Here is a 57,671-nt window from a genome sequence, read left to right on the forward strand (position 1 = left end):
AATAAAAAGGTTTGTCAGTAATCTGAAAGCCTCCCGATTGGGAGGCTTTGTTATTGGTAATACAATAATAAATATCGTAAAACTTTTATAAAAAACACCGAGCTTTCGCTCGGCGTTATCCTTTAAATCATTCGTAACTATTTAATTACAAAATCTCTTTTGCTTTTGCAACCACATTTTCAACGGTAAAGCCGAAGAGTTTAAATAACTCGCCTGCCGGTGCTGATTCACCAAAGGTATTCATACCTACGATACGACCTTCAAAACCAACATATTTGTACCAGAAATCTGAAAGTTGTGCTTCAATAGCAACACGTTTTGTTACATTGCTTGGCAATACAGATTCACGATATGCTGCATCTTGTTTATCAAATACGTTTGTACTTGGCATAGAAACAACACGTACTTTTTTGCCTTCTGCTGCAAGCACATCTGCCGCTTTCATTGCTAATTCAACTTCTGAACCGGTTGCAATCAGAATTAAATCCGGGCAATCACCTTTTTCGCAACAATCACGTAAAATATAACCACCTTTAGCAATGTTTGCTAATTTTTCTGCATTACGCTCTTGTTGTGCTAAGTTTTGGCGAGTAAAGATTAACGCACTTGGGCCATCTTTACGCTCAACTGCAGCTTTCCACGCTACTGCAGATTCAACTTGGTCACACGGTCTCCAAGTTTCTAAATTTGGAATATAGCGTAATGAAGCGGTTTGTTCTACCGGTTGATGTGTAGGACCATCTTCGCCTAAGCCGATTGAGTCGTGAGTATAAACAAATAATGAACGTTGTTTCATCAGTGCTGCCATACGTACCGCATTGTGTGCATATTCATAGAACATTAAGAATGTTGCACCATAAGGAATAAAACCACCGTGTAATGCAATACCGTTCATAATCGCTGACATACCGAATTCACGTACGCCGTAGTTAATGTAGTTACCATCAACATTATGATCAGCACGAATTGGTTTAGAGCCAGACCATAATGTTAAGTTAGAACTTGCTAAGTCTGCTGAACCACCTAAGAATTCAGGTAAGATGTGAGCATAAGCTTCGATTGCATTTTGTGAAGCTTTACGGCTTGCAATAGCGGCCGGATTTGCTTGTAATTTTTCAATAAATGCTTGGCTTTCCGCTGCCCAATTTGCCGGTAATTCGCCCGCTGTACGACGTTTAAATTCTGCGGCTAATTCAGGATAAGCCGCTTCATATGCAGCAAATTTTGCATTCCATTCTTTCTCAACCACTGCACCTTTTGCTTTTGCGTCCCATTCTGCATAGATTTCAGTAGGAATAACAAACGGAGCGTGTTCCCATTTTAAGAATTCACGTGCTGCCGCAATTTCTGTTTCGCCTAATGGTGCGCCGTGGCAATCGTGCGAGTTACATTTATTTGGTGAGCCATAACCGATAATGGTTTTGCAAATAATCAATGTTGGGCGTTCTTTCTCTGCTTGCGCATTTTCAATCGCAAATTTAATTTGTTCAGCATTGTGTCCATCAACATTACGAATAACTTGCCAGCCATAAGCTTCGAAGCGTTGTGCTGTATCATCACTAAACCAGCCATCAACATGACCATCAATCGAAATATTGTTGTCATCGTAGAATGCGATTAATTTGCCTAAACCTAATGTGCCTGCTAATGAACAAGCTTCGTGAGAAACGCCTTCCATTAAGCAACCATCACCTAAGAATGCATAAGTGTAGTGATCGACAATCTCATGACCTTCACGGTTAAATTGCGCTGCCAATGTTTTTTCTGCAATTGCCATACCAACTGCATTGGTAATGCCTTGACCTAAAGGACCTGTTGTTGTTTCCACACCCGGAGCATAACCATATTCAGGGTGACCTGGAGTTTTTGAGTGTAACTGACGGAATTGTTTTAAATCTTCAATCGATAAATCATAACCCGTTAAATGCAATAAGCTATAAATAAGCATAGAGCCGTGTCCGTTTGATAATACAAAGCGGTCGCGATCTGCCCATTTTGGATTAGTTGGGTTGTGCTTTAAAAAATCACGCCATAATACTTCTGCAATATCCGCCATTCCCATTGGCGCACCAGGGTGGCCTGAATTTGCTTTTTGTACCGCATCCATACTTAATACGCGGATGGCATTTGCTAAAACTTTACGTTCAGCCATAATATTCTCCCGTCAATTGACTTTTTTAAGATTGTTTTTGAGTATTCGTGATTGTAATCAAGTTTGAAGTAAAACTCAAAAAAATCCTTCGATTTTGTGATCTCGCTCACAGAAATTACCGCTTGATCTCTTTACTTATCTCGTCTAAAATACGCACTCTTTTTAGGCGTTAAACATCTGTTTAACATTTTTATTAATTACATATGGTACTTATCAGCGGTTCATCATGAAACAAGATAAGCAGCGATATGGCTTCTTATGAGGTTCTCCAATGAAAAAAGGTATTCACCCAGAATATACAGAAATTACTGCAACATGTTCATGCGGTAACGTAATCAAAACTCGCTCAACAGTGGGTAAAAACTTAAACCTTGATGTGTGTGGTAACTGCCACCCATTCTATACTGGTAAACAACGTGTTGTTGATACTGGTGGTCGTGTTGAACGCTTCAACAAACGCTTCAGCATTCCAAGCACAAAATAATTTGAAATTTTTTGAAAAAACCTCCGTAAAACGGAGGTTTTTTATATCTAGATGATGGAGAATTACTGAATGACTAAACAAAAGAAAAAAATTCTGCTTGCTATTCCTACAGTACACGGTATATCTGAATTAGTAGAAAAAAATTTAAAGTTCTATAACTTTGACGTTATAAACATTTCTAGAAATGACAAAGAAAAGAATAAATTCAAATATCCATCTCTTTGGGATCATTTTATTGTTAAATTAAGAAAAATTATATTAAAAGATAAAAAAGCAAAAACAAACTTACAATCTAAATTATTAACTCAAGAATTAGATAAAATTTTTCCCCAAAATGAAAAATTTGATTACGCATTATTTTTTCTTGCTCAATTTTACTCTTTGAGATTTATTGAACATATAAGAAATAAAACAAAAAATGGTCTCGTTGTTAATTATCAATGGGACGGAATGGATCGTTTTAAAGATATTTACAACTATATCAATTTATTTGATCGATTTTTTGTTTTTGATCCTAGTGATTTGCCTAAAAATGATAGGTTATTACCTTCAACAAGTTTTTATTTTGACTTTGATCTTACACCATTACCTAGCCAATATGATTTTTATTATCTAGGGGCGCATAGAGATGACCGCAGCGAATTAGTTATTCAATTTGCTAAATTTGCTGAAAAAATGGGATTTAATATTAATATGAATATTGTACTCCCTGTTCGTAGAAATGATGTAGCTAAACTATATCCTAAAAATGTAACTATTTTACAACCTAATGAAGTAAAAGATTTTAAAGATAATCTTCTGTCTGCGAGACAATCTAAGATCTTGCTCGATTTTGTGATAAGTGAACATAACGGGCTTTCACTCCGAACATTTGAAGCGCTAGGTCATAATAAAAAACTAATTACCACAAACAAAGAGATCAAAAAGTATGATTTTTATCACCCAAATAATATCTTTATATTAGATAATAATTTTGATGAAATCCCAAATTTTTTAGAGAAACCTTATCAACCTGTCGCTCAAGAAATTAAAGAAAAATATAGTTTCAGAAATTGGATTAATTATGTTCTTGACATACAGCCACATCAACCTATTTTATTACCGGAAGATAATTATGAAGAAGATAAAAAAATATCTTAGAAATATTCGCTTAGCGATTGGCAAGAAAATTCTTGATAAAAAACAACCGCTTGTAAATGTTTCATTTCCGCCTAAAAAAGTATTATTTCTTCGTCATGATGGAAAAATTGGCGACTATATTGTGAGTTCGTTTGTATTTAGAGAGATAAAAAAACAGTCTCCAGATACCGAAATTGCGGTCGTTTGTTCTTATAAAAATGCCTATCTTTTTGAGAAAAATCCTTATATTGATAAGCGCTATTTCGTTAAAACAAAAAACATTAAAGATTATATTCGATGTGGAAAACAGCTTGCCAAAGAGTCTTTTGATTTTGTGATCGATCCTACAACAACTCTAAGAAATAGAGATTTACTCTTTTTACGTCTCATTAAAGCTAAAAATTATGTTGGCTATAAAAAAGAAAACTATGCCTTATTTAATATCAACATAAAAGCTGAAAATAACCATTTTAGAGATATTTATCACAAAGCACTAACCGCTATTGGGTTTAAAAATATTTCAACCCATTACGATATTCCATCTGATCAAAAAAGTTGTGAAGATATTGCGCAATTTTTAAAGATAAAACAACTGGAGCATTACATCGCCGTTAATTTTTTTGGTGCTGGTTCAGCAAGGCGTTTCAATGAAAAATCAATGAAAGCGTTGTTAGATAATCTAACAAGTAGTAATACGATGAATATCGTATTACTTGCGTTTCCGGAAGTCATAGACGAAATGCAAATGCTTGCAAAACAATATAAGAATGTTTTTGTCTATGAGCAAACAAAAACCGTTTTCCATACTATTGAGTTAATCAAACATTCAGATATGGTTATCTCACCTGATACTTCTATTGTTCATATTGCAGCAGGCTTTAATAAGCCAATCATTGCTTTTTATAGTCAAGATGAAGAAAACTTTGTGCATTGGCACCCTTATAATCAAGCTGAAACGCATGTCCTTCGGTTTTATAAAAGCGTAAATGAATTGGATTTTGCTCAAATCAAACCAGAATGGTTACAAACAACATAACTATAATTTAAAGGGCTATAATTTAGAACTATGGACTTCCAATCCCTTAAACTGTTTTTAGATTTAACGCAAACTCGTAGCTTTATTCGCACTGCGGAAAAAAACTATATGAGTGCCTCAACGCTTACCCGACATATTCAGCGAGTTGAAGAAGAAATTGGGCAGCCGTTGTTAATGCGAGATAATCGACAGGTTAAACTTACAGAAGCGGGCGAAAAATTCTTAGAATTTGCAAAACAAAGCTGGACTGATTGGCAACAGCTGCAAAGCCAGCTTTCGCCTAATAAAGGAGAACTTGAGGGAGAATTGAGACTATTTTGTTCGGTCACGGCATCTTATAGTCATCTGCCGAACATTTTAGAAAAATTCCGCCAACGTTATCCTAAGGTCGAAATTAAACTTATGACGGGGGATCCAGCTCAAGCGGTTCATTTAGTGCAATCAATGCAAGCGGATATTTCCCTTGCCGGCAAGCCTGATACTTTGCCAAATAACATTAATTTCCAACATATTGATGATATTACCTTATCGTTAATTGTGCCTCGGGTAGCTTGCGCTGCTACACAATTACTTCAGCAAGATCCAATAGATTGGCAAAATATGCCTTTTATTTTGCCCGTTGAAGGTCCTGCACGGAAGAGAATAGACGCTTGGTTTAAACAACAGAAAATTAAAGATCCGAAAATTTACGCCACCGTATCGGGACACGAAGCTATTGTGCCAATGGTTGCTTTAGGCTGTGGCGTAGCGCTTTTGCCTGATGTTGTTATAAAACATAGCCCTGTAGCAAATCAAGTCTCTTATTTAACCTTACCTGCGCCGGTTCTACCCTTTGAATTAGGCGTTTGTGTCCAAAATAAACGATTGCAAGAGCCAATTATTCATGCGTTTTGGTCGTTGCTTTCTTAGAAAAACAAGCGGCTGAATTTGCAATATACATAACAAATTCAACCGCTTGTTTCTATAATAATCACATTTATAATGCTTCAGCTTGAGCTAAAATCTTCTGCTGCTCTAATGCCAATTTTTCTAACTGGCGCTGTTGTTTTCTCTCTTGTTGGCGGATTTCGTCTTCCGCCTCCCAAACATCGTAGGCTTGTACAATTTTCGCCACCACAGGGTGTCGAACAATATCTTTGCTATCAAAGAAATTAAAGCTCAACTCCTCCACATCTTTTAAAACGTCCATCGCGTGCTTTAATCCCGATTTTTGATTTCTTGGTAAATCAACTTGGGTTACATCGCCGGTAATTACCGCTTTAGAATTAAAACCAATACGGGTTAAAAACATTTTCATCTGCTCGGTCGTTGTATTTTGGCTCTCATCTAAAATAATAAATGCATCGTTTAGGGTTCTTCCTCGCATATACGCAAGCGGCGCAATTTCAATCACGCCTCGCTCCATCAATTTTTGCGCACGTTCAAACCCTAACATTTCAAACAAGGCATCATAAAGCGGACGTAAATAAGGTTCGATTTTTTGCCCGAGATCCCCTGGTAAAAAACCTAATTTTTCGCCCGCTTCAACGGCTGGTCGTGTCAATAAAATACGGCGAATTTCTTGACGTTCTAAAGACTCCACCGCAGCTGCTACGGCAAGAAATGTTTTCCCTGTGCCGGCAGGTCCAATCCCAAAGCTAATATCGTGATTGAGAATATTGCGTAAATACGCTTGTTGATGTTCGCCTCTAGGCTTAATCACACCTCGTTTAGTTTTGATCGTAATCTCGCCTTGTGATTGCCATTGATTTTGCAATAACATTCGGCTTTCTTGGATCGCTAAATGGATATATTCTAAATCCAGTTCTTTGATTTTCCCCTTAATGGGTGCTGTTTCAACGTAAAGTTGCTGAATCAATTTTGCACTATTTTGCAAAAGATAATGGCTATAGTGATTTTCTTCTGCCGGTTGAATGGTAAATAAAAAACCTTGACGAGCAATAACAATGTTGAAACTTTTTTCAATCAACGCTAAATGTTCATCAAAAGCACCGCAAAGCGATTGCAAGCGAGCATTATCTTCCGGTGTTAAACTAAAAACGATTTCATTCACACTCATTTCCTATTTATCCGTAAAATTTGCAGGAAGCTGCTGTAAAATTTCTGCCCAACGAATACTACTATTTTGACGATTTCGAACTAAGCAATCTGCAACGGCTTGATGATCTGCCTTTTGACATAAATCTTTAAGCTCTTGATAAAAAGCTAATGACAACTGGCGAGCCTCCTCTTTTTCAAAGAACAGCGAAGCTACTTGAATGTAAGTACTTTTAAAGCTATTAAAAATCAGCGCATAAACAGGTTTATTGGCGATAAAGGTTAGCTGGCGATAAAGCGAATAATCAAACAATGCGAAAGCCTCTGCGCTATCTTCAAGCGTATCTAAGCCATCAAACAGTAATAAAGCCTCGGCTGATGAAATTCTAATCGCCTCTTGAATGTAATACTCTGACATTCGTGTGCGCAACGACAGCACATTTGAAATAATGAGAGGAGCAGATAGCGGATCTAAATTAAGAATTGTCCCCAAAATATTCGGCCCTGCAGTTTCCCAAATATTATTGACTTTTGTAGGTTTTCCGTGCTGAATCTGTAGCCAGCCATCTCTTGCAAGGCGCTGTAAAACTTCTCTTAAAGTTGTTCGGGTAACGCCTATTCTTTCCGCTAACTCTCGTTCTGCCGGTAAATCACTTCCTGCCGGAAAATGGTTGTTCCAAATGCATTTGACAATATATTCCTCTGCCAATGCCGCCGGGCTTTGAGCTTTTAAAAGCGTTGTGTTATCCAAATAAAATTCCTCATTTTAGGCGTATCTGATGAAAATACCTAAAATTATTTGTTATTTTTAATAATGATCAAAATTTACCTAAATAGTATTAAATAGGCAATTTGAGTACATTGTATTGTCGCCTAATTTACATTATATTGCAAACTCACGCATTTAAAATTATAAAAGGAGTTCGTTTATGGAAGGTACTCAGGTATTCTTCAAATCCTTTCTAGGCAAAAGCCCTGATTGGTATAAATTGTGTATTCTAGGCTTCTTAACCATCAATCCTGTACTTTATTTCTGCGTGAGTCCGTTTGTTGCTGGTTGGGTATTAGTTGCAGAATTTATTTTTACACTATCGATGGCGTTAAAATGCTATCCATTACAACCAGGTGGATTATTAGCCATTGAAGCCGTTATCATCGGTATGACAAGCCCACATCATATCAAACAAGAAGTGATGGCAAACTTTGATGTTATCCTACTCTTAATGTTTATGGTTGCCGGTATCTATTTTATGAAACAGCTTTTATTGCACGTTTTCACAAAATTACTGATCGCAATCCATTCAAAAAAATTACTTGCCTTAGCATTTTGTTTAAGTGCTGCATTTTTATCTGCTTTCCTTGATGCACTAACCGTTATTGCCGTGATTATCAGTGTTGGAACCGGTTTCTACGGTGTTTATCACAAAGTTGCTTCAGGTAATAGCTTTGAAGATTCTACCGACATAACCAACGATGACAAAATTCAAAGTAAAAAAGAAATCCTCGACCAATTCCGTGCATTCTTACGTAGCCTTCTAATGCATGCCGGTGTCGGTTCTGCGCTTGGTGGCGTAATGACAATGGTGGGAGAGCCGCAGAATCTTATTATTGCCGGTCAAGCTGAATGGGGCTTTGTAGAATTTTTATTACGGGTTTTACCAATTAGTTTACCTGTTCTCATTTGTGGAGCAATGACTTGCTTAGCCGTAGAACACTTTAAAATTTTTGGTTATGGTGCAAAACTACCAAAAAAAGTTTGGGTAGTATTAGCGCGTTATAACCAATCCAGAGAACGCAAAATGACCAAACAAGATCGCCTAAAAATGGGGATTCAAGCTGTTGCCGGCGTGTGGTTAATTTTTGGTTTAGCACTTCACCTTGCTGATGTTGGTATTATTGGTTTAACTGTGATTATCTTTACCACCGCTTTTTGTGGTATTACAGACGAACATACCATCGGGCGTTCTTTCCAAGAATCAATGCCGTTCTGTGCTTTATTAGTCGTTTTCTTCTCAGTCGTTGCCGTGATTATTGACCTCAAACTCTTTGAGCCAATTATCCAATTTGTATTATCGGCTGATTCACAATCACAGCTTTCATTGTTCTATGTTTTCAATGGTTTACTTTCTATGATTTCAGATAACGTCTTCGTAGGAACCGTTTATATCAATGAAGCGAAAACAGCCTTTACTTCAGGTATTATTAGCAGAGAACAATTTGATCTAATCGCAGTGGCAATCAATACTGGTACCAACTTACCATCAGTTGCAACACCAAACGGACAAGCTGCATTCTTGTTCTTATTAACCTCTGCTTTTGCACCACTTATTCGCCTCTCTTACGGAAAAATGGTGTATATGGCATTACCATATAGTATCGTCCTTTCTGGCGTAGGTTTCTTATCACTTGAATACCTCTTACCAAAATGTACAGAGTTGATGACACAATGGGGTTGGATTATCACAAGATAAAATAATCTAGCACGAGTCGTACTAGGCTAGTCAAGCCCAGCCCCGCTGGGGCTGAAAAAAGAGCCGCAGAGCGGGCTCAGATTAAGTAACCCTATACGGCTCGTATAGGGTTAGTAGTTTGAATTAGGCGGTTTTATCCGCCTAATTGTTTTTTATACTTTCGCCTCTGAATAAGAATTGCTACAATGGATTAAATCAATGAAAAGGGGACTCTATGCTCACATTCTTTAAAAACCTTTCTCTAAGCCGAACAGCTTGGCTCTTTCTTGCTTTTGTTGCCTTTGTATTAGAAGCAACAGGTTTGTATTTTCAACACGGAATGGGGCTTCAACCCTGTGTAATGTGCGTTTATGAACGCCTTGCGATTTTTGGGCTGGTAATCGCCGGACTACTTGGAGCCATCGCTCCTCGTTTCGCTTTTTTCCGTTGGCTTGCTCTTGCCTTATGGGGATTTAGTGCGATTAAGGGATTACTTTTAGCCATTAAACATACCGATTACCAACTTAACCCATCACCTTGGAACCAATGTGAATTTAAACCTGATTTCCCTCAAACAATGCCGTTTGATAAATGGTTTCCTGATATTTTTGCGCCCGGCCCGGTAAATTGTAGTCAAAGTCAATGGGAAATGTTAGGTTGGGGAATGCCGCAATGGTTAATTTTAGCCTTTGGTCTATTTAGCCTCTTTTTTGTTTTAGTTCTTATTAGTCAATTTAAAAAAAGCAGACAGCAATATCGCTCTGTTTTTAGATAACTTCAAGCGGTCAAATATTGCAAAAAATTTGCGAATGATATAAAACTGCGTAAAGATCTATTTTTGTAGGGGCGAATTACATTCGCCCTGATGTTCCGGCGATGCCTATGGGGCAAATATAATTTGCCCCTACCAATAATAGTGAAATAACATAATTCGCAAAATTTCTACAAAATTTAACCGCTTTTCATTTACCTCGTTACTACTTAGAAGAAAAGAAATATGTCAAATCACAACAAAACTCTCGAGACAACCCTTGTTCACGCAGGGCGAAAATCACGTTATACCCAAGGTTCGGTTAATCCCGTTATCCAACGAGCCTCTTCATTGGTTTTTAACACCGTTGCCGATAAAAAACACGCCACTCGAAACCGCTACAAAGGCGAATTATTTTATGGCAGACGAGGAACATTAACGCACTTTGCATTACAAGATATGATGTGTGAATTAGAAGGAGGTGCTGGTTGTTACCTCTACCCTTGCGGTGCGGCGGCTGTAACCAATGCAATTTTAGCCTTTGTTTCACAAGGCGATCATATTTTAATGACAGGTGCTGCCTATGAGCCGACTCAAGATTTTTGTAACGTTATTCTAAAAAATCTTGGCATCAATACAACTTTTTATGATCCGATGATTGGCGAAGGTATCCGTTCTCTGATCCAGTCAAATACAAAAGTTCTCTTCTTAGAAAGCCCAAGTTCACTTACTCTAGAAGTGCCGGATATTCCAACGTTGGTGCGTATTGCTCGAGAAATTAATCCTGAAATTGTGATTATGATTGATAATACTTGGGCTGCTGGCGTTCTCTTCCCTGCTCTTGAATTTGGTATTGATATTTCTATTCAAGCCGGTACGAAATATCTTGTCGGACATTCTGATGCAATGATTGGTACTGCCGTATCAAATGCACGTTGTTGGGATCAGCTCCGTGAGCGTTCTTATTTAATGGGGCAAATGGTTGATGCTGATACTGCTTATATGACCGCTAGAGGTATTCGAACCCTCGGTATTCGCTTAAAAGAGCAAGAAAAAAGCAGCATAGCTATTGCTAACTGGCTTTCTCAACGCCCTGAAGTCAAAGCGGTTTACCACCCTGCGTTACCAAGTTGCTTAGGATATGAATTCTTTAAACGGGATTTCAAAGGCGCAAGCGGTGTGTTTTCCTTCGAACTTTACGAAAAATTAACCGATGAGCAGCTTTCTAATTTCCTCGACCATTTTAAAATCTTCACAATGGCGTACTCTTGGGGAGGCTTTGAGTCGTTGATTTTGGCCAATCAGCCGGAAGAAATCGCTCGCATTCGCCCAGCGATTGAACGTAAATTAACCGGAACCCTAATTCGTCTAAATGTCGGTTTAGAAGCAGTTGAAGATCTCATTGCCGATCTTGAACAAGGTTTTGATCGCCTGAACTAATCCCTTTACTATTACTCTAATCCCTAACAAACACGGCACAAAGCTGGGTTTATTAGGGATTTTTACACATTTTGGAGATTATCTTGGAATATCGTCACTATATTACTTTTGCTATTGCGTTTATTACATTGCAATTATTGGTACTTAATTTCTCTCGCACGATAGGCTGGCTGGGCAATTTATCCGATAAAAAGCGTAAGATCGTAACATTTACCAGCTATTTGCTTGCCAATGGGCTGATTTTTCTGCAATTTTTCAAAACCTTCCAAAGCTTTCGTTTTGTTGCATTCATTCTTGCTTTTCTGACGTTTATCTTTTTTGTTCGATTAGGAACAATGCTGATTTACACATTTGGGAAACTTATCATTCCTGTTGATCGGTTAAATAAGTGGCTAAAAATAGCTTATTTACCCGTACTCGCCGGTTTGATGGCTTTGACGATTTATAATGCTTATGTGCCTAAAGTTATTCATTATCAAATTACGCTGGATAAACCCATTTCGCCTCTTCGCATAGGTGTCGCAAGCGATTTCCATCTTGGTAAATTCTTTGGTGCAACACAACTTGATCAATTAGCGAAGATTTTTAATCAAGAAAAAGTCGATTTAATCCTACTGCCAGGCGACATTATGGATGATAATGTGTCTGCTTATGTAGCAGAAAATATGCAGCCACATCTTGCCAAATTAAAAGCACCTTTAGGCGTTTATGCTACATTGGGTAATCATGATTTCCTTGGGGCTCAAAATGCCATTGCTGAAGAAATTCGCAAAGCAGGCATTACTGTTTTATGGGATCAAGCGGTCGAAATTGAAGGAAAATTTACTATTATTGGTCGTAATGATGATTTAGTAAAAAACCGCCCTAGCGCAGAACAGCTTTTAAAAGACGTTAATACAAGGCTACCGACCTTTTTGTTAGATCATCGCCCAACACAAATTGAAGAACATTCAAAATTACCGATAGATATTCAGGTTTCAGGTCATACTCATAAAGGACAAATATTCCCTGCGAATATCGTTACTTCGTTAATGTATCGATTAGATTATGGCTATGAAAAAATCGAAAACGGACATTTCTTTGTTACATCAGGCTATGGATTTTGGGGAATTCCAATGCGATTAGGCTCTCAATCTGAAGTTTTGATTATTGATGTGAAAGGGAAATAAAAAAGAAACGGCTACGAAAGTAGCCGTTCAAATTTTCTGATATAAAAAATACCAAATCGTATTTTTATTATTTCTACGCTATATTTAATTTTTCTTTTAATAAACTAATTTCATTTCTTAAGCTTTCAATTACATCATCTTTTAATTTAATAATTTCATCTTTATGAGCAAGCATTAAATTTAATTTTTCAACATCATCACTACCTAAAAATATATTTGAACTTGCATTGGTATTATTATTTCCTGTACTAATAGTAATCCCTTTATTTTCCCCATAAGTTAATAATTCATAAATATCCGCATTTAATACACCCAATATTTGTTCTAATCTTTCAAAATTCACTCGAGTTTCACCACGCTCAATTTTGGCATATCCCTTGGTGGACATACTTAATTTAGTCGCCATTTCTTCTTGTGAAAGTTGATGATCTTCACGAAATAAACGGATTTTATCATTGATATTCATAGCCTTGCCTTATCAGTACTTTTTAGGGTGGTAATGTGAATGTTTTGTGGATTGTAGCATAAGTGAGCGATTTGTAGAATATGAAATATGTCTATTTTGTGATGAATACATTATGTGTGATGAGTTATTACCTTATTTGTCCGCTATTAAGCTATGTGAAATTGAATGGGCGAGCTGGTTTAGTGGGATAGCCACTTTTGTTATTTCTTATTCTTCTTATCGACAAAGTCGAAATTTGCACCTTTATGAGCAATTAAGAGAATTAGATAGATTATTTAATGATCTAAAAGATAAGTTAATTGAGTACATCCCAATTTATGTTGTTGATAATGTAGAGATGTTTTTTGAATGCTATCCGCATTTTTATTTTGATTTTAGAGAGTTGGAAAATTATCTTAATATCATTTCCAGTGATAAAAAAATCACTCAATCTGTCAGAAGGATAAACGATATTTTACAAAAAATTAAAGAGATTACTGCAGAACTAACTGACAAAAAGATTAGTTATAAAAAAGACAGCAATTCGGTTCAATTAAAGTTTTTATTAGCAAAATTAGACGATATAAATCGTGTATCATCAGAGTTATCAATAGAAAAGCAACATTTATTTAATCTTATATACAAGAAAATGGGCGTATCTAATCGCTAATTTATATTATTTTTTTGAGCAAGATAAACGAGAAGATTATAAGGAATTTATTGGAGTAAATATGGCAAACGATCTTATTTTAACAGGGAATAAAGCACTAGCGAATGTACAACGTTCAATCAGTGTTTTGAATAAGCTATTACCAAATTCATTGGATAAATTGGCTTGGTGGAATTCTCTTTCATATGATTGGAAGAATATATTTTTGTCTGAATTAAAAGCCTCAGAAATAGAGTTTAATCAGAAACCAGATTTCTATCTAGAAAAGTTATTTAATATTACATTATTTGATACTACAAAACTTAAGATTTGTAAGAATCAAATTCAAGATATTTCACCATTGGGAAATTTGACACAACTTACATCTCTAGATCTTAGATATAATCAAATTCAAGATATTTCAACATTGGGGAATTTAACAAAACTTACACGTCTGAGACTTGATGTTAATAAAATACAAGATATTTCAGCATTGGGGAATTTGACACAACTTACAGAACTTGCGCTTCATGCTAATCAAATCCGAAATATTTCAGCATTAAGACATTTGACACAACTTATATCTCTAGATCTTGGACGTAATCAAATCCAAGATATCTCGCCATTAGCTACACTAGAGAATTTAGAAACGTTACATTTAGGCTTAACTCCTATATCTCAGCCAAATATTGACTGGTTGCAATCTAAATTACCTAATTGTTGGATTATTTATTAACTATGCAAACCGAAGCCCTTTTTTCAAACATCGCTGATCGTATCAGCACTGAGCTTTCCCAAGCGGAAAGCTCAATTTATATTGCAGTGGCTTGGCTGACTAACCGAGATTTATTTAATATTTTGGTGGATAAAGCAAAGTCAGGTGTAACGGTTCAACTGTTACTTTCAAATGATGAAATTAATCAAAATAGTTCGCTGGATTTTTCTCGCCTGAAAATAGGCAACTCTGTTGCTTATTTGGTAGGCGACGGCAAAAGCGATTTAATGCACAATAAATTTTGTGTCATTGATCGTAGAGTAGTGATGACAGGATCTTATAACTGGAGTTATAAAGCCGAAAAAAATAATCACGAAAATATTGTGATTACCACCGATGATTTTGAATTAGCGGATCAATTTATTGCTCAATTTAAACAAATTCGTGATAGCTATTTTGCTCACCAAGAAGCCCTTGAATTTCCAGTAGCGAAGGTGATTAAGCGGTTAGAAATTCTTAAAAATTACGTTATTTTAGAAGATGATGAAGATATTGAGCGTGAAAGCCGTAAATTATCGGTTTATCAATTCCAACAAGATATTGCTCAAATTATTCGAGCGTTATCTCAAAACGCTTTTTCACAAGCGGTGGAATTAATTGATGAATTTATTAAACGTAATCATCAAATTGTTGTTTATGGCGAAGTGGATATTGCGGCACTAAAACTGGAAATTCGTCATTTGGAACATCAGCTCAATGCCTATGATGATGAAAAAACGGAATTAGAAAAAACCTTAACGTTGTTCCAACATCGCCATACTAAAGAACTTGGGAAGTATATTTCTCGTTTGTTGCATTTGCGTAAATTAAAATTTGTGTGGGACGATGAAAAATTTGCCGAAGCAGAGCAAGACGAGCGTGAATATCATCAACAGCTTGAAGAAGAAAATGCCAAAGAGATCCAAACCTTAAGCGAAGATGATCAAAAAGCCTTAAAACGTGCCTATAAAAAAGCCAGTATTTTATGCCACCCTGATAAAGTGGCTGAAGAGATGAAAGAAGATGCTACGGAAACCTTTACCAAATTAAAACAAGCCTATGAGGAAAATAATTTAGCCTTAGTGCAAGAAATTTTAGATGATTTGGAACAAGGTAAATTCTTTAAATCTCGTACGGCGTCTATTAGTGAAAAAGAGAAGCTACAACTCGAAATTAGGCGTTTGCGTGAAAAAATCCAAGCTCTTGAAGCAGAAATTTATGCAATTAAGGAAAGCGAAGAATATCAAACCATTTCAGAAATCGAAGATTGGGATGAATATTTTGACCGCATACGAGAACAGCTAAAAGGCGAGATCGAACGCCTTGAAAATGAATTAGATGGATAATCCTTTATTTTCTCTACATATCGCTCCCTCCACGAGGGAGCGAAAAATTTTAATTTATATTTAATTAAATCGCCAATTCAAACGCATAAAATGCGACTAAAATGATCGCGATAATGACTGTTCCGATATTTAGCTTTTTAAATTCGCCTGAGATAATTCGACCAATCACTAAGCTTGCAAAACCAAGCATAATACCGGTAACAATATTTGCAGTTAAAACAATAAATACCGCACACACAAGCCCTGCCATTGCGCCAACAAAATCATCAAAATCTAATTTCGATACATTGCTTAACATCAATAAACCTACGTACATCAATGCCGGCGCAGTCGCATAACTTGGGACTAAAAACGCTAATGGTTGGAAGAAAAGCATAAGTAAGAAGCCAATCCCCACAACAACTGCCGTTAAACCTGTTTTACCGCCAACGGCTGTACCAGCAGCAGATTCGATATAAACGGCTGCCGGTGCAGTACCAAATAAGCCTGACAATACAGAACCTAATGAGTCTGAAGTTAAAGCACGCCCACCATTGATAATTTGTCCGTCTTTATCTAATAAGTTAGCTTGCCCTGCAACGGCACGAATGGTTCCTGTTGCATCAAAAATAGCCGTCATAACTAACGCAAATACTACCGGTAAAATTGCTGTATTTAATGCGCCCATCACATCTAATTGGAGGAAAAGCGATTGCTCACCAAAACTTGGCATTTTGAAGAAACCGGCATATTTTACATTCGGGTCAAAAATTAAGCCGATAATCGTAATGGCAATAATTACCCATAAAATAGAACCTTTTACTTTTAACTTTTCAAGACCAATAATTGCCGCTAAACCAAGTAACGACATTAGCACAGGGAAAGAGGTAAAATCGCCCATTTTTACTGGGATATCAATACCGCTGTTAATCACTAATTTCACGTTGGTTGCTGCAATTAACAATAGGAATAAACCAATCCCAATACCTGCACCGTGAGCAATGCTTGAAGGTAGGTTACGTAAAATCCAAGCACGAATACCTGTTACGGAAATAAGGGTAAATACTGCCCCCATTAAGAAAATTGCACCAAGCGCAACAGGAATTGAAATACCCTGCCCTAACACTAAGCTAAATGCGGTAAAAGCCGTTAAGGAAATAGCGCTACCAATTGCCATTGGCACATTTGCCCATAAACCAATCAGAATTGAGCCTAAGCCCGAAACTAAACAGGTTGCAATAAAGACCGATTCAGCCGGAAATCCTGCTTGGCTTAACATTCCAGGCACAACAATAATGGAATAAACCATTGCTAAGAAAGTGGTTAAACCCGCCACAATCTCTTGGCGAGAATTAGTGCCACGTTCTTCAAATTTAAATAAAGACATAAGAACCTCTAAGAAAATAAAATAGGGGCAAATTTTACATAAATGCAATAACTTAAGCAAACGTTTGCGATACATTAGAAAGAAAAGCGGTCTAATTTATGCTCTCATTTGCAAAAAATAAGAGAAATTAGACCGCTTGATTCCTTCAAACGATTTAAAATTAGTGGCTATCCGCCATTTTTTCTAAATCCTTATCAATATAGTATAGTGCTTTACCATCTTCGCCAAGAAGTTTGAATTTATCTAAAATTGAGTTAAATAAATACTCTTCTTCGTGCTGTTCTGCCACATACCATTGTAAGAAATTGAAGGTTGAGTAATCTTTTGCTTCAAAAGAAACGCCTACAAGCTCATTAATTTTAGCTGTAACGTGTTTTTCGTGTTCTAATACAATCTCAAACAGTGATTTTAGAGAATCATACTCGGCTTGAGGTGCTTCAATAGCATAGATTTCCGCCAATGCGCCCGTTTCATTTAAGTAGGTAAATAAACGGCGCATATGCTCCATCTCTTCCGTTGCATGTGCTTTTAAGAATTTAGCTGCTCCTGCAAAACCGTTGTTATCTGCCCAAGCAGACATTTGCAGATACACATTCGAAGAATAAAATTCTAAATTAAGCTGATCATTTAAATACTTGATGATATTTTGCGATAACATTATGCCGCTCCTTGTTGATCTAAGGTTTCTAAATCTTTATCGATAAAGTAAAGTGATTTACCTGTTTCGCCTGCCACCACAAATTTATCGAGGATCTCGCCAAATAGCTTCTCTTCTTCATGCTGTTCAGCAACGTACCATTGTAAGAAATTAAATGTGGAATAATCTTTAGCCGCAAAAGTCACTTCAACTAATTCATTGATTTTTGAGGTAACAAATTTTTCGTGTTCAAAAACAATATCAAATAACTCTTTTAATGAAGCATACTCTTTGCAAGGCGCTTCAATTTTGCCTAAAAGTGGCATTGCACCTGTTTCACAAACATAATCAAACAACTTTTGCATATGTTCTAGTTCTTCATCAGCATGGCGTAATAAAAATTCAGCTGCCCCTGCAAAACCGTTTTTTGAACACCAAGCAGACATTTGTAGATAAACGTTAGAAGAATAGAATTCTAAGTTAATCTGTTCATTGAGTTTATCAATGATCGATTTTTGTAACATATTTGTTCCCCTGAATCTAAATAACCTTGATAAAAAATGAGAGCCAATCTCACTACCAAAATAAAAAACGACAAAGGGCAAGAAAATTCTTGCCCTTTTGATGCTGAGATTATAACCATTGCCTAGATTATAATCAATAACTAATTTTAGTAATCAATAAATGATTCGGTATTTGCACCCTCTTTTTCAACAACAGGCTTATTCATATGTTCTCTATCTAAACCTAATTGAAGTGCGACACCAATAGCAATATAGATTGATGAGTAAGTACCAAAACCGATACCAATCAATAACGCTAATGAGAAGTTATGAATAGTTGGACCACCAAACCAAAATAATGCCGCTACCACAAAAAGCGTGGTAATTGAGGTCATCAATGTTCTTGATAAAGTTTGGCTTAATGAAATATCAATAACTTCAATTGAGCTTACTCGGCGAATTTTACTGAAGTTTTCCCTTACTCGGTCAAATACAACAATAGAGTCATTTAACGAATAACCAACCACCGATAAAATCGCAGCCACAAAGGTTAAATCAATCTCAATTTGTAAAAATGAGAATACGCCCAATGTTACTAAAACATCGTGGAAAAGCGCCAAGATACCGCCGAATGCCATTCTCACTTCAAAGCGTGTTCCTACATAAAGTAGTAACATACCTAAAGTGGCCAATGTCGCATAAATCGCACCTTGGGTCAGTTCTTCACCTACGTTTGGTCCTACGAACTCCACGCTTTTGATCGTTGCACCAGCATCAAGATCTTGATGAACCATATTCATGATTTTATTGCCTAGATCTTTATCACCTGCTGATGCCGGCAAGCGGATCATGATATCTTTTTGACTACCTGTTGTTTGAACAAGTGCACTTCCATAGCCATTTTTCTCTAAGGTTGAGCGTACTTTTTCCAAGTCTGCCGGTTGAGAGAAGCTGGTTTCAATTACTGTACCGCCGGTGAAATCTAATCCCCAGTTAAATCCTTTTGTCGCAATTGAAAAAATACAAAGCGCTGTAAGAATAAGAGAAAAAACAAACCCCACATAACGGTATTTCATAAATGGAATCAGCTTATAGGGTAGTTTAATCTCCGAAGCATCTTTTTCTTTTTGAATTGTTGCCATTTATGCCACCTTAAATCCAAAGTTTTTTCACACGTTTATTACCGCCATATACCCAGTTTACAAGCATACGCGTTCCGCTAATCGCCGTGAACATTGAAATCATAACGCCTAATGCAAGGGTTACAGCGAAGCCTTTAACTGGGCCTGTACCTACTGCATAAAGCACTAATGAAGTCAGTATCGTTGTTAAGTTCGAGTCAAAAATTGAGGTAAATGCCCCATTATAACCTTCACTAATCGCTTGCTGCACTGAACGTCCATTACGTAGTTCTTCTTTAATACGTTCATAAATCAATACGTTCGCATCAACAGACATCCCCACAGCAAGCACAATACCCGCAATCCCCGGCATAGTTAATGTTGCGCCGATCAATGACATTAACCCTACGGTTAAAATCATATTGACGGTTAAAGCAACTGACGCAAAGATACCGAACATTTTGTAATAAACTAAGCAGAAGATAATCGTTAAGATTAAACCATACATTCCTGCTTCCATCCCTTTTTGAACATTATCTGCCCCAAGAGATGCTCCAACTGTACGCTCTTCAACGATAACGATTGGCGCAATTAATGCTCCTGAGCGTAAAAGTACGGCTAAATTTTGCGCTTCTGCAGCTGAGTTAATTCCCGTAATTTGGAATTGGCTTCCTAAACGAGAGTTTACAGTAGCAACGTTAATCACTTCAGTGTGTTTTTCTAGGATCACTTTCCCGTTTGCATCACGGCGACCTGAATCCTTAAATTCACTGTAAAGCGTTGCCATTGCTTTACCCACAGCGGCTTTGGTCATATCTGCCATTTGATCGCCACCTTCGCGATCTAGCTTGATACTTACCTGTGGTAAACCTCTTTCATCTTTACCTGCACTCGCATCAATAATATGTTCGCCACCTAAAGCTGGTTTACGTTTTAACACAACCGGACGTTCATCACGGGTATGTTGTAATTCTGAATCGGCTGGCACAATACCACGAGCGGCAGCTTCAGCATTTACCGTTTCATTCACTAAACGGAATTCAAGAGTTGCTGTTGCACCTAGTAATTCTTTTGCTCTAGCGGTATCTTGCACCCCTGGCAATTCAACTACGATACGATCTGCGCCTTGACGTTGAATAGTCGGTTCGGATACGCCTAACTCTTCAACACGTTTACGTAAAATCGATAAGTTTTGCTCAATAGCAGTATCGCGTGTTGTCGATAATCCCGAGGCTGAAAGTGCAAATGTCACTTCAGTTGGCGAGTTATAGCTTGCTTCAAGTGTTGTATGCATACGTTTTACATAACGCACCGCTTTATCTGCTGCATCACTATCCGCAAATTCGATGATCGTTGCAAAATTTTCGCCTTTTTTAACCGCTTTATACTGGATTTTTTCTTTACGTAATTCTAAACGTAAAGCGTCTTGTAAACTTTCTTGCTGTTTTTCCATTGCCGTTTTCATGTCCACTTCCATTAGGAAGCGAACACCGCCACGCAAATCCAGACCACGTTTCATTGGGCTACCGCCAATATCTGTAAGCCATGTTGGTGTCGCTGGTGCAAGGTTTAACGCAACAGAATATTTATCGCCCAACACTTCTGCAATTTTTTCTTTTGCCGGAAGTTGTTGTTCATCTTTTTCTAAACGAACCAAAATAGAGCCATTTTCCAATACACTGGATTTTGGTTTAATATTTAATGCGTCAAGCGCATTATGTACTTGAGCAAGAGTTTCTGTGGTGGCTTGCTGACCACGAGTTCCTGAAACTTGAACCGATGGATCTTCGCCATATAAGTTAGGAAGGGCATATAAACTGCCGATGAGTACCACAAAGATAATCATCAAGTTCTTCCATAACGGGAAACGATTTAACACACTAATTCTCCCATTGAGTAAAAAATGCCCACTGAATTGTTCCAGTAGGCATCATATATGAATATGAAATTATTGCTGATCTTTTAATGCTTTCATTGTGCCTTTTGGTAATTTTGCGACAACGAAATTACGAGAAATCATGACTTCATTATTATTGTCATTTAATGCCATTACAACATTCTCACTTTCAGCACTGACTTTTGTAATTCTACCGATTAAGCCACCACTTGTGAGGATTTCATCGCCTTTTGCAAGATTAGAAAGTAATTCACGCTGTTCTTTTTGGCGTTTTGCTTGTGGGCGATAAATCATAAAATAGAAAATGATACCGAACACTGCAAGAATGACTAACATCTCTAAACCGCTACCTTGTTGCATAAAAGCTCCTTAAATCAATAAGTTAAAATAAAATCGTTAAATTTCCTACCACGGCAACGCCTTGTAACGAAGAGTAATAGAAAAAATTGGTCGATAAAATAGCACAATTTCCGCCATTTAACGAGAAGAAAATGTGATTTTAATAATCAAGTTGATCTTTATAAAGCTCATAATCCGCTTTTAAAGCCTCAACTAATTCAACAAAATCATCAGGTAATGGCGCGTGCCATTCCATCAATTCGCCGGTAATTGGGTGTTCAAGACGCAACATGGTTGCATGTAATGCTTGGCGTTGGAAGCCTCTTAATACCGATAAAAACTCTTCGCTTGCCCCTTTTGGTGGACGTGGTCGTCCGCCATAAAGCTGGTCACCTAATAACGGATGGGCAATGTGCGCCATATGAACACGAATTTGGTGTGTACGTCCCGTTTCTAAACGTAGGCGTAAGCGAGTATAGTTTCTAAAACGCTCCATGATACGATAATGCGTAACAGCAGGTTTTCCCATTGGATGTACTGCCATTGCCGTACGTTTCGTTGGGTGACGAGCCATTGGCTCATCGACTTTACCGCCTTGCGTCATAATGCCACTAGCAATCGCTTCATATTCACGAGTAATGTGGCGTTTTTGTAATGCAGTAACCAGATGGGTTTGTGCCGGAATGTTTTTTGCCACGACCATTAGCCCCGTAGTATCTTTATCTAGACGATGCACAATCCCCGCTCGAGGAACTTCAGCAATCGGTGGGTAATGATATAGTAAAGCGTTTAACACTGTACCGTCCGGGTTTCCTGCTCCTGGGTGCACCACCAAATCTTTAGGTTTATTGATGACGATAATATCATCATCTTCATATACGATATTTAACGGAATATTTTGCGGTTCAAAACGAACTTCTTCTTCCACTTCCGCTTGAACTTCAATTAATTCTCCACCGAAAACTTTTTCTCGGGCTTTATTCACGATCTTACCGTTTACCCAAACCTGATCATTTTCAATCCATACTTTTAAGCGAGAACGAGAGTAGTCGGGAAATAATTGAGCAAGTGCTTGATCTAATCTTGCTCCCAATAAATCTGCTGAAACCTCAGCAGTTAAAGTAATTTGTTGCGTCATTAACTATAAATTCCAATTTGTCTGTTGCTTATTTATGAGCGTACTATAAAATAAGGGCAATTCGTATGAACTTAACAAAGTGCCATGAGTCAATATGACTATTGTACATTAACTTTTGATCATAGACACTTTTTTATCTATAAAGGTAATTCATTATGCGTAAATTTACTTCTCTTGCTTCCTTGATCTTAGCCGGACTTCTCGTTGTAGGCTGTTCAAGTAATGCAAATAAAGAACTTGAAGAAGCTTCTGCTCAAGATCTTTACAGCAAAGGGCAAACTTATTTACAAGACGGAGATTATAACTCTGCTATCCGTTACTTAGATGCGGTTGGAACAAAAGGTGGGCAACAAAGTCAATTTGGCGAACAAACCCAATTAAGCCTTATCTATGCACAATATAAAATTGGCGAATACTACAAAGCATTAGATATTGCTGAACGTTTTGTTCGTGCTTATCCAAACAGCCCACAAATGGATTACGTATTCTATCTAGCGGCATTATCTAATGCTCGCTTAGGTGATAACTTTATTCAAGATTTCTTTGGTGTAAATCGTTCATCACGTTCAACAGATTCTGTGCGTAATGCATACGGTAGCTTCCAAACGATTGTAAAAGAGTTTCCAAACAGTAAATATGTACCGGAAGCACAACAATGGATGGTTTACTTAAAAAATCGTTTAGCTGAACATGAATTACAAATTGTAAAATTCTATGACGAGCGTGAAGCTTATGTTGCTGTGGCAAACCGTGTAGAAGAAATGATGAATTTCTACCCTGATAGCAAACCGACTTTAGAAGCATTACCTTACATGCAAAAAGCGTTTGAGAAAATGGGGTTAAATGATTCAGCAGAAAAAGTTGCTTCAATTATCGAAGCAAATAAAAACAAAGAGTTCCCAACAATTACTAAACCAGAATATAGCGAACAATTCTAATTAGTCATTGTTTTCGTTCTGATTTATACCACGGATATCGGATAACAGTCGCTGTTATTTTGCTATCCGTGGTTTCATATTTAATCTAATCATAAAAACATGAAAATTTTAGGTATCGAAACCTCTTGCGATGAAACTGGTGTTGCGATTTACGATGAAGAAAGAGGCTTAATCGCAAACCAACTTTATAGTCAAATAGATATGCATGCGGATTATGGCGGTGTTGTGCCTGAATTAGCTTCTCGCGATCATATCCGCAAAACATTGCCCCTTATTCAAGCTGCATTAAAAGAAGCAAATTTGACCGCTTGTGATATTGATGGTGTGGCTTATACCGCCGGCCCGGGGCTAGTTGGCGCATTATTGGTTGGCTCAACTATCGCCCGTTCATTAGCTTATGCGTGGGATAAACCAGCTCTTGGCGTTCATCATATGGAAGGGCATTTACTTGCCCCAATGCTAGAAGAAAATCCACCTGAATTTCCTTTTGTTGCCTTATTGATTTCGGGCGGACACACACAACTGGTTAAAGTTGAAGGCGTTGGGCAATATGAATTACTCGGCGAATCCATTGATGATGCTGCAGGCGAAGCCTTCGATAAAACAGGAAAATTACTTGGCTTAGACTACCCTGCCGGCGTAGCTGTTTCTAAACTTGCCGAAAAAGGCACGCCAAACCGTTTTGTTTTTCCTCGTCCAATGACTGATCGACCTGGGTTAGATTTCAGCTTTTCAGGCTTAAAAACTTTTGCTGCCAATACGATTAACGCTAACTTAGATGAAAATGGTCAGTTAGATGAGCAAACACGTTGCGATATTGCCCACGCTTTCCAACAAGCGGTTGTGGATACCATTATTATCAAATGCAAACGAGCCTTACAACAAACCGGTTATAAACGCTTAGTGATGGCAGGCGGCGTGAGTGCTAATAAACAGCTCCGCACAGATCTTGCGACTATGATGAAAAATTTAAAAGGCGAAGTATATTACCCCCGTCCAGAGTTTTGTACCGATAACGGCGCAATGATTGCCTATGCAGGTTTTGTACGTTTAAAACACGGCGAAAGAAGCAATTTAAGTGTCAGCGTAAAACCTCGCTGGCCAATGGTGGAATTGCCCCAAATTGAGTAATTTTGTCCGTGGGAATTACAAATTTGAAATAGAAAAAATGCTAAAAAAACATTCAGAGCCATATAAAATATAAGCGAAATTTTGTTAAATAAAAGGTAATTCTTATGCATAATACACCTCAACAGCATAATTATGTGATTAGTTTATTAACAGCTAAAGAACGTCGAAATCATATTATTCAGGAATTTGGAAAACAAAATATTCCTTTTGAATTTTTTGATGCTATAACACCAGATTTGATTGAAGAAAAAGCAAAAGAATTTAGCATTGATATTTCAAATAGCCCTTTAACCAAAGGAGAAATGGGTTGCGCATTAAGTCATATTGCATTATGGCACTTTGCGAAAGAAAATAAGCTAGATTATATTTGTATTTTTGAAGATGATATTTATTTAGGGGAAAATGCAAAAGAATTCCTAACTAATAGCTATGTAAATCATGATATTGATGTAATTAAGATTGAAAAACATTCTTCCAAAATCATATATGCAGCTAATCCAGAAGCTCACTTTTGTAATAGAAATCTTCATAAATTAAAATCAAAACATACAGGAACAGCAGGATATATTTTAACAGCAAAAGGAATTAAATATCTTTTAGAAAAAACAAAAGTATATCACCTTTCAATACCTGTTGATGTACTAATGTTTGAGAAATTCTTAAAAAAATCTGATTATAAGGTTTTACAATTAATTCCAGCTGTTTGTATTCAAGATGATGTTTTAAATAAAAAATAAATTTCAAAAGCACCTTATCTGATGATAGAAATAATAAAAAAAGCAAGAAAAACTTATCTAAATTATATAGAGAAATAATTCGTCCTTTTATTAAGTTAAGAAAAAAATTATTTAGTAAATATATTGAATTTAAATAACCAATCTGGAGATCTTATGAACGTAGCAGAATTTTATCAGCAAGTGGAACAAGTATGGCAACAAATCGAAGAAAAGATCGATGAGGAAGGTTTATCTGTCGATACCGAAATTCAAGGTGCGGTTTGCACATTAACCTTTGATGATGATTCACAAATTATCATCAATAAACAAGAAGCCATGTTAGAACTTTGGCTGGCGAGTAAACTCGGTGGCTTCCATTTTAAATTTATTGATAATGAATGGAAAACAGCAGAAGGTCGTTCTTTTTGGCAACATTTAGAAGAAGCCTTTGCAAGACACGGCGAAACCATTTCATTTTAATATGTTCCCTCGCCAGAGGGAGCTTATATCTATGCAGCAGACAAATTCGCCTAAAGCTATTTTAAATAATATTTTTGGTTATCAACAATTCAGACAAGGGCAACAAGAAGTCATTGAAGCCGTACTGAATGGTTTAGATACGCTTGTCATTATGACAACTGGCGGAGGAAAATCGCTCTGCTATCAAGTTCCTGCACTTTGTATTGAGGGACTAACGCTCGTGATCTCGCCATTAATTTCTTTAATGAAAGATCAAGTCGATCAGCTTTTAACCAATGGTATTGAAGCCGGCTATATCAATTCAACACAAACCTTTGAAGAGCAACAACATGTTGAACAAAAGGCGATTTCAGGGCAACTCAAATTACTTTATCTTTCGCCTGAAAAAGTGATGACACAAGGCTTTTTCCACTTTATTTCACATTGCAAAATCAGCCTTATTGCCGTTGATGAAGCACATTGTGTTTCCCAATGGGGACACGATTTCAGACCAGAATACACCCTACTTGGTGGTTTGCGCAGTACCTTTCCAAATGTGCCCATGATGGCATTAACGGCAACGGCGGATCCTACAACCCGCCACGATATTATTCATCATCTCCGCTTACAAGAGCCGCATACTTATCTAGGTAGCTTTGATCGCCCTAATATTCGTTATACGGTACAAGAAAAATTTAAGCCGATGGAGCAATTGGCAAAATTTATTGCAAAGCAACAAGGGAAAAGCGGGATTGTATATTGCAACAGCCGAAAAAAAGTGGAGGAAATTACTGAAAAACTCTCCGCTCGGGGCGTATCAGTGATGGGCTACCACGCTGGAATGACTATTCAGCAACGAGAAACCGTTCAAAATGCTTTCCAACGGGATAACATTCAAGTCGTAGTTGCTACTATCGCTTTTGGCATGGGAATCAATAAATCGAACGTGCGTTTTGTTGCCCACTTTGACTTACCGAGAAGTATTGAATCTTACTATCAAGAAACCGGACGCGCAGGGCGAGACGATCTACCCTCTGAAGCGATTTTATTTTACGATCCAGCCGATTACGCTTGGTTACAAAAAGTTCTACTTGAAGAGCCGGAAAGCGAACAGCGCAATATCAAACAACATAAATTGCAGGCGATTAGCGCTTTTGCCGAATCGCAAACTTGTCGCCGTTTAGTGTTGCTCAATTATTTTGGGGAATCTAAACAAGAGCCTTGTAAAAACTGCGATATTTGTTTGGATCCACCACGCAAATATGATGGATTAATTGATGCTCAAAAAGTGATGTCGGTAATTTACCGCACCGGGCAAACCTTTGGTATGCATCATGTTATCGGTGTCTTACGAGGTATGAATAATCAAAAAATCCGCCAATTCGGACACGACCAACTTTCCGTTTATGGCATTGGTAAAGAACAAAGTCAAGATTACTGGGTAAGCGTGATTAGACAACTTATTCATTTAGGATTGATACGCCAAAATATTGTTAATCACTCTGCCTTACAACTCACTGAAGAAGCTCGTCCTATCTTAAAATCACAAGTCAAATTAGAGCTAGCATTGCCACGCTTAGGCTCATCTTCGGCTACAGCATTTGTGAGCAAACAAAGTTCAGTGCGTTATGATAAAGATCTCTTTGCACGGCTACGTTTTCTGCGCAAGCAAATTGCTGATACCGAAAACATCCCACCTTACGTGGTCTTTAATGATGCCACTTTGCAAGAAATGGCAGAATTTCTACCGCTTACCCCTGCTGAATTACTTGAAATCAACGGCGTGGGTGAGCGCAAACTTGAACGTTTTGGCGGAGCTTTTATTTCTTTAATAAAAGAGCATTGTGAAAATCGTAAGCCGCAATAATGCGGCTTTTGCCTTTATTGCACTAACCACTTATCAACTAATTCTGCCGTGGTTTCTTTACGGCTCCACATCGAACCTAATTCCGGATATGGGTGTTTGCTGTGGTTGTATCCAACAAACTGCTTGAAATCAAACACTGCGTGTGGGTAGCCGTTTATCAGTAAAAATGCCTGATAGCCATCTTCCGACCAGCAAATTTCTAAACGGCGAGGTTCTTTTAAGCTTTCCTGTTCAATATCACTTACGTTATACACGAACAAGCTATCTACAACCGGCTGATTAACTTGATGTAAATCCATTGCATAAAAATAGCCTGTTTCGCCATCATCTTCAAACATCACGACTAAATGTTCGTGCTGAGTTGAATGCGCACCATTACGATAGCCTTCGCCTAATAAAATATGATCGGTTAAAACTGAATATAACATAAGGTTTCCTCTTTTAAATTTTGCGATATTTTAACATATTCTAGTCGAGGAATGTTTGGGCTATTTGTGGACGTTAGAAAGTCTTTTCAAAAGCGAGTGTAACGTTATGCATTTTATAGGAATAAAGCGTATCCAAATTACTTTTCTGCTTACGCCATTCCAAATTTAATTTAGGTGTAATACCCCATAAATGCCAATCTCGTTTCCACACTTGTGCAAAAACCGAATAAATCTGATCTTGGCGAGTTTTGCTTAATGGCAAGATACCTCCCAGTATCGCTTGATCTTTAAATTGACGATGAGTAAAAGAGAGATTTAATTTTGTTGAAATTCCAAAAGCGTATTCTTGCAACCAACCTAAACGTAAATTCTGAATATCAGAGCTGTATTGTCGCTCTTGTAAGCGTTGCTGAGAAAAAGCTGCTCCGAGATAAAAAATTTGTTCGGGGTTTCGATACCAAATCAACGTTGTTGAAGCTGTTCGAATATTCCCTGCCTGCGGGTTATCTTTGAAAAAACGGCGTTTTTCATATTCAAGTGCGGTTTGGCTTTGCCAATTTTGTGAAAGCCAAAAACTGTAACTGATTTCTGCGCCATTTGACCAATGAAATGAATTGCCTCCATACCAGCGTTTTTCATAAAAGGGTTGTAATCGCAAAGTCGTATCATTCTTTTTGTAAGCATAACCGATAAAAGTACGGCTAAAGAGATCGTCATATTGGTGGTTATCCCAATAGGTTTTGCCGTAGGTTTCATTACTCACGCCGAGATAATGTGAACCTATTAGATTAAAATCACGATTTATACCCAAATTATAGGCAAAACCCTGTGCTTTTTGCGGCAACATTCCTGCACCTTTTACAAATCCTGTATTTTCAATGACTGAAGATGATGAAACATTTTCGACATTATCCGTTTTAAGATAGGAAATGCTCGCATCAAATTGCCAACTATTTCTGGAATTGAGAGCATCAATATAACGTTCAATAAGTTGGTATGCCGAAGACGGTAGATTTTTGACACTTTTCACTTTATCAAACTGCACTCTTGCTGCGCTATCTTGTCGATCGGCAAAGAGTACTTTTGCCAATTCCATTCGAATTGAATTTAGTTCAGGTCGTTCGCTCAATATTTTTCGGTAAATACGAATAGCAACGTCATAGTTATGCTGTAAAGCGGCTAGCTTAGCTTCTGCATAAGACTTTAATGTCAAATCTTGCTGAGGCTGCTGTTGATATTGGTAAAGTAAAGATTGAATTTGACCGCTATTATTTTGGTAAGTAGCTTGCTTTAATTGCTCTTCAAGTGTTGTTACGGAAGCAAAAACAATATTAGAACAACATAAGGCGAGTAAAAAGAAAGAACGCATAAGAATGGTAAAAGTTATATTCAAACCTAGCACGCAAATGCGAACTAGGTTTAACTGCTCAAAGAATTAGTAACGAATACCACCGAATGAAGTATTGTAGCTGTTATCACCACTGAAAGTTGCAATACCTGCTGCTTCTTTTGCTCCATTACCGAACAAGCCACCTTCATAAGTGCCTTCCTGTAATAGGGTGGTTGCTTTGCCGCTGAAAGTGGTACCGTTTAATTGGGTTTTGTGCAAGGTAATATCTTGTGCACGACCATCGGTTAATAGGCTAAATTCAACTTTACCATCTACCGTTTTCTGATCAAAATCTACGTTTAATGTAGTTTTACCACCTTTGGATGGTTGTCCTGTTGTGCCACTTACCCAATAAGCATCGCCTAAGTAAGTTGCGCTACCAGAAGGTAAATTTGTTGCTGCTGTTCCTTGATAGCGAACTTCTTTTAGCGTTTTGCTATCGTTTAACCAAATACCATAGAAAGAGTCATTGCTGTTTTGACCATACAGTTCTCCATCAGTAGTTTTAGCACCGACATCCCCTTTCGGGCTGTTGGTTAAATCAACGTTAGAATTATCCGGTGTTGTTGCTGTACCGCTACCACCACCGCCGCCACTACAAGCGGTTAATAATCCAGCCAAAATTGCAGAAAGAAGTAATTTTTTCATAAGCACATCCTTTGATAAGTAGAAATAATTAGTTTTAGCTAATTTTAGTTAATAAATAAGTAATTTTTAGCGATTTTACTTATCTATAACTCTGTTTTCAAGTAAAAAAATGCACAAAATGTGAATAGATGAGTATTAGCAAATAAAAAGGTTAAAATGGCACAGCTTCCTGCGGAAATGACAGATAAATTAATTGGGCAGCGTATTCAACAAAAGAGAAAGGAATTTGGCTATTCAGCGGAAAAGTTGTCAGAATGTATTAATTTATCCCAGCAACAACTTTCACGCTATGAGAGAGGGGCAAGTAAAATCAATGTTAATCACTTGATTGATATTGCAATTTTCTTCAAAACACCGATTAATTGGTTTTTTCAAGATTGTATTCCTGCCAACTTTACAGAAAAGGAATTAAAAGAGATAGAAATAAACCAAAAATGGGATAGTCTATCTTCTATTCAAAAAGAGGCATTTATCACTTTTCTTGAAACATTAAAATAATATTCAGAAAATCAAAAAATTAGGCATATAGGACAAAATAGTTGGTCTTTTTGCATTTTATATGCCTATAGGACAAAAAAGTTGGTAATGATTATTTTCTATCTTCCTTACCAGCTTTTTTTATTCAAAAAATCCTGTATAAACAAGATCTTATGTTTTCTTGTTAAACCGCTATGAGGACGTAATTTATCCTTAAGTTCTTTAAATAATCCTTCAATCCTATTTGTCGTCTTTTCAATATTTAATTCAGGATATTTCTCGTAAGTAAAAATATATTCATAATACCGCTTAATGCTCGCAGCAGCACTACGTACGCTACGATGTTTATATGGATATTTCCCTTTCTCATTAGGCTTTTCTGAACGTTCTTCTAAAAAGGTATGATGTGTTTTCCTCCAATGACTTATTTTTAAATAAAATTCATTTTTTGAACTCATTTTGAGTGTTTTTATAATACTTTTTAATTCTCTTCCTGCGTGAGATTGATGTTTTTTTCTTAATGCTCGTATTAGAATAGCCACTAAATGAAATTGGCACATTTGTGTAGGCGTATTAAATAAATCTTTCAATAGCCCTCTTCTTCCATCACAGGTAATTGATTGAATTATATAGCCTTTTTCTCTTAATCGGTTCAATGCTTTCTTATAGTAAACATCTTTTTCTGTTTTCACGATTTGGTGATAAATCACTTTTGTAGAACGACTATCAATAAAAACCATTACGCCAAAATCACGATGAAAGAAGGTGGTGTCAATAATGAGGTTAAGGTATTTATTTTGAGAGGGGTTTAGCGTTGATTTAGCCGCTTTTTCTAAATATCTTCGAATAGTTCTAGGGGAACAATGATATTTATCGGCTAGCTGTTTTTGAGTTTGTTTTCCAAGAGAATAATCTGACCAAATTTGTTCAGGATTTAATTTAGATTTGAAGGTAAATGTTTTATTACAGCGGAGACATTTATAACGTTGGAGATTATTTTGTTTGCCATATTTATGAATTGGCGAATAGTGGCAAAAAGGGCAGCTTTTTGTTCATATTTCAAAAAGAGTGGTTAAAGCCTTGTACTATAAGGCTTTAACCACATTTTTACCAACTATTTTGTCCTATATGCCAAAAATTAGGTGTAAAAAAACACCGCACTTTTGAAAAGTGCGGTGCAATTTTATCGTGCTTTAGGAAGCAGATTACGCTTGACCTTTAACTTCTTTTAAACCGTTAAATGGTGCTGGTGTACCTGCTGCCGCTAATGCTTCTTCGATACGGATTAATTGGTTGTATTTCGCAACACGGTCTGAACGGCTCATTGAACCAGTTTTGATTTGACCTGCTGCTGTACCAACTGCTAAATCAGCAATTGTTGCATCTTCAGTTTCACCAGAACGGTGTGAGATAACCGCTGTGTAACCTGCATCTTTAGCCATTTTGATTGCTGCTAAAGTTTCAGTTAATGAACCGATTTGGTTGAATTTGATTAAGATTGAGTTTGCGATACCTTTCTCGATACCTTCTTTTAAGATACGAGTATTTGTTACGAATAAATCGTCACCTACTAATTGCACTTTGTCGCCAAGTACTTTAGTTTGGTATGCGAAACCTTCCCAGTCAGACTCATCTTGACCATCTTCGATAGAAACGATTGGGTATTCTTTTGTTAAACCTTCAAGGTAGTGAGTAAATTCTTGAGAAGTAAATGTTTTACCTTCGCCTTTTAACTCGTAGTTACCGGTTTCTTTGTTGTAGAACTCAGAAGACGCACAGTCCATCGCTAAAGTTACATCTTTACCTAAAACATAACCTGCTTTTTCTACTGCTTCTTTGATACATGCTAAAGCGTCTGCGTTAGAAGCAAGATTTGGCGCGAAACCACCTTCATCACCCACTGCAGTATTTAAACCTTTAGATTTTAATACTTTAGCTAAGTTGTGGAATACTTCAGCACCGATACGTAATGCTTCTTTTAATGTTTTAGCACCAACTGGTTGAATCATGAATTCTTGGATATCAACGTTGTTGTCTGCGTGCTCACCACCGTTGATGATGTTCATCATTGGTAATGGCATAGAATATACACCTGGAGTGCCGTTTAATTCTGCGATGTAAGCATATAATGGTAAACCTTTAGATGCTGCTGCTGCTTTAGCTGTTGCTAAAGATACCGCTAAGATTGCGTTTGCACCGAATTTAGATTTGTTTTCTGTACCGTCTAAATCGATCATGATTTGGTCGATTTCAGCTTGTGCAGTACCTTCTTTACCAACAAGTGCGTTTGCAATTTCGTTATTTACTGCTGAAACTGCTTTTAATACGCCTTTACCTAAGAAACGAGATTTGTCGCCATCACGTAATTCTAACGCTTCACGAGAACCTGTTGATGCACCAGATGGAGCTGCTGCTAAACCTACGAAGCCACCTTCTAAATGAACTTCAGCTTCAACAGTTGGGTTACCACGAGAGTCGATGATTTCACGACCAATTACTTTAACAATTTTAGCCATTGTTGATATTCCTCTAATTGAGAGTTAATGAAAAAAGAATAGGTATATAGTAAAGATATTTTCTACATTTGTCTTGTGAAAATGTGATTGAGTTCACAAAATTTAAACTGAATTTGATCTATTACTATAAATCAGGGCGATTATACCAAACTTTGCAAATGTTTCGAAAAAAACTACCGCTTATTAAGTAGAAAATTTAAGCTTTCTTTACTAATAAAGTCAAAACTTCATAATGAGCCGTATGTGGGAACATATCAAATAACTGCACTTTTGCTAATGCATAGTTATCAAATGAAGCAAAATCTTCCGCCATCGTTTTTGCGTTACAGCTCGAATAAATCACATAAGGCGAGCCAAGTTGATTTAAGTACTCCGCAAGTGCTTTGCCAATTCCTCGGCGTGGAGGGTTCACAATGACTAAATCCGGCACACTACCTTTCTCGTTTAAAGCAAATTGTGCGGAATCTAATGAAGCAAAAGTGACATTTTTTAACCCTAATTTTTCTGCCGATTGTGTCGCACTGGCTATCGCCGAAGCTGAAATTTCAATTCCCGTTAAACTTACTGTTGGATTGGTTTCTTGCAATGCTTTTGCGCAATGTAAGCCAAATCCGCCTACCCCACAAAAGAGATCCCAACATTGTTGAATAGGTAACGATTTTACCCACATTTGTGCTGTTCTATATAATTCGCTTGCTACTTTAGGGTTCGTTTGGAAAAAACCTTGAGGGCGAATAAACAACGGAATGTCATTAAAATTTTCTTCAATAACCCTTTTAGGGGTAAGAAAGATCTCAGTTTCTCCCTCTAAAATGGCAGCGTGTTGTGGCTGAATATTCAAACTCACAATAGATTTGGGCGGTAATTTTTCCAGTAACTTGGGTAATTCTCGTTCAATAAGAGGTTGTTTTTGCGTTGAGCGTAAAACAAAACGCAACGATATAGCCTGATTGTATTGGCTCTGTGTCAGCAAAATATATTTTAGTTCGCCTTTCTTTTTAGCAATGTTATAAGGCACCAAGCCTGCTCTGCCAATAAAATCTTTAAGAATAGGAAAAAGCGCAGCAAATGCTTGCGGATAAAGCGGACAATCCGTCAAATCCACACCACTTTGTGCGTCTTGCTGATCTTTTAATAAGCCAAGCACCGGTCGCTCTACCGAGCCACTTACCACCATTTTAGCTTTATTGCGAAAATGCGTTTGTTCCGAAGCCACTGCTGGCAGAACTTCTGTTTGATTTTGCAAAAGATAAGGCGAAATCAACCGCTTGAGTTCTGCCATTTTGTCAGCTAACTGCACGTTATAATCAGTCAATAACCATTGGCACGAAGTACAACGTTGTTGATTAAAATGTTCACAGGTTATGTTCATCATCGTTGCTCATTATTAAGCCTGCATTTGCGTTTGCTTAAATTCCAACCATTGCGCTTGTAAAGCGGCTAATCGTTTGGAAGATTGTTTATAACGTAAACTGGTTTCTAAATCTAACCAAGATACATTTTTACGCTTCATCAGTGAAATATGGCGTGTTTGCTGCACCTCTGTCGGTTGATATTTCAAACCATCAAGTACTTGAACCACACCTTCCGGCTCATTACATAAGAGCAATAAATCACAACCGGCTTGAATCGCTTTTTCAGAACGTTCCACAAAATTCCCCATGAACCCAGCCCCTTTCATACCAAGATCATCGGAGAAAATCACGCCATTAAAATTAAGCTGTTTGCGTAATACCTCTTTAAGCCAATAGTGTGAGCCACTTGCAGGTTGATTATCGCATTGAGTATAAACAACATGAGCCGGCATAATGGCTGAAAGTTTGCTTTTGGCAATCAATTGTTGGAAAGGTTGAATATCCTGCTCAAAAATCAGTGATTTAGCACGATCATCAAACGGGGTTTCTAAATGCGAATCAGCAAGCACGTGTCCATGCCCCGGGAAATGTTTACCTGTGGTCGCCATGCCCATTTCTTGCATACCATCAATAAACGCTTCTGCAAGCGGTAGAATTTGCCCTAACGATTTACCAAAAGCTCGATCGCCAATCGCTTTACATTCGTGTCCCATATCTAAAACAGGGGCAAAACTTAAATCAATATCCAAAGCAAACATTTCTGCTGCCATTAACCAACCGGCTTCATGTGCAAGCTGTTTTGCTTCAATTAAATCTTTTGCCAACATATCAAAAGACTGCATTGCCGGTAATGCAGTAAAGCCATCTCGGAAACGTTGAACTCTTCCGCCTTCTTGATCGACCGTAATTAAGAAAGGCTTTTTCACTTTTTGGCGAATCTCTTTAATTAAAGCCTGAATTTGTGCTTTATCATAAAAATTTCGACTAAATAAAATAAGCCCGGAAACAAGCGGATGTTGAAGTATCTCGATCTCCTCTTGGGTCAGTGATTTATCTTTAATATCAATTAATAACATTTTTATATCCTAATTAGGGCTTGTTGACGTTTCGAAGTTGCAAAATCATCAAGAGGTGTTTATTTAATATCCCAGCACGGCAGAGCCGTACTGGGTTACGCATAATTCAGCCCCTTTGGGGCTGAGAATTAGAGTGGCAAAGCCACTCAACTATACGTAACCTAGTACACATTTTGCGTGCTAGGTATAAAATAGTATATTTTACAATCAAAAAACATCAACAAGTCTTAGCAAAACGCCCTCAATTTGAGGGCGCTAATTTTAATGTTGTTCAGCCTTTTTTTCTTGTAAACGAGCAAATTGATTGCGGCGCATTTTGATGTTGAGTAGCTCCACCACAACAGAGAAGCCCATCGCCGTATAAATAGCAGCTTTAGGAATATGGATCGCAAAGCCCTCAGCAATTAATGCTACTCCAACTAAAATTAAGAAAGCTAATGCTAAATTTTTAATTGTTGGGTTTCTATCAACAAAGAAGCCAATTGGTTTCGCGGCTATCATCATCACACCGACAGCAACGATAATCGCTAACACCATCACCGGAATATCGTCTGCCATCGCAACCGCAGTAATCACAGAATCTAACGAGAAGATAATATCCATCAGTGCGATTTGTACCAAAATCATCAGATAGTTTGCCTTTCTTGAAGCTTTTGTTTCCTCGTTATGCTCTTCTCCGCTTACCGACTCTTTCAACTCCATAGCACTTTTCACTAACAAGAACAGACCACCGACAATCAAAATTAGGTCACGACCTGACACGCCTTTTTCACCAATAAAGAAAAGTGGATCAACTAATTTCATCATCCAAGAAAGTGAAAGCAATAATAAAATACGCATAATCATTGCCAACCCTAATCCCACAATACGGGCTGATTGTCGGCGACTTTCCGGTAAACGAGAAACTAAAATACTGATAAAAATAATATTATCAATACCTAGCACAATTTCTAACGCAGTTAAGGTAAAAAGAGCAACCCAAGCTTCTGGATTTGCAATCCACTCAAACATATCAATGTCCTTTAAAAAAGAAATAAATAAGCTATTTAACCACCTCTGGCTAATAGCCGTCATAAAGCGCTACATCATAGCGGTAGCCATCAGAAAATTAAAGAGGGCTAACGTAAAAAATTCTGTAAAATTTCTTTTGTAAATACTTTACGTAAATAAAAGCCTAGTGGTAACGATTGAATTTGATTGCCCGATTGATCAACGGCTGTTGTCAATGCTTTATTATTACGCCCTTTAGGGCGTAGTTGCATTACCTCGCCTAAAGTCGCATTGATTTTGTGAAGTTGCCCCAACACAATCAACTCCATCAATTCTTCCCAGTCTTGTTGTAACTTTTTTTCTTGCTCTACACTCGGTTGCCACAAAATAGGCTGCCCGATGTGCCGTTCTGCGATAGGGATTGATCTCGTGCCTTCAACCGGAATCCATAACACTTTTTGAAGCTTATGTTTCACGTGAGAGCTTTGCCATGTTACGCCATGATTTTGTGCCAAAGGAGCTAAACTAACAAAAGTTGTCTCTAACGGATCGCCTTTTGCATTAATCGGAATAGTTTTTAACTCAATCCCTAAATGCGCAAAATCTTGCTCAGCCTTCGAACCAGCCTTTGCCCCTAAAGCAACTTCAATCAATTGCCCTACCCAGCCTTTATCTCGCCGTAAATCAGGCGGCACAGGCATATTCAACATTTGAGCGACTTCGCCTAACCGAAATCCAGCTAACCAATTCGCTTTAGCCAAGAGTTCTTCTTCATTGGCAGAAAATGTTGCAAGTTTAATTTCTGAATTCATCATATAAAAAACAAAGAGTGAGAAATTTTTTCTCACTCAGACTGATGACAATCCCTATACGAGCTGTATAGGGTTACTTAATCTGAGCCGCTCTGCGGCTCTTCCCAGCCCAACGGGACTGAGCTTAACGAACCTAGCAAGGCTCGAGCTAGGTTATTTTACTTATATGCTCTGTTAATTACATTACATCCAAACATTACTACGAATAACCCCAACCGCAATCCCTTCAATCTCAATATACTCAATACGAGGATCAACCACAATCGCTTCTAACTCGTCATTTTCCGGATGCAAATAAATTAAATCGCCTTTTTTCTCTAAACGTTTAACCGTTACTTCATCATCCACACGAGCAACAACCACCTGACCATTTTTTGCGTAATTAGTTTTATGTACGGCTAATAAATCACCGTCTAAAATACCAATTTTTTCCATGGAATTACCATTTACTCTTAGTAAGTAATCCGCTGCTGGGCTAAACATTGAACCATTTACCGGATAATGATCTTCAATATGCTCAATAGCCTCAATTGGAGTACCGGCAGCCACTTTACCAATTAGAGGTAAACCTTCATCATTTGCTGCTTCCATCTCATCATTAACTAAGATGCGAATACCTCGAGATGTGCCGGATAACATTTCAATATAACCTTTACGTGCCAAAGCTTTTAAATGCTCTTCCGCTGCATTAGGCGACTTAAAACCAATTTCTCGGGCAATTTCTACACGTGTAGGCGGCATACCTGTTGTTGTGATATGGTTTTTCACAAAATCAAAAATTTCTTGTTGGCGAGCAGTTAAATGTTTACGTGCCATTTTATCCTCTCTGATATTTTATACAGAAATTTTGGTATTATATACAGTAAAATTTGATTTGTAACTAATTTTTTTCTGAATTTTATGATAAACTGCAGGCCATGAGCAAAATCAAGAAAAAAGGATAACAAATATGTCAAGTTTGCTTAATTTTTATCGTAAATTACTTAATTTACCGCTTTCACTCTTAGTGAAATCTCGTTCTATTCCAACAAATCCTGTTCAAGAGTTAGAATTAAACCTTGAGCAGCCTTTAATTTACGTATTACCTTATACTTCCCAAACCGATTTACTGATTTTACAAAAAAACTGTCTAGCGCTGAATTTACCTGATCCATTAGAAAATAATGTGATCGAAGGCGTTTCGCTCCCTCGTTTTGTTTTCTTAAATGAAGATCGCCGTTTCTTTAAATCAAAAGAAGCAAAAAGCGAAACGGTTTCAACCATTCAGCGTTACCTTAACTTACATAAACAAAATGAACAGCTTGATGTTCAACTTCTACCGGTTTCCGTTCTTTGGGGACGAGCTCCAGGGAAAGAAAAAGCCCCAACACTTCGCTCTTTAAGTGCATTTTCTCGCTTGATCTCGATGCTTTGGTATGGACGGGATAACTTTGTGCGCTTCTCACAAGCGGTCTCTTTAAGCAAAATGATTGCAAATCAGGAAGCGGATGAGAAATTAGCCCACAAATTAGCTCGTGTTGCCCGTATGCACTTTGCAAAACAACGCTATTCTGCAATGGGGCCTCAACTCCCTGATCGCCAAGCAATGTTTAATAAGCTACTTGACTCCGAAGTACTGAAAAAAGCGATTGCTGATGAAGCAGAGAGCAAAAAAATCGGCCCAGAAAAAGCACGCCAAGAAGCGGAAAAAATCCTGAATGAGATTGCTGCGGACGTAAAACATGATAGTTTACGTGTTGCAGACCGTATTTTAAGTTGGTTATGGAACAAACTTTATCAAGGTATTAACGTACAAAACGGAGAGCGTGTGCGTAAGTTAGCATTAGAAGGTCACGAAATTGTGTACGTGCCCTGCCACCGTAGCCATATGGACTACTTATTGCTCTCTTACTTGCTTTACCATCAAGGTTTAGTGCCGCCACATATTGCAGCGGGAATTAACCTCAACTTTTTCCCTGCCGGTCCGATTTTCCGTAGCTGGGGAGCGTTCTTTATTCGCCGTACATTTAAAGGCAACCGCTTATACTCTACGATTTTCCGTGAATACTTAGCGGAGTTATTCTATCGCGGTTATTCTGTAGAATACTTTATTGAAGGCGGACGCTCTCGTACTGGGCGCTTGCTTGAGCCGAAAACCGGTATGATGTCAATGACCATTCAGGCACTACAACGTGGGTTAGCTCGTCCACTTAGTATTGTGCCGGTATATATTGGCTATGAACATGTTTTGGAAGTGGATACTTACGCTAAAGAGTTGCGTGGTGCGGCAAAAGAAAAAGAAAATGCCGGTTTAGTTTTACGCGTAATCAAAAAACTCAAAAATTTAGGGCAAGGTTACGTGAATTTTGGTGAGCCAATTCAAGTCAATAACTACTTAAATCAACATTTCCCTGAATGGAAAAATAGTAGCGATGACACACGTCCAAAATGGTTAAACGAAGCGGTGGACGCCGTTGCCAAAGAAGTGATGATCAACATCAATAAAGCTGCTGCCGTTAATGCGAAAAATTTAATTGGCTCTGTTTTACTGGCATCTCGCCAACGAGCATTAACCAAAGAAATTCTACTTGAACAAGTCGAAAGCCATATGCAACTGTTCCAAAACGTCCCTTATTCTGCGGATATGACACTACCATCAAATAGCGCAGAAGAGATGTTAGAACACGTTTTAACATTACCTCGTTCAGGCGTTATTTCTGAAAAAGATAATTTTGGCGAGCTTATCCGTCTTGATCGTGAATCAGCCGTTCTGATGACTTACTACCGCAACAACATTCAGCATTTGTTTGTGTTGCCATCGTTAGTTGCAAGTATCGTATTACATCTTGAAGCGGTATCGAAAGACCTCATCATTAAAACGGTACAACAAATCTATCCGTTCTTGAAAGCGGAATTGTTCCTCCATTTTGAAGAAGATGAACTTAGACTTCAAGTTGAACGTATTTTAAACGAATTCGTCCGCCAACAATTATTAAAAGGCGAAAGTGATGTATTCAAAATCAATACGCCACGTTTACGTTCGTTACAGCTTTATAGCAATGGTGTAAGAGATTTATTGCAACGTTACTACATCAGCTTAAATCTATTATTAGAGAAACCAGATATCTCTCGAAACGATTTAGAGAATGAAAGCCGCTCGATTGCTCAACGTTTATCGGTTTTACACGGCATTAATGCGCCAGAATTCTTCGATAAAGCGCTCTTCTCAACCTTTGCTGTAACCTTAAAAACTCAAGGTTATTTTGATGAAGAAGGAAAGACCATTGAAAGCAAACTCAAAGCGATAGAAGAACTTATGGCAAGTTTAATTTCTGTTGAAGTAAAAATGAGTATTCGTGGCGCAATAGAATCAATGAAATAACAAGCGGTCAAATTTTAAAAATATTTTGTAAATCCCTCATAGAAATAAAAAATCTATGGGGGATTTTGTTTGACACACTCTCGCTCCCCCCCTATTATCTCTTTCATTAATCTTATCTTTATGTATTGGAAACCCTATGCAACACAACCGAATTGAACAATTAAAAACCGCCCTTGCACAACGTATCTTGATTTTAGACGGTGCGATGGGGACGATGATCCAGCAATTTAAACTGACCGAAGCGGATTTCCGTGGCGAACGTTTTAAACATTCTAGCGTGGATCTGCGTGGTAACAACGATCTGCTTACCCTAACCCAACCTTTAGTGATTTCCTCTATTCACGAGAAATACCTTGAAGCTGGGGCGGATATTATTGAAACCAATACGTTCAGTTCCACCACCATTGCACAGGCGGATTACGACTTGCAAGCGGTGGCTTATGAGCTGAATTTTGCAGGGGCGAAACTGGCTCGCATTGCGGCGGATAAGTACAGCACGCCTGAAAAACCGCGTTTTGTGGCAGGTATTCTCGGCCCAACTAACCGCACCGCCTCGATTTCGCCAAATGTGAACGATCCCGGTTTCCGTAATATTACTTTTATGGAATTAGTCGATGCCTATGCAGAGGCTACTCGTGGCTTAATTGAAGGCGGTTCGGACATCATTATGATCGAAACCATCTTCGATACCTTGAACGCCAAAGCCGCTGCCTTTGCCATTGACCAAGTGTTTGAAGAACTAGGCGTGGAACTGCCGATTATGATTTCGGGAACCATTACCGATGCCTCTGGGCGTACCCTTTCGGGGCAAACTACCGAAGCCTTTTACAACTCGCTCCGCCACGCTAAACCGCTCAGTTTTGGCTTGAACTGTGCCTTAGGGCCGAAAGAGTTGCGTCCTTATGTGGAAGTGATGTCGAAAATCTGCGAAACCTATGTATCCGTTCACCCGAATGCTGGCTTGCCGAATGCCTTTGGCGGCTACGATTTGGGGGCGGACGAGATGGCGGCTCATATCAAAGAGTGGGCGGAAAGCGGTTTCTTAAATATCGTGGGCGGCTGTTGCGGAACCACTCCTGAACATATCAAAGCCTTTGCGGACGTAGTGGCTGGAATTAAACCGCGTGCCTTGCCTGAAATCAAAACCGCAATGCGTTTGTCTGGGCTTGAGCCGTTAAACATTGATGATGAAAGCCTGTTTGTAAACGTGGGCGAACGCAATAACGTAACAGGTTCGGCGAAGTTTAAGCGTTTGATTAAAGAAGAGAAATTTAGCGAAGCCATTGAGATTGCTATCGATCAGGTGGAAAACGGTGCGCAAGTGATTGACGTGAATATGGACGAAGCCTTGCTCGACTCGCAAAAATGTATGACCCGTTTCCTTAACATTATGGCGACCGAACCTGATGCGGCAAAAGTGCCTGTGATGATTGACTCGTCCAAGTGGGAAGTGATTGAAGCTGGCTTGCAGTCGGTGCAAGGTAAGGGAATTGTAAACTCCATTTCCCTCAAAGAAGGCGAAGAAAAATTTATTCACCAAGCAAAACTGGTTCGCCGTTATGGTGCGGCAGTGGTCGTGATGGCGTTTGACGAAGTGGGGCAAGCGGACACCGAAGAACGCAAGGTAGAAATCTGTACTCGAGCTTACGACATTCTCGTGAACCAAGTGGGCTTTCCGCCTGAAGATATTATTTTCGACCCGAATATTTTTGCCATCGGTACAGGGATTGAAGAACACAATAACTACGGCGTGGACTTTATCAATGCCACAGGTCGCATTAAGCGTAGCCTGCCGCACGCTAAAATTTCGGGCGGAGTGTCGAATGTGTCCTTCTCCTTCCGTGGTAATAATGTGATGCGTGAGGCTATTCACGCCGTGTTCCTTTACCACGCTATCAAGCAAGGAATGGATATGGGGATCGTAAATGCAGGGCAACTGGCGATTTATGACGATCTCGCTCCTGAATTGCGTGATGTGATTGAAGATGCGGTGCTAAATCGCCGCTCTGATGCCACCGATCGCCTGTTAGATATTGCAGAAAAATACCGAAATGTGACCGCTAGTAACAGTGAAGATAGCGGCGTTGCTGAATGGCGTACTTGGGCGGTGGAAGAACGTTTGAAACACGCCCTCGTGAAAGGGATCACCAACTATATTATTGAAGATACCGAAGAAGCTCGCCAAAAATTCCCGACACCGCTCGAAGTGATCGAAGGGCCGCTAATGGACGGTATGGACGTGGTGGGCGATTTGTTCGGTGACGGCAAAATGTTCCTACCGCAAGTGGTGAAATCCGCTCGCGTGATGAAACAGTCGGTCGCCTACTTAGAGCCGTTTATCAATGCGACCAAACAGAAAGGTTCGTCAAGCGGTAAAGTGGTCATCGCTACCGTAAAAGGTGACGTGCACGACATCGGTAAAAATATCGTGAGCGTGGTGCTGCAATGTAATAACTTTAAAGTGATCGACTTAGGCGTAATGGTGCCTGCGGATAAGATCATTCAAACGGCGATTGACGAAAAGGCGGACATCATCGGCTTAAGCGGTTTGATCACGCCGTCCCTTGACGAAATGGAATACTTCTTAGGCGAAATGAACCGCTTGAATTTGAATATTCCTGTCATTATCGGCGGAGCAACCACCTCCAAAGAACATACAGCAATTAAGCTTTATCCGAAATATAAACACGAAGTGATTTACACCACCAACGCCTCCCGTGCGGTAACAGTTTGTGCGGCATTGATGAACCCGGATACCAAAGCGGAACTGTGGGAACGAATGAAGAAAGAGTACGAGCAAATTCAAGAGGCTTTTGCCAACAAAAAAGCCCCACGCAAGCAGTTGCCGATTGAAGAGGCACGCAAAAATGCCTTTGATGCGTTCAGCGGTGAATGGGCGGATTACCAAGTGCCAACACCGAAACAGACTGGCATTGTGGAATATAAAAACGTACCGATTGCGACCTTACGAAAATTTATCGACTGGTCGCCGTTCTTCCGTTTATGGGGCTTAATGGGCGGTTATCCTGATGCCTTCGACTACCCAGAAGGCGGCGAAGAAGCTCGCCGAGTGTGGAACGATGCGCAAAAAGTGTTGGACGAATTAGAACAAAATCACAAGCTCAACCCAAGCGGCATTATGGGCATTTTCCCAGCCAACAGTGTGGGCGATGATATTGAAATCTATCAAAATGCTGACCGCACTTTAGTGGTTGGCAAAGTCTATAACCTCCGCCAGCAAAGCGAACGTGGCAGAAACAGCAAAAGCCCGTACAACCTTTGCTTGAGCGACTTTATCGCAAGCAAAGCCAGCGGCAAACAGGACTGGTTCGGAATGTTCGCCGTTTGTGCAGGGATTGAAGAACACGATTTAGTGGAAGGCTACAAAGCCGCAGGGGACGACTACAACGCCATATTGCTGCAAGCGGTCGGCGACCGTTTAGCCGAAGCAATGGCGGAATACTTGCACTTTGAACTGCGCACAAAAGTCTGGGGATACAGCAACGAAACCTTAGACAACGATCGCCTAATCCGTGAAGAATACATCGGCATCCGCCCTGCCCCGGGCTACCCAAGCTGCCCAGAACACACGGAAAAACAGATCATCTGGGATTTACTGGAAGTAGAACAACGCATCGGAATGAAACTCACCGAAAGCTACGCAATGTGGCCTGCAGCAAGCGTCTGCGGTTGGTACTTCACCCACCCTGCGAGTAACTATTTCACCCTTGGACGCATTGACGAAGATCAAGCGATGGATTATGCGAAACGGAAGGGGTGGAATGAGAGAGAGATCGTGAAGTGGTTGGGAGTGGCGATGAAGTAGGAATTCAAAATACTCTTTATCATTTTCTATCATATTTTTATCACAATAAAATCATTTGATTACCTTTAATCAGATAATTACAATATTGCTCAATTAGCTTGGTTAGAGGTATTCATTATGAATGAAACAGATAAAAAGAATAAGAAAGTTTTTAAATGGACTAGAGAATTGATTCAATTAGCCATTAATGATGGGTGGACGCAGAATGAAATTGCTAATACTTGCAGAACTCATCAATCTATTGTAAGTAGCTGGTATAAAGGAGAGAAACGAGGGACAGAACAACAACTAAAACCTTTGTTAGATTTATTTGGGTATAAATTACGAAGAAAAACTTTTCGTTTATATTGGAATATCGATCCTAGCACAGGAGAAAAGTCTTTTTTCAAAGTAGAAGGTCGAGTTATTTTCTCCCAAGCTTTATGTGATATGCGAAGAGATGGTGCAAAACTAAAAAAGAAAATACCCGAATTTAAATTTGTTATCCATCATCAAGGAAATAATAAATTTAGAATAGTTGTTCAATTTAGAGCTAAATTTCCTCAGTCTAATGAAGAACTAGAAAATAGTGTTGAAGATGCTATTTGGCGCTCAGTAGTGTCGGATATAATAACTGCTCAGCAAGTTGTTGATAAAATAGAATATATTATAATAAAAAATACAGATGTGCAAAAATATGCTAGCGATGTTGTAACTTTACCATATTTAGTTAGAAAAGCATTACTTGAAAATGGTTTCTCTATCGAAGGTATTAAAGAATATCCAGCAGACTGGTAAGGAAAACCCAAAGGAGCTGAACCGCCTTAAAGGTTCAATATGAGCATTATGCTCAAGTTATTTGCGTACTTTTTAGTATAAGCCTTGCAAGAAGCCTTTCGCACTTGCAATGCAAAAGCAAATATTTGGTTTAATAATAGTTTCTTGTCGTTTCAAGATAGAAGAAAGAAAATATTCCAGTATTTGAATGCTATTATTAATATTAAGGGATAGGGGTGGGTGAAACCTAAGCCGTTAGTTATACTAGCCGCTTAGGTTTCTTTTTTTATTAAGAATATCATTTTTTATCTAAAAATATCAAAAATATATCAATTTTATTTTTAGACCAAATCTATACAATAATAATTCCCATATAACATATATAAAGGTGATTTTATGATTAGATTTAGTAAAGATAAAAATATAAACAATTTTGTTGTTAAAAAGATAAAGTTAGGCTGGAAATGGAAAAGAGGAAAGAAACACCATATGTTAATATCTCCTCAAAATTATAAGATTTCAATACCATCAACCCCCAGTGATTATCGAGCTTATTTAAATTTTATTAAAGATATCAGATTGTTGGAGAATAAAACTTCTATTATTCTTAATAAATCTAGAATTTCCCATACGATCACTCACTAAGCTTAGACATAAAATAATTCAGTTATTTAAATTTTCCGAATAGCTTTAATAATCAAAGCTATCAAGAAAATCTAGGTAACTGAAAAAATCAGTTATCCCGAATTTCCAGATAACTTCTACAAATTAACTTAATTGTAATTTTGAAAGCGATTTTAACCACTTGTAAGCCATCCCCATATTTTTCTATTTTGCGATCTCCATCGAAAAATCTCTCATTTCCATTCGACAATTCCCTTACAAGCGGTTACATTTATTCAAAAATTTGCAAGGAAAATCTATGACTAAACTAATTCGCAACAGCACCGCTGAATTTCTGATTTTTACCAATCAGACTGGCGATCAGAGCATTGAAGTGCGGTATGAAAATGATGAAATTTGGCTTACTCAAAAACGTATTGCTGAACTTTTTGAATGTTCAAGCGATAACGTATCGCTACATTTAAAGAATATATTTAAATCAGGAGAGCTTGACCCATTTTCAGTTACCGAGGTTTTCTCGGTAACTGCCGCAGACGGCAAAAACTACAACACCAAACACTACAACCTTGACGCAGTGATTTCCGTTGGGTATCGGGTCAATTCCGTGCGAGCAACGCAATTTCGTCAATGGGCGACACAAGTGCTGCGTGAATTTGCCCAAAAAGGCTATGTGTTAGATCGTGAACGTATGGAAAACGGCACATTCTTAGGCGAAGACTATTTCGAGCGGCTATTAGAAGAAATCCGTGAAATTCGCCTATCCGAACGCCGTTTTTATCAGAAAATTACCGATATTTACGCCACTGCGGTGGACTACAATAAAAACGCTCCAACAACCAAAACATTTTTCGCCACCGTGCAAAATAAATTACATTACGCCATTCATCAACATACCGCTGCTGAATTAATTGTGGAACGAGCCGATAGCGATAAACCGAATATGGGGCTAACGACTTGGGCAAAATCCCCTGATGGCAAAATTTTAAAAAGCGATGTTTCAGTGGCAAAAAATTATTTAAGCAATGAAGAATTGAAAGATTTAGGAGCAATCGTCAACGCATTTTTAGATTTAGCCGAACGCCGAGCCAGACGACAAATTCCAATGACAATGGAAGATTGGGCAAAACGATTAGATATTTTCTTAAATGCAGACGAATTACCCATTTTAGACGGCAAAGGCAAAATCAGTTTTGATGAAGCAAAATTACACGCTGAAACAGAATTTGAAAAATACCGCATTATTCAAGACCGCAATTTTGAAAGCGATTTTGACCGCTTGTTGAAGAATCAGTCTAAGACTTAGAACATCAATAATATGCACACACCCCACATCTACATCGGCACAGGCGGTTATAGCGATACGGATTTAGTCGGTACGCTTTATCCGTTTGGGACGGATAAATCGGATTTTTTGTCGGTTTACAGCCAGCATTATGATACCGTTGAAATCAATAGCACCTTTCACGCTCCGATTGGCTATAAGGCGGTGCAAGGTATGTTGGAAAAGGCGGAAGGGCGGTTAAAATTTTCGGTGAAACTGCATCAAGATTTTAGTCATAAACGTACCGCTACCGCCGAGCAAGCTCAAGCGTTTTTGGACGCATTGCAACCGTTGTGTGATAGCCATTGTTTAGCTAATTTATTTGTGCAATTCCCGACCAGTTTTGAGCGTCATCACGCCAACCGATACTATCTGGCGGAGTTGGTGTCGTGGTTCAGTAATTATCCCCTTGCCATTGAATTTCGCCACGCCAGTTGGCATACGCAGTCGGTGCTGGATTATTTTCACGGCAAGGAAAATCTCATTTGGTGCAATGTGGATTATCCGCAGAATATCGGTTTGCCGGCCTTTCAGCTTTATGCAAACCAACGCACCGCTTACCTGCGATTGCACGGTCGTAATCCCCACTGGTGGAAAGCCCAATCGGCGAAAGAACGCCACGATTACCGTTATAGCGAAACCGAATTACAGCAACTAGCGGCATTATTAAATCAGCGAAAAGCGGAATTTGATCAGCTTTACCTTTACTTTCAAAACACCACCAACAGCCATTCGTTCTACAATATCGAAAGTCTGAAAGGCTATTTGGCGAACTATGGATTTCAAGTAAAAGAAACACCCAAGTTTTTGAGTGGACAGCAGAGTTTGTTTTGACTTCAGATTTCAGCTACTATAATCGCTAACTTTTTCTACTTTTCTCGGAATTTTTATGATGAACAAATTAAAACTGGTTCTATTAACTTCAACCCTTGCTGCTCTATTTGCTTGTACACCAAAGCAAACTACTCCTGTTAAAACAGGCTATTTAAAAAATGAGATTAGCCAAGCTGAATTACAAAATGCGACAAACTATAAGCGTTACTATTACTCTTGTACAAATTTTGAAACAGGCTCTGAGTCTTATTTATCGACTTATTTCCCTCTTTCAAAAGAAAGCCGTAAGAAAGATAACTTTGGTATCTATTTCCAACTAGATGGCGGAAAGAGCTTCCCGTTTGATCATATTGAAAATAAAGCCCTCAATGCCCAAGCAACACGTTTTGAGGTCTTTTATCGCTCATATAATCCTATTCAAGGGAGCTACATTGATTTAATTGCACGTGAAAATAGCTCAACCTATTATAAATATCAGAATGGAACTCGAACGCCTTGGTTAGAATGCCGAGAAGGTTAATCGTAAAAAGTAATCCCATAACAAAACCTATGGGATTTTTATTGTAAACAAGCGGTTATTTTTGCTAAAAATTTTACAAAATCTAAAATAATCCCTTATCACATGAACCTTGCACACTCAAAAATTTCAGCTATCATAGCGCAGCAAAATTTTAGCCATACTTTTGGAATATGATAATGAATAAATTTAAACTGATTTTCGTCATTTTGACGAGCCTTTGCTTGTTTTCTTGTACACCACCTCAAACAACAAAAGCACCCAAACCAACCCCAGCCGTTAAAACAGGCTATTTAAAAGATGATATTAGCCAAGCGGAATTACATAACCCGACAAATTATAAGCGTTATTATTACACTTGCCGCAATTTTGAAACAGGGGCTCGTTATTACTTATCTAGCTATTTTCCACTTTCAAGAGAAAGCCGAATGAAAGATAACTTTGGTTTCTATTTCCAATTAGATAATGGCAAAGTAGCCCCCTTTGATCATATTGAAAATCGTACGCTCAATGCTAGAGGTACACGTTTTGAAGTGGTTTATCGCTCTTATCATCCCATTCAAGGTAGCTATATTGATTTAATTGCTCGTCAGCGTAGTTCAACTTATTATAAAAATCAGGATGGTATCCGAGTGCGTTGGTTGGAATGTAAAGAGAGTTAATCATTAACAAAGACATAGTAAACAAAATATCGCCGTTTGAATAAAATCAAACGGCTTATTTCTAAATAACATCAAGCCAATTTTTTTATCCCCGAAATGACACGATTTTCTTTATCTATTTTTACCTCTACCCCAAACGCCCTTGCAAGATTTTCTGCATTTAACACCGCTTGTGTTTCGCCACTGGCAAGGATTTTGCCTTTATCCAACAAAATAATTTCATCACAAAAACGGTAGGCTAAATCCAAGTGATGAATGGCGACTACGCAGGTTTTCTGTGGTGTGAGAGCCTTAAGCTGTTCCATCATATCAATTTGATAATAGGGATCTAACGGGGCGATGGGTTCGTCAGCAAGTAACAATGGAGCTTGTTTGATACAACAACGGGCCAGTTGCACCCGAGCTTTTTCGCCACCTGAAAGTTGTTGGAAGGGCTTTTCAAGCAGATGAGAAATCGAAAATTGTTCGGAAACCAACCGCACTTTTTCTTGCTCATTTTTTGTAGATGAAGTCAGTCCCAGAGCGATTACATCATAAACCGATAAATCCCAATGAATTTGAGTATTTTGAGCAAAATAGGCAAGCTGTTCACTTTTCTGTTTAGCGGTCATTGCAGATAATTTGCCATTTCCAAGCCAAATTTCACCGCTTGCAAGCGGTAAGATCCCCGCGATACTTTTCAATAAGGTGGATTTCCCCGCTCCGTTTGCCCCCATAATACCGATAAGTTTGCCTTGTGGAATATGGCAACTGATATTGGATAAACCGAATGTAAGGCTGACGTTTTCCAGTTTAATCATTTGCCATTCTCCGTTGTTGTGTTAATAAAATCCAAATCAAAAACGGCGCACCGATAATTGCCGTCAGTGTTCCCACATAAATGTGGGAAAAGAACGGCAAATATAAAATACAAAGATCAGCGACTAGCAAAATTAATGCCCCGATCAGACCGCTTGTGAAATAAAGCTGTGATGGGCGTTTTTTTAGGATAATACGAGCTAAGTGTGGGGCAATTAAACCGATAAATCCGATAGTTCCCGTTTGCGGAATGGTTGCCCCAACCAATAATGCCACACCAAAGGTAGTAATGAAAAAGCTACGTTTGGGGTCAATGCCCATTGTGCTTGCGGTTTCTTCGCCGAAGGTCAGTAAATCAAGGTAACGGCGTTGTGGATAAAGGCAAAGCAATCCCAATAGAATAATCGGTAATGAAATCAATAGGGTATCTAATTTCGCCCATACCAAAGAGCCTTGTAGCCAGCGATAAAGTTCCGCTAACGCCCAAGGGCTTTCGGCGTTAGACAGCAACAAAGCAATCGCTGAACCGAGCAGCATATTGACCGCCAAACCACTTAAAATCATCATTGTTGTACCGTGATTTTTGGCAATCAAATAGACTAATAAGAAGCTCAACAACGCCCCCAGCACACCGCCAATCAGCAACAAGGTAAAGGGCACGGAAAAATAGTATAGGATAAAAACACTGGCGGTCGTTGCCCCATTTGCACTTCCCAACAAGCCTGGACTTGCCAGCGGATTTTGAAATATCCCCTGCATTGCATTGCCTGCTACCGCCAAACTTGCCCCTGTTAGCACCGCAAGCAAAATCCGTGGCAGACGAATATCCCACAACACAAGTGGTCGCATATCCGTCACGATCCCATCAGCATTTTTCAACGCTGAAAAATCATTAAGATCATACCAACTTGCTAGGCTAATAATAGCAATGAGCAAGAGCAAAAGTGCGGTGTTAAATTGGGTTGTTTTGTTCATTGTTTCGTTTAATTATTTTGATCTTTCTTTAGCCACTTCTTCAATAAGCTGAGAAAAAGAAATTGCATTTTTCGGGGTAATCACGGGCTGGCCTGTTTTACTTTCAATCGCTTTTCGAGTATCGCCAGCAATGTTTCCGCCGTCTTGGGCAATCTTTTTATTCTCTTCTAATCCTTGTGGGTTGGCAATCTGTGTTAGCTCGGTGGTGGTTGCTTCCGCCAACATATTTAACACTAATTCAAGGGTGGACATATTGTCGCGTAAATTTTCTTTTTTTAACCCTTTGAAATCCTTATATTCTCTGGTCGTCATTCCACTCCACGCTTTTGAGATTTCATTGGTTAAAATTGCAAATTCTCGCCCTTCTTTCACACCGTGATCTAGCCAAGTATCCGTTAGCTCTTTTCTCACTTGAATGGCTTGTAATCGTTGATTGATCCATTCTCTGGTATAACCTTTTTTCAAATAGGTTTCTAAGGCACGATCAATGGTTAATTCAGGGTCGATAATTTCATCAATCCGTTCTTTCCCAACCTGTGCCAACCACAATTTAAACGGCTCGGCTTTCGGACTTGGGATAGATTGGATAATACGAAAAATGCCTTGCATATCAGTCGCATCGGTCTTATACATTTTCCCATCAGAAGACTTAAATTTCAGTTGTACGATTTTTTCGTACAACTCATTTGCACCTTCTTCCACTTGCAATTTACGTTTTAGATCACTCCAATAACGTCTCGAATTGGCACTTTCGGTTAATACCGCAACCACATCCACAACACTAAAATACCACTCTTCTTGCTCGCTATCCCATACGGAACGAATTTGATTTCCTTCAAATAATTTAATTGCATTGCTCATCACTGCTTCTCCATATAACTGTATAAAATCACATAAATCATACACAAATTTATATACAGTGCAATACTGGATAAACAGAAAATTTTGGTTTTTCGACGAGCTTCACAAATCATTTTAACTGTTGATAAATCCTTTCAGCCCCTTGCCAAATACCGTGATCAAAGCAGTAAGTATATTTTAAAGCAATGGTTGCAAGCGGTCGATTTTGGAAATAATTTTGCAAAAGCGGATGTGAAAGCAATTCGGCTTGCTCGTTGTAGCCTTGTTTATCCGTCAAAGAAATTAAAATGTTCGGTTGGCTTAATACCACTTTTTCGAGCGAAAAATTTTGTGGGGTTAAAGCGGTTTTTAATGGCGTTAAACCTAAAAGTTGTAATAAGGCTTGGTAGTTCGGTTGTTGTGTATCGACCACACCTGTATCCGACAAAATCAGCGTATCAGTAAGCGGTTGATTTAGCTTTACATTTTGCGATTTTAATTGGGTAACCAGTTGCTCTGCTTTGGCTTGATTATCGGTCAATTTCCCTAGTTGCAAAATCAATTCAAAAAGCTGTTCGGGTGTTTGTGGGCTGTCGTTAATCGGCAGAATTTTCACGCCAAGCTGTTTGAGTTCTGCGACCAGTTGCGGATAAAACAGCTCGTTAATCAACATTGTTTTGTCTAAATAAGGCAGTAATTGGCTGAGTTGTGGTTCGAGCGTAGGCTTATTCTGATTGACTTTATCCAACATCATCAACGGATTTTTTGAATAAGGCGACATTGCTGCAATTTGTTCAGGGCGAGCGATTTCAGCCAGTAGGCGGTCGCTACAAAGCGTGAGCGAAACGAACTGTTCTTGCGCAAGAGCCGTTGTAAACGGCAAGAAAAGTGCGGTTAAAAATGTCAGCGTTTTTTTCATAAAATGTAGGGGCTAATCATATTAGCCCCAGTAATGATTAGAAACTACCTTTTAAGCCAACGTAAACATTACGACCGTCTTGTCCGTAGCCGATAATATTTTCGTATTTTTTATCAAATAAGTTGTTTAAATTCGCATAAACATTTAAGTTTTTGCTTAATTGATAATTTACACCAAAATTAACCAACGTATAAGATGGCATCTTAACACGAGAAGAAGCATAAGTTAGCTCATCAAAATAGGTATCAATTCTTTTACCAACATATGAAACATTAACATTTGAACCCAATTTTTCCGTAATTTGATATGCTAGACCAACGTTTACAATATGTTTCGGACGGCGAATTAATTCAGCTTTTTTGCTATCTTTGGCTTGCGTATAAGTGTAGTTAGCATAAGCCGTTAAACGATCTGCCAATTTACCATTATAGGCAATTTCTAAGCCTCGAATTTGGCTCGTACCCTCTATATTAATAGCTCGAGAGCGATAAGTTGTAAAATCAAGTACTTCACTACTAATTAAATTACTCACGTTACGGGCAAAATACGTTAAATCAAGAGAGTGATGTTTATCATTACTTTCTACAAGTAAACCAACATCTCCACCACGGCTTTTTTCTGGTTTTAAATTCGGATTTCCTACATAACTACCTGAATAACCATAGTATTCCGTCATTGTTGGGTTTTGAATTGCGGTACCAAAACTTGCGTGAGCACGGAAGTTTGGAGATAAGCGATAAGCACCTGAAATACGCCCTGTAAACGCATCTTTATATTCAGAGTTCCCTGTATAGCGTCCGCTAATTGAAAGACTATGATCATCTTCTGTAAATAATCGATATTCGGTAGCAATACTTTTCTCTACTAAGCTTTTTTCATCATTGTAAGAGGTTGAATCATATTTTGATTGTTGATATTCGCCTAAAATACTGACAGCTTGATTTAGTGAACCTTCACGATCAAAGTTAATATCTAATTGATAATTAGCATTTAATTTTTTAGCATCATAAGCACTTGCCCAAGAGCTGATCGTATCACTATCGGTTTTAATGTGGCTTACACTCACTTTCTGTTTAAATAATTCCTGTTCATTCCCTAAATAACCGCTTAATTTGAATAAGGTTTCACGAGTGCGAGTATAATCATCAAAAGAGGTTTCTCCCGCTAAACTACCATCATAATGTGCGGTTTGTGAAAAATGAGAAGCCAAAACTTCTACACCTTTTTGATTATCGTCATATCCTAAACGTAAAGAAGCATTATCACGATGAAATTTATCACGCTCTTTCGCTCCACCGGTAGCTACTTCTGTTCCGTTTTGGGCTGTATAGCGGAATATATTTGAACTTAACGCTGAAATACCTCGGGTACGATGGCTATTTCCATTCAACGCATAATAGAAACCATTGTTATAGCCTGAAATCGTAGCAGAACCGTCATAAGTTCCGTGTGAACCTGTGCCTAAATCAAAGTCTACATTAAACGGCTTATCTTTATATAATCCGCTTTTTGTTGTGATATAGATCACGCCGCCCATCGCATCACTGCCCCAAAGTGCAGATTGCTCACCGCGTAAAACTTCGATGCGATCAATATTGCTTAAACTTAAACCACCGAAATCAAAGCCGTACCCCGTAACAGGATTAACTTTTATACCGTCAATTACCACAGTCGTATGGTTAGCATCCGCCCCACGAAGATAAAAATTGGTTAAAGTGCCTCGTCCACCAGATGCACTCATTGCCACGCTCGGTACGGTTCTCAACACATCACTTACATAAGTGGCATTACGCTCTGTAAAATCCTTTTCGGTTAAAACAGTTACTGAAGAAGCAGTTTTATCTTGGTTTACGGGGGTAGCATAAGCTGAATAAACAGTGACTGTATCTAGCTCTGCCTTCGTTGTTTCACTTTGAGCAAAAGCCAAAGTTGGCAATGCGAGTAAAAGAGATGTTGTGATAAGATTTTTTTTCATAATGTAGTTCCAAAATTAAAAGACCTTAATACCTCGAATTATATTCTAAAATCTAACTAATTTGGCGATTTTAATGACATAAAGTAGCTGAAGATTTTTCTTACTCATTATGAAAGATATTCATATTTGATATTTCTTCCTCCTTTTTCAAGTGAATGTTATGCAGAAACTTAAATTTTCAGTATAATGGAACGCAATCGTTTGCTTAACTTTGTAAAAAGGAATAAAAAAATGACCGCTATCGGTACCCCATTAAGACCCAAAGCAACTAAAGTGATGATGCTAGGTTCTGGCGAACTTGGCAAAGAGGTGGTAATTGAGCTACAACGTTTAGGCGTTGAGGTTATCGCTGTTGATCGCTATGAAAATGCGCCGGCACAACAAGTTGCCCATCGAGCCTATACCATTTCAATGTTAGACGGAGCGGCTTTGCGTGCGTTAGTTGAGCAAGAAAAACCTGATTTTATTGTGCCTGAAGTAGAAGCTATTGCAACAGCAACATTAGTTGAACTGGAGCAAGAGGGTTACTGTGTTATTCCTACCGCTAAAGCAACCCAATTAACGATGAACCGTGAAGGTATCCGCCGTTTAGCTGCTGAAGAATTAGGTTTAAAAACCTCGCCTTATCGCTTTGTTGATAATTTTGAAGATTTCCAATCTGCGATTAAAGAGATTGGTATTCCGTGTGTAGTCAAACCGATTATGTCGTCATCTGGGCACGGGCAGTCTATTATTAAGTCTGCCGAACAAATCCAACAAGCTTGGGATTATTCTCAAGAAGGAGGTCGTGCCGGTGGTGGTAGAGTGATTGTCGAAGGATTTATTCAATTCGATTATGAAATTACCCAGCTTACCGTTCGCCATATTCACGGAACGTCCTTCCTTGCACCAATCGGGCATATTCAAATTGATGGCGACTATCGAGAGTCTTGGCAACCTCAGGTGATGTCAGAAAAAGCACAGCAAAAAGCGCAAGAAGTCGCAGAAAAAATCACCTCTGCACTAGGTGGTAGAGGTATTTTTGGTGTAGAGCTTTTTGTCTGTGGCGATGATATTATTTTCAACGAAGTGTCACCTCGCCCACACGATACCGGTATGGTTACGATGATCTCTCAAGAATTATCACAATTTGCCCTACACGCAAGAGCGATTTTAGGGTTACCAATTCCTGAAATCTATCAAATCTCACCAGCCGCTTCTAAAGCCATCGTTGTTGAAGGTAAATCCGATAATGTTGTTTTTGGAAATTTAGACAAAGTGCTTGAAGAAGTTGGAACTAATATTCGCTTATTTGGTAAAGGCGAAGTCAATGGTCATCGCCGATTAGGTGTTATTTTAGCCAGAGATGAAAACAGCAATAAAGCAAGAAATAAAGCACAACGGGCTTACGAAAAGTTAGAAATTGTGCTTTAATGATTCCCATCTAAATAATTTTAATCAGTTAATATAGGAAGTATTATGCAAAGACCAATGAACTTTGTGATGATTTCCCCACACTTTCCAACCAATTTCGAGACCTTTGCGGTAAGATTGCGTGAAAGTGGTTTTAATACTTTGGGGATTGCAGACACACCTTACGAGCAATTAAGCGAAGGCTTACGCAACTCGCTAACCGAATATTATCGTGTGGATAATATGGAAGACTATGAACAAGTTTACCGTGCAGTCGGTTATTTTGCGCATAAATATGGTCGCATTGACCGTGTGGAGTCACATAACGAATACTGGCTTGAATTAGACGCAAAATTGCGTACCGATTTCAATGTATCGGGCTATAAAACCGAAGATATGTTGGCAATCAAAACCAAAGCGCAAATGAAAGAGGTGTTCCGCAAAGCTGGCTTAAAAGTAGCGAAAGGTCGTGTGTTTAAAGATGATGCAGATGCACGTAAACTGGCTAAAGAGCTAAAATTCCCTGTGATCATCAAACCAAACTCAGGTGTTGGTGCGAGCGATACTTACAAAATTAAAAGTGAGGATGAATTAGAAGCTTTCTTTGGTTATAAAAATGTGCATGTTGAATACATTATGGAAGAGTTCATCGAAGGCGATATCGTGACTTTTGACGGCCTAACCGATAAAGACGGCAATATCGTGTTCTACTCAAGCCTTGAGTATTCTGAAGTGGTATTAGATACCGTTGAAAAAGACAACGATATGTTCTACTACGTGCCACGTGAAATCAAACAAGATTTAGTTAAATTGGGCGAAAAATGTGTAGAAGCCTTTAAAGTGCGTGAACGTTTCTTCCACTTTGAGTATTTCCGTGTGAAAAAAACCGGCGAATTAATGCCACTTGAAATCAACTGTCGTCCACCAGGTGGTTTAACCATTGATATGTGGAACTATGCAAACGATTTTGATGTGTTCAAAGAATATGCCAATATCGTGAAAGAAAATAAATTCTACTCAAACATTACGCACCCTTGGAATGTGGTTTATATTTCTCGCAAGGCAAACAAAAACTACAAACACAGCATTGATGAAGTATGTCAAAAATATGCAGGCAACATCATCAGCGTGCAAACGGTTCCAGGTGTGTTTGCTAAAATTATGGGCGAACACGGTATTCTGGCTCGTACAGAAACAATGGAGCAAATGCACGAAATCGTTCGTTTTGCTCAAGA

At 38.4% G+C, this 57,671-nt stretch carries 53 protein-coding genes (1 of these 53 running past the window's edge); 27 read left to right on the forward strand and 26 right to left on the reverse strand.

Annotated elements, in window-relative coordinates; all coding sequences use genetic code 11:
• Positions 1-145: 145 nt before the first annotated feature.
• Positions 146-2,152, reverse strand: a complete 2,007-nt coding sequence (gene tkt / locus AM305_RS07225) for a transketolase (RefSeq protein WP_005824514.1) — start codon at positions 2,150-2,152, stop codon at positions 146-148.
• 271 nt (positions 2,153-2,423) lie between these two features.
• Between tkt and rpmE the strand changes: the two genes are divergently transcribed.
• From rpmE to ilvY, 4 genes are all read left to right on the forward strand, one after another.
• A complete protein-coding gene (rpmE, locus tag AM305_RS07230; RefSeq protein WP_005820477.1) occupies positions 2,424-2,636 on the forward strand; it encodes a 50S ribosomal protein L31 in 213 nt (70 codons plus the stop codon).
• A 69-nt stretch (positions 2,637-2,705) separates the two neighbouring features.
• Positions 2,706-3,776: a WaaS/CpsH family glycosyltransferase gene (locus AM305_RS07235; protein ID WP_005824516.1), complete on the forward strand. Its 1,071-nt coding sequence runs from the start codon at positions 2,706-2,708 to the stop codon at positions 3,774-3,776.
• Positions 3,751-4,791, forward strand: coding sequence for a glycosyltransferase family 9 protein (locus AM305_RS07240; protein ID WP_005824518.1), 1,041 nt, complete (start codon positions 3,751-3,753; stop codon positions 4,789-4,791). The genes AM305_RS07235 and AM305_RS07240 overlap by 26 nt, the downstream gene beginning before the upstream one ends.
• Positions 4,792-4,821: 30 nt before the next feature.
• Entirely contained in the window at positions 4,822-5,700 is an 879-nt protein-coding gene (gene ilvY, locus AM305_RS07245; protein ID WP_005824520.1) for an HTH-type transcriptional activator IlvY, read from the forward strand.
• Between the two features lie 67 nt (positions 5,701-5,767).
• Here ilvY and AM305_RS07250 read toward each other — a convergent pair whose 3' ends face one another.
• Positions 5,768-6,844 (reverse strand): PhoH family protein, encoded by a 1,077-nt coding sequence (locus AM305_RS07250; protein ID WP_035294217.1) that lies wholly within the window; start codon positions 6,842-6,844, stop codon positions 5,768-5,770.
• Between the two features lie 9 nt (positions 6,845-6,853).
• A complete protein-coding gene (gene fadR / locus AM305_RS07255; protein ID WP_005824524.1) occupies positions 6,854-7,579 on the reverse strand; it encodes a fatty acid metabolism transcriptional regulator FadR in 726 nt (241 codons plus the stop codon).
• Between the two features lie 178 nt (positions 7,580-7,757).
• Between fadR and nhaB the strand changes: the two genes are divergently transcribed.
• The 4 genes from nhaB to AM305_RS07275 all read left to right on the forward strand — a co-directional run bounded on the left by nhaB (position 7,758) and on the right by AM305_RS07275 (position 12,638).
• Complete coding sequence (gene nhaB, locus AM305_RS07260; RefSeq protein WP_005824526.1) at positions 7,758-9,299, forward strand: sodium/proton antiporter NhaB; 1,542 nt, start codon at positions 7,758-7,760, stop codon at positions 9,297-9,299.
• A gap of 214 nt (positions 9,300-9,513) precedes the next feature.
• Entirely contained in the window at positions 9,514-10,053 is a 540-nt protein-coding gene (gene dsbB, locus AM305_RS07265) for a disulfide bond formation protein DsbB (RefSeq protein ID WP_005824528.1), read from the forward strand.
• A 222-nt stretch (positions 10,054-10,275) separates the two neighbouring features.
• Positions 10,276-11,469, forward strand: coding sequence for a cystathionine beta-lyase (gene metC, locus AM305_RS07270; protein WP_005824530.1), 1,194 nt, complete (start codon positions 10,276-10,278; stop codon positions 11,467-11,469).
• An 83-nt stretch (positions 11,470-11,552) separates the two neighbouring features.
• A complete protein-coding gene (locus tag AM305_RS07275; protein ID WP_005824532.1) occupies positions 11,553-12,638 on the forward strand; it encodes a metallophosphoesterase in 1,086 nt (361 codons plus the stop codon).
• A gap of 73 nt (positions 12,639-12,711) precedes the next feature.
• Here AM305_RS07275 and AM305_RS07280 read toward each other — a convergent pair whose 3' ends face one another.
• Complete coding sequence (locus AM305_RS07280; RefSeq protein WP_005824533.1) at positions 12,712-13,104, reverse strand: helix-turn-helix domain-containing protein; 393 nt, start codon at positions 13,102-13,104, stop codon at positions 12,712-12,714.
• Between the two features lie 112 nt (positions 13,105-13,216).
• Between AM305_RS07280 and AM305_RS07285 the strand changes: the two genes are divergently transcribed.
• The 3 genes from AM305_RS07285 (at position 13,217) to AM305_RS07295 (ending at position 15,832) form a co-directional block, all read left to right on the forward strand.
• Positions 13,217-13,753: a hypothetical protein gene (locus AM305_RS07285; protein ID WP_005824534.1), complete on the forward strand. Its 537-nt coding sequence runs from the start codon at positions 13,217-13,219 to the stop codon at positions 13,751-13,753.
• Between the two features lie 61 nt (positions 13,754-13,814).
• Positions 13,815-14,468, forward strand: coding sequence for a leucine-rich repeat domain-containing protein (locus AM305_RS11845; protein WP_005824535.1), 654 nt, complete (start codon positions 13,815-13,817; stop codon positions 14,466-14,468).
• Positions 14,469-14,470: 2 nt separating this feature from the next.
• Positions 14,471-15,832, forward strand: coding sequence for a phospholipase D-like domain-containing protein (locus AM305_RS07295; protein WP_005824536.1), 1,362 nt, complete (start codon positions 14,471-14,473; stop codon positions 15,830-15,832).
• A 64-nt stretch (positions 15,833-15,896) separates the two neighbouring features.
• Here the strand turns inward: AM305_RS07295 and AM305_RS07300 are convergent, their stop codons facing one another.
• From AM305_RS07300 to rluD, 7 genes are all read right to left on the reverse strand, one after another.
• A complete protein-coding gene (locus AM305_RS07300; protein ID WP_005824537.1) occupies positions 15,897-17,198 on the reverse strand; it encodes an NCS2 family permease in 1,302 nt (433 codons plus the stop codon).
• 160 nt (positions 17,199-17,358) lie between these two features.
• Complete coding sequence (ftnA, locus tag AM305_RS07305) at positions 17,359-17,856, reverse strand: non-heme ferritin (RefSeq protein WP_005824538.1); 498 nt, start codon at positions 17,854-17,856, stop codon at positions 17,359-17,361.
• The gene (ftnA, locus tag AM305_RS07310; protein ID WP_005824540.1) at positions 17,856-18,359 is read right to left on the reverse strand and encodes a non-heme ferritin; all 504 of its coding nucleotides are present in this window, start codon (positions 18,357-18,359) and stop codon (positions 17,856-17,858) included. Before ftnA (AM305_RS07310) ends, ftnA (AM305_RS07305) begins: the two co-directional genes overlap by 1 nt.
• 146 nt (positions 18,360-18,505) lie before the next feature.
• Positions 18,506-19,480, reverse strand: a complete 975-nt coding sequence (gene secF, locus AM305_RS07315; protein WP_005824541.1) for a protein translocase subunit SecF — start codon at positions 19,478-19,480, stop codon at positions 18,506-18,508.
• Positions 19,481-19,490: 10 nt separating this feature from the next.
• Positions 19,491-21,338 (reverse strand): protein translocase subunit SecD, encoded by a 1,848-nt coding sequence (gene secD, locus AM305_RS07320; RefSeq protein ID WP_081453547.1) that lies wholly within the window; start codon positions 21,336-21,338, stop codon positions 19,491-19,493.
• A 69-nt stretch (positions 21,339-21,407) separates the two neighbouring features.
• On the reverse strand, positions 21,408-21,716 hold the full coding sequence (yajC, locus tag AM305_RS07325) for a preprotein translocase subunit YajC (protein WP_005824543.1): 309 nt from the start codon (positions 21,714-21,716) through the stop codon (positions 21,408-21,410).
• 139 nt (positions 21,717-21,855) lie between these two features.
• Positions 21,856-22,833 (reverse strand): 23S rRNA pseudouridine(1911/1915/1917) synthase RluD, encoded by a 978-nt coding sequence (gene rluD, locus AM305_RS07330; RefSeq protein WP_005824544.1) that lies wholly within the window; start codon positions 22,831-22,833, stop codon positions 21,856-21,858.
• A 155-nt stretch (positions 22,834-22,988) separates the two neighbouring features.
• Between rluD and AM305_RS07335 the strand changes: the two genes are divergently transcribed.
• The 5 genes from AM305_RS07335 (at position 22,989) to recQ (ending at position 27,944) form a co-directional block, all read left to right on the forward strand.
• Positions 22,989-23,771 carry an outer membrane protein assembly factor BamD gene (locus AM305_RS07335; RefSeq protein ID WP_005818661.1) on the forward strand — a complete coding sequence of 261 codons (783 nt, stop codon included), beginning with the start codon at positions 22,989-22,991 and terminating at the stop codon, positions 23,769-23,771.
• 99 nt (positions 23,772-23,870) lie between these two features.
• Complete coding sequence (gene tsaD, locus AM305_RS07340; protein ID WP_005824545.1) at positions 23,871-24,902, forward strand: tRNA (adenosine(37)-N6)-threonylcarbamoyltransferase complex transferase subunit TsaD; 1,032 nt, start codon at positions 23,871-23,873, stop codon at positions 24,900-24,902.
• A gap of 104 nt (positions 24,903-25,006) precedes the next feature.
• Positions 25,007-25,639, forward strand: coding sequence for a glycosyltransferase family 25 protein (locus AM305_RS07345; RefSeq protein ID WP_005824546.1), 633 nt, complete (start codon positions 25,007-25,009; stop codon positions 25,637-25,639).
• A gap of 153 nt (positions 25,640-25,792) precedes the next feature.
• Positions 25,793-26,098, forward strand: a complete 306-nt coding sequence (gene cyaY / locus AM305_RS07350) for an iron donor protein CyaY (protein WP_005824548.1) — start codon at positions 25,793-25,795, stop codon at positions 26,096-26,098.
• Positions 26,099-26,129: 31 nt separating this feature from the next.
• The gene (gene recQ / locus AM305_RS07355; protein ID WP_005824550.1) at positions 26,130-27,944 is read left to right on the forward strand and encodes an ATP-dependent DNA helicase RecQ; all 1,815 of its coding nucleotides are present in this window, start codon (positions 26,130-26,132) and stop codon (positions 27,942-27,944) included.
• A gap of 14 nt (positions 27,945-27,958) precedes the next feature.
• On the opposite strand, the gene AM305_RS07360 is transcribed toward recQ, so the two are convergent.
• The 3 genes from AM305_RS07360 to AM305_RS07370 form a co-directional block, all read right to left on the reverse strand.
• Positions 27,959-28,372, reverse strand: a complete 414-nt coding sequence (locus AM305_RS07360) for a DUF2251 domain-containing protein (protein ID WP_005824552.1) — start codon at positions 28,370-28,372, stop codon at positions 27,959-27,961.
• A gap of 73 nt (positions 28,373-28,445) precedes the next feature.
• Positions 28,446-29,741, reverse strand: a complete 1,296-nt coding sequence (locus tag AM305_RS07365; RefSeq protein ID WP_005824554.1) for a surface lipoprotein assembly modifier — start codon at positions 29,739-29,741, stop codon at positions 28,446-28,448.
• Positions 29,742-29,807: 66 nt separating this feature from the next.
• Positions 29,808-30,410, reverse strand: a complete 603-nt coding sequence (locus tag AM305_RS07370) for a transferrin-binding protein-like solute binding protein (RefSeq protein ID WP_005824555.1) — start codon at positions 30,408-30,410, stop codon at positions 29,808-29,810.
• A 156-nt stretch (positions 30,411-30,566) separates the two neighbouring features.
• Here AM305_RS07370 and AM305_RS07375 point away from each other — a divergent pair, with 156 nt between their 5' ends.
• Positions 30,567-30,908, forward strand: coding sequence for a helix-turn-helix domain-containing protein (locus tag AM305_RS07375; RefSeq protein ID WP_005824557.1), 342 nt, complete (start codon positions 30,567-30,569; stop codon positions 30,906-30,908).
• Positions 30,909-31,015: 107 nt separating this feature from the next.
• Here the strand turns inward: AM305_RS07375 and AM305_RS07380 are convergent, their stop codons facing one another.
• From AM305_RS07380 to lexA, 7 genes are all read right to left on the reverse strand, one after another.
• A complete protein-coding gene (locus AM305_RS07380; protein ID WP_337442886.1) occupies positions 31,016-31,906 on the reverse strand; it encodes an IS256 family transposase, variant Zn-binding type in 891 nt (296 codons plus the stop codon).
• Positions 31,907-32,092: 186 nt separating this feature from the next.
• Positions 32,093-33,403, reverse strand: coding sequence for a phosphopyruvate hydratase (gene eno / locus AM305_RS07385; protein ID WP_005824561.1), 1,311 nt, complete (start codon positions 33,401-33,403; stop codon positions 32,093-32,095).
• 196 nt (positions 33,404-33,599) lie between these two features.
• Complete coding sequence (rlmC, locus tag AM305_RS07390) at positions 33,600-34,775, reverse strand: 23S rRNA (uracil(747)-C(5))-methyltransferase RlmC (protein ID WP_005824563.1); 1,176 nt, start codon at positions 34,773-34,775, stop codon at positions 33,600-33,602.
• 15 nt (positions 34,776-34,790) lie between these two features.
• Positions 34,791-35,834 carry a beta-N-acetylhexosaminidase gene (gene nagZ, locus AM305_RS07395; RefSeq protein WP_005824565.1) on the reverse strand — a complete coding sequence of 348 codons (1,044 nt, stop codon included), beginning with the start codon at positions 35,832-35,834 and terminating at the stop codon, positions 34,791-34,793.
• A gap of 261 nt (positions 35,835-36,095) precedes the next feature.
• A complete protein-coding gene (locus tag AM305_RS07400) occupies positions 36,096-36,845 on the reverse strand; it encodes a TerC family protein (RefSeq protein ID WP_005824566.1) in 750 nt (249 codons plus the stop codon).
• A gap of 107 nt (positions 36,846-36,952) precedes the next feature.
• On the reverse strand, positions 36,953-37,624 hold the full coding sequence (mutH, locus tag AM305_RS07405; protein ID WP_193594283.1) for a DNA mismatch repair endonuclease MutH: 672 nt from the start codon (positions 37,622-37,624) through the stop codon (positions 36,953-36,955).
• A gap of 195 nt (positions 37,625-37,819) precedes the next feature.
• Positions 37,820-38,452, reverse strand: coding sequence for a transcriptional repressor LexA (gene lexA, locus AM305_RS07410; RefSeq protein ID WP_005824568.1), 633 nt, complete (start codon positions 38,450-38,452; stop codon positions 37,820-37,822).
• 133 nt (positions 38,453-38,585) lie between these two features.
• Between lexA and plsB the strand changes: the two genes are divergently transcribed.
• The 8 genes from plsB (at position 38,586) to AM305_RS07450 (ending at position 49,537) form a co-directional block, all read left to right on the forward strand.
• Positions 38,586-40,997, forward strand: coding sequence for a glycerol-3-phosphate 1-O-acyltransferase PlsB (gene plsB / locus AM305_RS07415; RefSeq protein ID WP_005824569.1), 2,412 nt, complete (start codon positions 38,586-38,588; stop codon positions 40,995-40,997).
• Between the two features lie 136 nt (positions 40,998-41,133).
• Positions 41,134-44,823 carry a methionine synthase gene (gene metH, locus AM305_RS07420; RefSeq protein ID WP_005824570.1) on the forward strand — a complete coding sequence of 1,230 codons (3,690 nt, stop codon included), beginning with the start codon at positions 41,134-41,136 and terminating at the stop codon, positions 44,821-44,823.
• Positions 44,824-44,940: 117 nt separating this feature from the next.
• A complete protein-coding gene (locus AM305_RS07425; protein WP_005824571.1) occupies positions 44,941-45,600 on the forward strand; it encodes a hypothetical protein in 660 nt (219 codons plus the stop codon).
• 375 nt (positions 45,601-45,975) lie between these two features.
• Entirely contained in the window at positions 45,976-46,224 is a 249-nt protein-coding gene (locus AM305_RS07430; RefSeq protein WP_005824572.1) for a hypothetical protein, read from the forward strand.
• Between the two features lie 277 nt (positions 46,225-46,501).
• A complete protein-coding gene (locus AM305_RS07435) occupies positions 46,502-47,506 on the forward strand; it encodes a virulence RhuM family protein (RefSeq protein ID WP_005824574.1) in 1,005 nt (334 codons plus the stop codon).
• Positions 47,507-47,518: 12 nt separating this feature from the next.
• Positions 47,519-48,358 (forward strand): DUF72 domain-containing protein, encoded by an 840-nt coding sequence (locus tag AM305_RS07440; RefSeq protein ID WP_005824576.1) that lies wholly within the window; start codon positions 47,519-47,521, stop codon positions 48,356-48,358.
• A 58-nt stretch (positions 48,359-48,416) separates the two neighbouring features.
• Positions 48,417-48,878: a hypothetical protein gene (locus AM305_RS07445; protein WP_005824577.1), complete on the forward strand. Its 462-nt coding sequence runs from the start codon at positions 48,417-48,419 to the stop codon at positions 48,876-48,878.
• 176 nt (positions 48,879-49,054) lie between these two features.
• Positions 49,055-49,537, forward strand: coding sequence for a hypothetical protein (locus tag AM305_RS07450; RefSeq protein ID WP_005824579.1), 483 nt, complete (start codon positions 49,055-49,057; stop codon positions 49,535-49,537).
• 71 nt (positions 49,538-49,608) lie between these two features.
• Here AM305_RS07450 and AM305_RS07455 read toward each other — a convergent pair whose 3' ends face one another.
• The 5 genes from AM305_RS07455 to AM305_RS07475 form a co-directional block, all read right to left on the reverse strand.
• The gene (locus AM305_RS07455) at positions 49,609-50,337 is read right to left on the reverse strand and encodes an ABC transporter ATP-binding protein (RefSeq protein ID WP_005824581.1); all 729 of its coding nucleotides are present in this window, start codon (positions 50,335-50,337) and stop codon (positions 49,609-49,611) included.
• The gene (locus AM305_RS07460; RefSeq protein ID WP_005824583.1) at positions 50,330-51,310 is read right to left on the reverse strand and encodes a FecCD family ABC transporter permease; all 981 of its coding nucleotides are present in this window, start codon (positions 51,308-51,310) and stop codon (positions 50,330-50,332) included. Before AM305_RS07460 ends, AM305_RS07455 begins: the two co-directional genes overlap by 8 nt.
• A 12-nt stretch (positions 51,311-51,322) precedes the next feature.
• Positions 51,323-52,171, reverse strand: coding sequence for a BRO-N domain-containing protein (locus tag AM305_RS07465; protein ID WP_005824586.1), 849 nt, complete (start codon positions 52,169-52,171; stop codon positions 51,323-51,325).
• A 109-nt stretch (positions 52,172-52,280) separates the two neighbouring features.
• A complete protein-coding gene (locus AM305_RS07470) occupies positions 52,281-53,069 on the reverse strand; it encodes an ABC transporter substrate-binding protein (RefSeq protein ID WP_005824587.1) in 789 nt (262 codons plus the stop codon).
• A gap of 37 nt (positions 53,070-53,106) precedes the next feature.
• Positions 53,107-55,044: a TonB-dependent receptor plug domain-containing protein gene (locus AM305_RS07475; RefSeq protein ID WP_005824588.1), complete on the reverse strand. Its 1,938-nt coding sequence runs from the start codon at positions 55,042-55,044 to the stop codon at positions 53,107-53,109.
• A 231-nt stretch (positions 55,045-55,275) separates the two neighbouring features.
• On the opposite strand from AM305_RS07475, the gene purT reads away from it, so the two are divergent.
• On the forward strand, positions 55,276-56,457 hold the full coding sequence (gene purT / locus AM305_RS07480; RefSeq protein WP_005824589.1) for a formate-dependent phosphoribosylglycinamide formyltransferase: 1,182 nt from the start codon (positions 55,276-55,278) through the stop codon (positions 56,455-56,457).
• 45 nt (positions 56,458-56,502) lie between these two features.
• Positions 56,503-57,671, forward strand: partial view of an ATP-grasp domain-containing protein gene (locus AM305_RS07485; RefSeq protein WP_005824590.1) — the 5' portion only. It continues 10 nt past the right edge of the window; 1,169 of the gene's 1,179 nt are visible here — the first part of the coding sequence; it begins with the start codon at positions 56,503-56,505; its stop codon lies off the right edge, out of view.

The organism is Actinobacillus minor NM305 (assembly GCF_000175195.1).
GTDB classification, from domain to species: domain Bacteria; phylum Pseudomonadota; class Gammaproteobacteria; order Enterobacterales; family Pasteurellaceae; genus Haemophilus_A; species Haemophilus_A minor.

What these genes read in the sequence shown, in the direction of transcription:
- AM305_RS07335 (WP_005818661.1), top strand. Translation starts at nt 22,989, where the DNA reads ATGCGTAAATTTACTTCTCTTGCTTCCTTGATCTTAGCCGGACTTCTC.
- nhaB (WP_005824526.1), top strand. Translation starts at nt 7,758, where the DNA reads ATGGAAGGTACTCAGGTATTCTTCAAATCCTTTCTAGGCAAAAGCCCT.
- AM305_RS07435 (WP_005824574.1), top strand. Translation starts at nt 46,502, where the DNA reads ATGACTAAACTAATTCGCAACAGCACCGCTGAATTTCTGATTTTTACC.
- AM305_RS07425 (WP_005824571.1), top strand. Translation starts at nt 44,941, where the DNA reads ATGAATGAAACAGATAAAAAGAATAAGAAAGTTTTTAAATGGACTAGA.
- ftnA (WP_005824540.1), bottom strand. Translation starts at nt 18,359, where the DNA reads ATGTTACAAAAATCGATCATTGATAAACTCAATGAACAGATTAACTTA.
- AM305_RS07360 (WP_005824552.1), bottom strand. Translation starts at nt 28,372, where the DNA reads ATGTTATATTCAGTTTTAACCGATCATATTTTATTAGGCGAAGGCTAT.
- plsB (WP_005824569.1), top strand. Translation starts at nt 38,586, where the DNA reads ATGTCAAGTTTGCTTAATTTTTATCGTAAATTACTTAATTTACCGCTT.
- cyaY (WP_005824548.1), top strand. Translation starts at nt 25,793, where the DNA reads ATGAACGTAGCAGAATTTTATCAGCAAGTGGAACAAGTATGGCAACAA.
- tsaD (WP_005824545.1), top strand. Translation starts at nt 23,871, where the DNA reads ATGAAAATTTTAGGTATCGAAACCTCTTGCGATGAAACTGGTGTTGCG.
- AM305_RS07440 (WP_005824576.1), top strand. Translation starts at nt 47,519, where the DNA reads ATGCACACACCCCACATCTACATCGGCACAGGCGGTTATAGCGATACG.
- AM305_RS07455 (WP_005824581.1), bottom strand. Translation starts at nt 50,337, where the DNA reads ATGATTAAACTGGAAAACGTCAGCCTTACATTCGGTTTATCCAATATC.
- ftnA (WP_005824538.1), bottom strand. Translation starts at nt 17,856, where the DNA reads ATGTTATCGCAAAATATCATCAAGTATTTAAATGATCAGCTTAATTTA.
- AM305_RS07345 (WP_005824546.1), top strand. Translation starts at nt 25,007, where the DNA reads ATGCATAATACACCTCAACAGCATAATTATGTGATTAGTTTATTAACA.
- AM305_RS07240 (WP_005824518.1), top strand. Translation starts at nt 3,751, where the DNA reads ATGAAGAAGATAAAAAAATATCTTAGAAATATTCGCTTAGCGATTGGC.
- eno (WP_005824561.1), bottom strand. Translation starts at nt 33,403, where the DNA reads ATGGCTAAAATTGTTAAAGTAATTGGTCGTGAAATCATCGACTCTCGT.
- AM305_RS07460 (WP_005824583.1), bottom strand. Translation starts at nt 51,310, where the DNA reads ATGAACAAAACAACCCAATTTAACACCGCACTTTTGCTCTTGCTCATT.
- tkt (WP_005824514.1), bottom strand. Translation starts at nt 2,152, where the DNA reads ATGGCTGAACGTAAAGTTTTAGCAAATGCCATCCGCGTATTAAGTATG.
- rpmE (WP_005820477.1), top strand. Translation starts at nt 2,424, where the DNA reads ATGAAAAAAGGTATTCACCCAGAATATACAGAAATTACTGCAACATGT.
- AM305_RS07465 (WP_005824586.1), bottom strand. Translation starts at nt 52,171, where the DNA reads ATGAGCAATGCAATTAAATTATTTGAAGGAAATCAAATTCGTTCCGTA.
- metH (WP_005824570.1), top strand. Translation starts at nt 41,134, where the DNA reads ATGCAACACAACCGAATTGAACAATTAAAAACCGCCCTTGCACAACGT.
- AM305_RS07235 (WP_005824516.1), top strand. Translation starts at nt 2,706, where the DNA reads ATGACTAAACAAAAGAAAAAAATTCTGCTTGCTATTCCTACAGTACAC.
- secF (WP_005824541.1), bottom strand. Translation starts at nt 19,480, where the DNA reads ATGGCAACAATTCAAAAAGAAAAAGATGCTTCGGAGATTAAACTACCC.
- AM305_RS11845 (WP_005824535.1), top strand. Translation starts at nt 13,815, where the DNA reads ATGGCAAACGATCTTATTTTAACAGGGAATAAAGCACTAGCGAATGTA.
- yajC (WP_005824543.1), bottom strand. Translation starts at nt 21,716, where the DNA reads ATGCAACAAGGTAGCGGTTTAGAGATGTTAGTCATTCTTGCAGTGTTC.
- AM305_RS07285 (WP_005824534.1), top strand. Translation starts at nt 13,217, where the DNA reads ATGTGTGATGAGTTATTACCTTATTTGTCCGCTATTAAGCTATGTGAA.
- metC (WP_005824530.1), top strand. Translation starts at nt 10,276, where the DNA reads ATGTCAAATCACAACAAAACTCTCGAGACAACCCTTGTTCACGCAGGG.
- nagZ (WP_005824565.1), bottom strand. Translation starts at nt 35,834, where the DNA reads ATGTTATTAATTGATATTAAAGATAAATCACTGACCCAAGAGGAGATC.
- recQ (WP_005824550.1), top strand. Translation starts at nt 26,130, where the DNA reads ATGCAGCAGACAAATTCGCCTAAAGCTATTTTAAATAATATTTTTGGT.
- AM305_RS07445 (WP_005824577.1), top strand. Translation starts at nt 48,417, where the DNA reads ATGAACAAATTAAAACTGGTTCTATTAACTTCAACCCTTGCTGCTCTA.
- AM305_RS07295 (WP_005824536.1), top strand. Translation starts at nt 14,471, where the DNA reads ATGCAAACCGAAGCCCTTTTTTCAAACATCGCTGATCGTATCAGCACT.
- lexA (WP_005824568.1), bottom strand. Translation starts at nt 38,452, where the DNA reads ATGGCACGTAAACATTTAACTGCTCGCCAACAAGAAATTTTTGATTTT.
- rlmC (WP_005824563.1), bottom strand. Translation starts at nt 34,775, where the DNA reads ATGAACATAACCTGTGAACATTTTAATCAACAACGTTGTACTTCGTGC.
- AM305_RS07300 (WP_005824537.1), bottom strand. Translation starts at nt 17,198, where the DNA reads ATGTCTTTATTTAAATTTGAAGAACGTGGCACTAATTCTCGCCAAGAG.
- dsbB (WP_005824528.1), top strand. Translation starts at nt 9,514, where the DNA reads ATGCTCACATTCTTTAAAAACCTTTCTCTAAGCCGAACAGCTTGGCTC.
- AM305_RS07470 (WP_005824587.1), bottom strand. Translation starts at nt 53,069, where the DNA reads ATGAAAAAAACGCTGACATTTTTAACCGCACTTTTCTTGCCGTTTACA.
- rluD (WP_005824544.1), bottom strand. Translation starts at nt 22,833, where the DNA reads ATGACGCAACAAATTACTTTAACTGCTGAGGTTTCAGCAGATTTATTG.
- AM305_RS07400 (WP_005824566.1), bottom strand. Translation starts at nt 36,845, where the DNA reads ATGTTTGAGTGGATTGCAAATCCAGAAGCTTGGGTTGCTCTTTTTACC.
- AM305_RS07375 (WP_005824557.1), top strand. Translation starts at nt 30,567, where the DNA reads ATGGCACAGCTTCCTGCGGAAATGACAGATAAATTAATTGGGCAGCGT.
- AM305_RS07430 (WP_005824572.1), top strand. Translation starts at nt 45,976, where the DNA reads ATGATTAGATTTAGTAAAGATAAAAATATAAACAATTTTGTTGTTAAA.
- purT (WP_005824589.1), top strand. Translation starts at nt 55,276, where the DNA reads ATGACCGCTATCGGTACCCCATTAAGACCCAAAGCAACTAAAGTGATG.
- ilvY (WP_005824520.1), top strand. Translation starts at nt 4,822, where the DNA reads ATGGACTTCCAATCCCTTAAACTGTTTTTAGATTTAACGCAAACTCGT.
- AM305_RS07450 (WP_005824579.1), top strand. Translation starts at nt 49,055, where the DNA reads ATGAATAAATTTAAACTGATTTTCGTCATTTTGACGAGCCTTTGCTTG.
- AM305_RS07370 (WP_005824555.1), bottom strand. Translation starts at nt 30,410, where the DNA reads ATGAAAAAATTACTTCTTTCTGCAATTTTGGCTGGATTATTAACCGCT.
- AM305_RS07475 (WP_005824588.1), bottom strand. Translation starts at nt 55,044, where the DNA reads ATGAAAAAAAATCTTATCACAACATCTCTTTTACTCGCATTGCCAACT.
- AM305_RS07365 (WP_005824554.1), bottom strand. Translation starts at nt 29,741, where the DNA reads ATGCGTTCTTTCTTTTTACTCGCCTTATGTTGTTCTAATATTGTTTTT.
- AM305_RS07280 (WP_005824533.1), bottom strand. Translation starts at nt 13,104, where the DNA reads ATGAATATCAATGATAAAATCCGTTTATTTCGTGAAGATCATCAACTT.